The following is a 52,558-nucleotide window of genomic DNA, read 5'->3' as shown; positions in this document are numbered from 1 at the left end:
TGTGCAGAGTACGAACAGGCGGGCGCTGACATCGTGAGTCCCGTCGCCACCCGGGCCTACGGCATGCGGGACTTCGTGGTCCGTGACCCCGACGGTCACACCTTCACCCTTGGCCGTGGCACAGAGAGGCTGCGCGACGTGGCCGACCAATATGGCATCTCGCCCGACCAGATCGCCGTGAACCCTGACTGGCTTGAGCGGCGCAAGCCGCGCACGTAACTTCCCTCGTTGCGGTCGGTCCGACTTCGACCAGCTCCGGTATCCCCGCGATGTCGAGGGTCGGCGCGGTAGCAAGGAGTTCGGCGGTTTGGCGTGCCCGCAGCGCCGTGCTGGCGTAGATCCTGGCGAGCGGCTCGCCCGCGAGCGCCGCCATGCAAAGGAATGACTCACCGGGCTGACGCTGTGGTCCGTGGCTCAGGCCGATTCCGCGGCCTCACCGGCTTCCTGCAGGATGACGAAGCGGTGCTGGCTGGCCAGGAAGTGGCCGACGCCGACGATGCCCACAATGGGCCATTCGACGATCTCCAGCACTCCCAGTGCGATGAGAACCGCGTAGAAGGCGAGCTGCTCGGGCTTGACGACCATGATCCGCTCCTTCCGAACGATCCTGCGCTGTTCGCATGCCCTCTACGGATTCGGTAAACGGTCGCGGGGTGAAGGCTAAGGAAGAGCAGGGCAAAAGGTCGGAGCCGGACCCGAGCAGTCCACCGACCCAGACCGCATGTGGACCAGCATCTGCTACTGCGCACATCCGAGGTTCTACGACTACAAGCATCGCGACGGCACATGCCCATGCATCGCGGACCGCTGAATTCAAGGCCCGCCCTCATGGGTGACGTCATCGCGGGACTGGCCGTCGCCAACGGCTGGGCGGGCGTGGTCATCAACAGCGCAGTACGGGAGGTCGCCGCCCTGCGTGAACTGGACCTGGGTGCCAAGGCGCTGGGTTCCAATCCGCGCAAGAGCGGCAAGCAGGGCACTGGGGAGCGTGACGTCCCGGTCACTTTCGGCGGTGTCACCTTCCACCCAGGGGCCGAGCTATTCAGCGATGACGACGGCATCCTCGTGGCACGCGCCTAGATTTCCTAAGCGCGTCTGACCTTGGTCACGGCCAATACGCGGCCAAGCTGACGTGGTCAGGGGAGAATGACTTTCTCGTTCGCTCCGTTGCTGCGACGTCGACACCTGACCTGGGGTGCTTCCTCGGCGGAAGTCGTGTACGAGTGGCGGCGACCGTTGACGCCGTTCACGGTGATGCTGATGGAACTCGCCCACTACCCGATGATGCGGCGGATGCTGCTGGGGATCCGCGAGCGGGCCGAAGCCCGGTCGCTGACGGCCGGACGACCTAGCGGGCGACGTCGGCGGCGAGCAGCTCATCCAGTTCGGTGAGGTCGCCGGTCTGCGCGGCGGCGAGGAACGTCCGTACGAGGCGCTGATGCGCGGTGGTGCTCACCGGGTGGCGCCGCTCGGTGGCGAGGTGGTCGCGGGCGCGTCGCACGAGTTGCCGCGCGTGGTCTTCGCCCAGGTGGAGAATCTCGGAGATCCGGCGATAGGGGTAGTCGAAGGCTATACGCAGGATATAGACCGCTCGTTCGGCGGGGGTCAGTCTCTCCAGCAGCAGCCGGATCGCGGTGTCGACCGCCTCGCCTCGTTCGGCTGCCGTCTCGGGGCTGACAGAGCGGTCCGTTGTCTCGGGAAGCCAGGGACCGGCGGAGATCTCGTGGCGCCTGCGGGCGGATTGGGCAACGTTGATGGCGAGCCTAGAGGTGGTCAGCGCAAGAAACGCGGGCGGATTGATGACGACCGAGCGGTCGGCGCGTGCCCATCGCAGCCATGCCTCCTGCACCACGTCCTCGGCCTCGCCCACGTCTTGCAGGACGCGGAGCGCGATCGCGAAGAGCCGGGGCGCGGCGCTGACGAACGCCGAAGAGGCTCCGTCCCAACTTCTGATCGACCGGTCATCGGTCTGCTCCGCGTGGTCTCTGTGCGACTCCAACAGGTTCATGGTCACGATCTCGGCTCCGTTCCCACCCAGCATCCGGCGATGCCACTGTGATCACGGTCGTTTCTTGGGCCCCTCCATCGCGCCCTGGGGAGAGCGTGGTCGATACCCTGGCCCGGATGTCGGGGTGCCCACTAGGGCCCCTGGTAGGTGCCGGGGGCCAGTGGGCCGCGAGCACTGCCGCCTGCGCGAGGATGCCTGGCCCACCTTGTTCTCCACCCAGAACACCGTCGTGCACGTCATGTTGCAGGCAGCCGAGACCGGCATCGCCGCCACCGGTCCCGATGATCCGGCCCACGAGCGCCTATCGAGGATGCGCGACTTCTACCAGTTCCTGCTGGCTGAACTGCCTGGTCTGCTGCAGCGCTGGCAGCAACTGCCAGCCTCGCGCTCCTGAGAACCCACAGCGACGCGGACATGGTGCGGCTCTCCTGAAGGGAGCTCGTTCGCGCCCGTCATTGCTTTGAGGAGATGCCGAGCGAGGCCACGATTTCAGGGACCGCCTGCTTGGCGGTACGGCCGGCGCCGATCAAGGTGGCGGAGGCGGGCCCGGTCCAGTCGCCGTAGCCGAGCAGATGCAGCCGGGATTCGCCGGTGGCTCGGGTGCCATCGGTCGGGATGAGCCCGTCCGGGCCGCGTAGTCGCAGCGGGGCCAGGTGGCCCAAGGCGGGGCGGAAGCCGGTGCACCAGATGATGGCGTCGGCGGCCAGGGTGGTGCCGTCGCTCCAGGCAACCCCTTCCGGGGTGAGGCGGGCGAACATCGGCTCGGCCTTGAGTGCGCCTCGCTCGCGTGCGTCACGTACCGGGGGGACCGCGACGATGTCGCCCAGATCTGCGATGGAGGGGGCGTCCTGGCCCGTCCGGGCGGCGTTGTGGCGGCGGGTGGCCAGGTCGAACAGGGCGCGGCCGTCCACCTCGTCGGGCAGCAGGCGGGGCGGGCGCAGGGAGACCCAGGTGGTGTCCGCGACGGTGGAGAGTTCGGCGAGGATCTGCGCGGCGCTGTTGCCGCCGCCCACCACGATCACCCGCAGGCCGGCAAGGGACTCCGGCCCTCGGTAGCCGACAGTGTGAAGCTGGCGGCCGCGGTAGTCGCCCATGCCGGGATAGTGCGGGATGTAGGGGCGGGACCAGGTGCCGGTCGCGCTGATCACTGTTCTGGAGGCCCAGGTGCCGCGATGGGTCTCGACCATGAGCCGCCCTTGGCCTCTGCGCACCGCGTGGACGGCTGTGGGCCGGACGATCGGCAGCTGGTAGCGCTGCTCGTAGTCGGTCAGGTAGGCGATGGTGTCGGCGGCGCTCGGATAGCCGCCACCAGGAGGCGGGGGCATCATCCGACCGGGCAGCGAGCTGTACTGGGCGGGGGAGAACAGACGGAGGGACGGCCAGAAATGCCGCCATGCTCCGCCCGGCGCCTCCTGGGCGTCGAGGATGACGAAGTCAGCCTTGGCCCGGCGCAGGTAGTAGCCGGCGGCCAATCCTGCCTGGCCGCCGCCGATCACCAGGACGTCGACCGAGCGCTCAGCCGCGGTCATGCAGTGACGAGTTCCACGTCGACCGGTCCGGCAGACGCGGGCTCGGTCAGTGGGGCGAACAGGGCGCCCAACTTGTTCACCGTCTCAGGAATGATGCGGTAGTAGACCCAAGTGCCGCGCCGTTCGCCGTCGATGAGCCCGGCGGTGCGCAGCACCTTGAGGTGGTGGGAGATGGTGGGTGCGGTCAGGTCGAAGGCGTCGGTCAGGTCGCACACGCACGCCTCGCCGCCCGCGTGCGAGCCGATCATCGACAGCAGGCGCAGTCGTACCGGGTCGGCGACCGCCTTGAGCAGGCCGGCCAGCTCGACGGCGTCGTGCTCGCTGAGCGGCTCCCGGGCGATCGGGGCACAGCACGCGCCTGTGGTGGGGGTCACGACGCCACCTCCTGATTCGAAAACTGTCTAAATGATAGGCGATGGTAGGCGACCAGCGCGAATGCCGCGGCACATGCCGTGGTGATGGCTCCTATCACCCAGCCGTATCCGGTGGCCAGGGCCACCGCTCCCAGAGGAGCCAGCGCCTTGACGGCGACAGAGAACAGGGTGATGCGGCCCGACAGGGTGACGTAGGCGGCGATGCCGTACCGCTCGGCGAGCAGATGCGGCCGGGTGATGGTGCCGACACCGAAGCCGATCCCGAACAGCAGCACACACGAGATCGCGCCCGGTACGGTGTCGCCGACCATCGGGAGCAGTAGTGCACCGATGCCCTGCAGGGCGAAGATCCCCGCCGCGATGGGGGCGGCGGCCCCGCGACGGCGCAGGCCGGTGGTGACCAGACGGCCGGTGACCGATAGCACGCCGAGCAGTCCGGCGGTCGTGGCGGCGAAGACCGGAGTGTGGCCGAGGTGGATGAGGTAGGTGATGAGCAGCACGGAGACGGTGGCCACTGCGCCGCCATGCGCGGTGAAGGCCGCTGCCAGCAGCCAGAACGGCCGGGCGCGTCGATGGGAGTGACGCGAATCACCGTCACCGACGCCTCATCGTTGTCACACTCCCTGGCCCGATTCCGTCATGTGAGTAGGCAAGGTTAGGGGGCCTCGAATGCGTTCATTGTTGGCCAAGCGCCGCTCGTTTCAGTTCTCCCACTGGTCGTTCATGTTCGCGGAAATCGCCGTCTGGTCGTTCGTCGTTCTGGCCGTGACCGGGGCGGTGCTGATGGTGTTCTACGACCCCAGCATGTCCCAGGTGACCTATGACGGCTCGTACGGCCCGCTGCGCGGACTCTTCGTCAGCAAGGCCTTCGACTCGACCATGGATCTGAGCCTGGAGGTGCGCGGCGGACTGCTCATCCGCCAGGTCCACCACTGGGCGGCGCTCGTCTTCGTGGCGGCCGTCGTGTTCCAGCTGCTGCGTATGTTCCTCACCGGCGCGTTCCGCCGCCCGCGCACCGGGCAATGGCTGATCTGGGTGACGCTGCTGGCGCTGGGCATGGCCGCGGGCGAGACCGGCAATGCCCTGCCTGACGACATGCTGTCGGGTGGGAGCCTGTGGCTGATCATGTCCGTGCTGCAATCCATCCCCGTGGTGGGAACCTGGGCGATGTCGCTGCTGTTCGGCCCGGACTTTCCCGGTGACAGGATCATTCCGGTCATGTACGGGGGACACCTGCTGGTCGCGGTCGTCATGGCCGCGCTGCTGATCGCTCGTGAACTGCTGGTTCGGCGGCACGGTCACTCCCGGTTCATCGCCTCGCTGCCGGCGCGGCGGAGCGCACGCCCGACGATGGCGCTCGCGACGATCGGCATGCTGATCATTCTCGGGTTCGGGTTCCAGATTGCCCCTATATGGCTGTACGGCCCTGCCAAGCCGACGCACATCTCGGCAGGCTCGGTTCCCGACTGGTACATGGGGTTCCTCGACGGCGCCCTCCGGATCATGCCCGGGTGGGAACTCGCCATCGGGGACTACACGCTCAGCCTCGCGGTCCTCGTCCCCACACTGGTGATACCCGGGGTCTTCTTCACCGCCCTGGCCGCCTACCCGATGGCCGAGCGCTTCCTCCTCTCGCGACGCAGCCGCCGTGACGCGCTGGGCCGGCCCAAGACCACGAGCCGCATGGCCCACGAGACGCTCGGGCATGACCTGCTCGATCGGCCACGCGAGACGCCGGTGAAGACGGCCATCGCGGTCGCCGGCGTCACGTTCTACGGCCTGCTGTGGGCAGCCGCGGCCAACGACCAGATCGCCCACCAGTTCCACCTCGGCGTCGAGGCTGTGACGATCTTCTTCAGGCTCGCCGTGGTCATCGGCCCCGTCATCGCCTTCATCATCACCCGGTGGACCTGCCTCGCACTGCAGCAGACAGATCACCACGTGACCGAGCACGGAATGGAGACCGGGATCATCACCCGGTCCCCGGACGGCGGATTCCACGAACGGCTGGCCCCGGCACAGCAAGAGCACCGGGAACCGGCGATCACCTCAGGGAGATGACAGTGACACCGAACAGGCCACAGGTTGTGATCGTCGGAGCTGGGGTCGCCGGATACCAGGCGGCGCGTACCTTATCGCGCAGGGTGGGAGACGGCGCGGAGACCGTGCTGGTCAACCCGACCGGCGTCGCGCTGCGCCCGGAGCTGCTCCCGCAGGTGATGACGGGCGTCCTCAGCCCGGATCGGGTGAGCGTGCCGCTGGCCGAGACGCTGCCGAGTGTGCGGGTGGTGCTCGGCACGGTCACCCACATCGACGCCCACGCCCAGCGCGTGCTTTACGACGGCGGCGTGCTGGACTACGACCGGCTGATCGTCGCGGCGGGAGGCGTGAGCGAAGTCGCCCAGGTCTCCGCGGTCTCGGCGCACAGCGTCGGCTTCCACAACGTCGGCCAGGCCCTCCACCTGCGCGATCACATCCACCGGCAGCTTTCCCTGGCCGCCGCGAGCACCGATCCCTTCGAACGCGCGGCGCACTGCACGTTCGTCGTGCTAGGCGCGGGATACGCGGGTACGGCGGCGGCCATGTCCGGGCAGTCGCTGTCGCAGTCGATCGCCTGCCGTGACCCGCGGTTGCGCGGGCAGCCGATCCGCTGGATCCTGGCCGATCCTGCCGAATGGCTGTTGCCTGACATGCGGCACCGCCTGTCCAGGACCACGGCACGGATGCTGCGGTCGCGGGGCGTGGAGGTCCGGACGGAGACCTCACTCGGCCAGATCACCTCCCGCGGCCTGCGGCTGACCGGCGGCGAGTTCATCCCCACCCGCACGATCGTGTGGAGCTTCGGGGTCCGCCCCGATCCGCTCGTGACCAACCTCGGACTGGCGGCCGAGCAGGGCAGGATCAGGGTGGACGAGCATCTCGCCGTGCCCGGCCATCCCGAGATCTACGCCTGTGGCGACGTGGCCGCCGTCCCGGACCTCACCAGGCCCGGCAAGATCACCCCGATGAGCGGACGGCATGCCCTGCGCCAAGGCAAGCTGGCGGGCAGCAACGTCGCGGCCTCCATCGGGTACGGCTCGCGCCAGCCGTACCAGCACAGGATCCACGACTCCATCGTGGACCTGGTCCGGACGTCGGAGCAGCTGCTGCGTGTGGCATGAGTCGCCGGCCTCTACAACGGTCACCGGTCTCGGACTGATCCCCTGGGGCGGGCGTTCGCCGCCGGGTGCGGCGCTGTCGCAGGGACTGGCCTGATCACGTTCCGAGAGCAAGTTCTGCTGGTGGCGTGCACGGACAGGCGCCGCACCTCCTCCTCGTCGGCTTGGCCGCCCCAGTGGTAGATCAGCACGCCGTCCTGCGCGCCCGGCGCCCACGCCGGCCCAGGCTCGCCTGCCTCGTCGGGCAGGTCCTCGCCGCCGCCGTCACGCAGGTGCAGGTAGATGGAGGGGCCGGTCTTCAGCCAGAACCCGACCTGCGCACCCACGACGGCTACGACTGGGTCTATGTCCTCAACGGAACGCTCCGCCTTGTACTCGGGGAACACGACCTCACCCTCAAGCCCGCGGAGGCCGCTGAGTTCGACACGCGCACCCCGCACTGGTTCGGGGCCACCAGCGCTGGACCCGTCGAGTACCTGAGTCTCATCGGGAAACAAGGCGAACGCGCGCACGTCCGTGCAGCACCGAGACATGGCCTGGCCGAGTAAGAAAGCTCGGGGACCTCACAAGAAGTAGCGATCCGGGGAACCGCCGCTCGTGCACGATGGTTCTCGTCCCCGCTCTGGAAGTCTCTGCGGGACTGCTGGAGCCGTCGGTCGGCTGATCGAGGAGACCCCCGTCCGCCGCACCGCGGCCGAGATCCCGGATCGCAGTGCGCCAGTAGAGTCTGGTGCATGAGCGACTCTGTTGCCAGCGTTGAGGAGCCCGCCGTCAATTCGCCGCAGGAAGCGGCGACGACCGTGGTGATGATGTGCGGGATCGCCGGATCGGGCAAGACAACTTACGCGCAGTCGCTCGAGCAGCGCGGCTATGTCCGTCTCTCGATCGATGAAGCGATCTGGGCACGATTTGGGCGCGACGCCGCCGAATTCGATCCAGAAGAGTATGAGCACCACAAGGCAACCGCTGAGGAAGCCTTGTGGCACGAACTCGTGGACCTGTTGGAGGCCGGTCGGCCGGTGGTATTGGACTACAGCTTCTGGAGGCGTGCTACTCGCGACCGATACAAGGCGTTGATCGAGAGCCATGGTCGCCGATGGGAGCTGATCTACCTCAAGGCAAGCCCGGAGACGCTGCGTCGGCGGCTCATGCTACGCAACACGATGCATGGAGCCAATTCCGTCACCGTAGCCGAAGGACTTCTCGACAGGTATCTGACCGGCTTTGAGGAACCGGTTGATGAGGGAGAACACACGGTTCTGCAGAGCTGATGTGACCGTCAGGTTGGATGGCCTGCAGCCAAAGGGCCGCCAATCAATGTGCCCGCTGCAGGCCCCTTCGCATGTTCAGACGCGCCATGTGGCCGGTCGCCGGCCCCGCTGCGCTGCTGATCAGTCGAGGCAGAACTCGTTGCCCTCGGGGTCGGTCATCACGATCCAACCGGCGCCGAGCGGGGGAGCGGGCTCGTAGCGCCGGTGCCGGGTGGCGCCGTGGGAGACGAGCCGCTCGGCCTCCGCCTCCAGGGCCGCCATCCGCGCGTCGCCCTCGAGCCCGGGAGCGGCCCGCACATCGAGGTGTACGCGGTTCTTGACCTGCTTGCCCTCCGGCACCCGCTGGAAGAACAGCCGCGGCCCGGAGCCCTCGGGGTCGACCACCGCCGAGGCGTCGTTGCGGCTCTCGGGCGGCACGCCCATCGCCTCCAGGGCCTGCTCCCACGACTCGAAGCCCTTGGGCGGGTCCTGCAGCTGGTAGCCGAGGGCCTCGGCCCAGAACGCCGCCAGCCCGGCCGGGTCTGCGCAGTCAAAGGTGATCTGGACGTCGCGGGCCATCTCAGCTCGCCTCCCGTCGGGTCTGCTGGTGGGTGTGCAGGTGGAGATCGCGGAGCAGGCACACCTCGGCCAGATGGTGGATCATCTCGCGGTTGATGTGCAGCATCAGCGCCGCCAGAGGACGCTCGGCGTGCTCTCCCTCCGCCTCCCCGCACGGGCGGGCGAGGCCGGTTTCGCCGAGGGACTCGACCCCGGCCAGCCACGTAGCGTACTCCGCGTCGAGCTGGGCCAGTGCCGCGGTCGCGGTCGCGGCGTACTCGAACGAATGGTAGTCGGTGGGCGCGCGACCGAAGTGCGCGGCGTTGCGCATTGCGAGCACGCCGACGATCACGTGCCCGAGTCGCCAGGCGATCGTCGTGAACGGCGGCGGGTCCGGCACCGGCATCGCGAAGTCGATGGTCATCGTGCCGGACCCGGCCTGCACCGGTGCGGCGCCGGTGCCGCGCGGGCGCACGCTCCAGCAGCCGGGCGCCGTTTCCCAGAAGTACTCGTCGTCAGTGAGTCCTTCTAGGCGGTCGCGCAGTTGCTCGGTCCAGTGCCAGGCGAGCTGCTCTCGGAGCAGAGGGTTCCAGGTCTGGTCGGTCATGGTTTCCACCCTCCCGCAGATAGCGGACAGGATCGTTCCGTGATCTGTGGAACGATGAGCACGTGACCGTCGAGGCGACGACCGAGCGGGTGTTGCGGCTGCTGGCGCTGCTGCAGCACCGGCCGTCCTGGACCGCCACCGAGCTCGCCGCTGAACTGAGGGTCACCGACCGCTCGGTGCGCCGCGACGTGGAGCGGCTGCGCGCGCTCGGCTACCCCGTGCACGCGACGGCGGGCGTCGGCGGCGGCTACCAGCTCGGCGCCGGCACCCGGCTGCCGCCGCTGCTCCTCGACGACGAGGAGGCGATCGCGACGGCGGTGTCCCTGCGGCTGGCGTCGGGAGGCACGGTCGCCGGGGCGGGCGAGGCGGCACTGCGGGCGCTTGCGAAGCTCGACCAGGTGATGCCGCCCCGGCTGCGCGCCGAGGTGCGGGCGGTGCACGGCGCCACCGAGACCCTGGTCGGCCCTGGGGTCGAGATCGACCCGGAGCTGCTGGTGACGCTCGCGCGGGCCTGTCGCGACGCCATGCGGGTGCGGTTCCTGTACGCCGGCCGCGACGGCGGGGAGCACCAGCGCACGGTCGAGCCGGTGCGGATGGTCGCCACCCACCGCCGCTGGTACCTGATGGCCTGGGATGTCGACCGCGACGACTGGCGCACCTTCCGGCTGGATCGGATGCGCGAGGTGGTGGCGACGACCTGGCGCTTCCGGGCGAGGGAGCATCCGGACCCGGTCGCCTACGTGCAGCGGTCCGTGACCGAGGCGCCGTACCGGTATATCGCCCGGGTGCGCGTGCACGCCCGGCCCGACCGGGTGCGGGAGCTGGTGCCGCCGCAGGTGGGGCGCGTCGAGGACGATCACGATGGCTGGTGCGTGCTCGTCGTCGGCGGCGAGGACCTGGACTGGCTCGCCATGCACGTGGCCCGGCTGGGTTTCGAGGCGGAGGTGCTGGAGCCTCCGGAGCTGCGGGAGGCCGCCGCCCTGCTCGCCCGCCGCCTCGCGGCGATGGCGGGGACAGGCTGACGGACCCGGTGAACCTGAGTGGTCAACGCATTAGTCTGATTCCCGGGACGACTCGGACGGAGGCGTGGACGCAGATGAGCGAGACCGATCCGCATATCCACGTCGAGCAGAAGGTGATGCAGGCCGGTGCCGCCTTCCGCAATGTGATCGCGTCGACGTTGGGCGCCGTGCCCGACGCACCGAGTGTCGTCACCACCGGTTGCGGACTTCAGGTGCCCTACGCGATGACCTCTCCTCGTCCGGGAAGCGTCACCTGCCTCGCCTGCCGTGAACACGCTTCCCGGGAGCACCTGCGCTTCGCCGAGCAGGTGGAGCGCCTGAGCCGGTGGCCTGGCGCGCCCGTCACCGGCGACCAGGCGGCCAAGGCCGCGGAATGGGCCCGCGACCTCGCGAAGAGATTCTCCGGCTAGCCAAGCGAGCGTCTCGATGCCCGATGCGCGTCTTGAAGTGCCATCCGATGTCGGCGCATCAACCAGTCACACGCACATACCAGGATCATCTCGATCTATGCGACCCGGCTTCCTGACCACGTCACGCGGGCCGCGACGAAGCTCTGCCCTTGGAAGAGCACCTCGCCGCCCAGTTCTTCGGCGAGCTGTGCGCTGGTCAGGTAGCGCTTGTAGATGCGGTGTCGAGAGCCGTTGTTCAGCAGCCGCTCCACCCATTGCTCGGGTTCGACTCCGGGGCGGAGGGCAGTGTCGATGACAACCAGTTCACCGGCCACGCGCCGTGCCTCGGAAAGGAAGGCCATCCGCTCGTCGACTGGCAGGTGGCCGTAGAAGTGGCCCGTTAGCACGCGGTCGAAGGCTCCGTCGGCGATGGGGAGGTTCAGTGCGTCGCCAACTATGGCCACGCCTGCGGGCAGTCGTGATTGGGCTAGAGCACTCATCGCGGGGCTTCGGTCCAGCCCGACGGTGACTCCGCGAAGGTGCCGCGTCAAGAAACCGGTGCCACAGGCGACGTCGAGAGTTCGCGCCGTCGGCAGGCCGCCCACCAGGTCCACCAGGTGCGAAACCTCCAGGTGCCATGCGGGTGGGTTGAGCGACGCGAAGCGACCCTGCGCCAGGTACCACTCGTCGTACTCTTTGGCGCGTTGCTCGTAATAGGCAGCGGTCGCAGCATCGCGGGCGAACGCGGGGGCTCGATCCGGCACGACCCAAGTGTGACGCATCGCGTGCGGGCTCGGTAGCACCGGATGCCTGGGCGTGTGTCCTGTGTGCCTCCGCACATCTGTTCTCAAGCGGGCGAGCCAGTCGAATCGATCAAGGGCTTGGAGCGCTGGGTCGGAGCAGGATGCGTGGGCGGGAATCGGTTCTCCCGGTGGCGCGGGGACGACCCGGTGGACCCGGCCGAGGTCGACGCCCAACGCCAAGCCGACACCGATCACCTTGGCACCGACCCGGCGGCCGCGTTCGCCGCGATCGCCGACCGCTGTCTGGCGGCCTTCAGCGCCCCCGGCACACTGGAGCGCGAGCACGCGTTCATGGGCGCCAGCGTGCCCGGCACCGTGCTGGCCTCGATCAGCCTGCTCGAATTGCTCATCCACGGCTGGGACCTCGCCACCGGCGCCCATCTGCCCTACCCGGCCGGTGACGACGTCGTCCAAGCCGTGTGGCACTTCGCCACCACCAACCCGGCGGTGGAACAGAACCGCGGCAGCCAGTTCGCCGAGGCGCTGCCCGTCCTGCCCACGGCCCCGCTGAACGTCCGGCTCCTCGCCCACCTTGGGCGGCACGCCCAACCGTGAGTTTCCGCCCGCTGGCTCACCACAGCCGGCGGGCGAGGACATCACGCCGGCCACAGTCGGCAACGGTCCGCTCGCCCCTCGCTGCCGTTCCTGTCCAACACCGTCCGCATGCACCGCAAGCTGCTGTCGGCCGGCGTCGATTTCCTCGGAGAGCGTCACTCACAGCTCTCGGCGTGCTCGGCTTCAGTCGGTGGCCAGGCCGACGTGGTGGCCGACGTCGTCGTGATCGGCGGCGGCCAGCACCGCTTGGAGCAGGCCGGGGAAGCGGGCCTGTAAATCGTCCCGGCGCAGCCGCACATAGCAGCGGGTGCCTTGCTGCCGGGTACGGGTCAGGCCGGCGTCGCGCAGGATCCGCAGGTGATGGCTCAAGGTCGATTTGGCGACCGGTGCCCGTAGCTCGCCCCAGCCACGCTCGGTGCCGTCGGCCAGCAGCCGGACGACCCCTACCCGGATGGGGTCGCTGAGTGCGGCCATCACCTCGGTGAGTGTCATCTCGTGGGGTTCCGGATGCCGGGCTTGTCGCACATGTCCCATGGTACCTTGTTCGATGTTTCACGAACATCGAACGAAAGGCCATGTGATGACCGAGACCTCAGCCGACCGCGTTGTCATCGTCACGGGGGCGGGCTCGGGGATCGGCCGCGCCATCGCGGTCGCCTTCGCCCAATCAGGCGCCCGCGTCCTGGGCGTGGGCAGACGCCAGGCAGCACTGCACGAGACCGCAAAGCGGCACCCGAACATCGCGACCCTGACCGCAGACCTGCACGACCGGGATGCCGCCCAGACGGTCGTCGACGCCGCCTTCGCCCGATGGCAGCGCCTGGACGTACTGGTGAACAACGCCGGAGCCACCGCGGTCATGCCGCTGGCCGAAACCTCCGCCGATCGCATCGCCGAACTCTTCACCCTCAATGTCACCGCTCCCAGCCTGCTCGCCCATGCGGCCCTGCCCCATCTGCGCCGCAGCCGCGGCACCATCGTGAACGTCTCCAGCACCTACGGCCATCGCCCGCTGCCCGGCGCGGCTCACTACGCCGCCTCCAAGGCCGCCTTGGAACAGCTCACCCGCAGCTGGGCCCTGGAACTGGCGGCCGACGGCGTCCGGGTCAACGCCTTGGCCCCCGGCCCCACCGAGTCCGAGGCGCTGACCGCCGCGGGTCTTCCCGACACCGTGGTGGAGCAGATCAAGCAGGACGAAGCCACTCGCATCCCTCTGGGCCGGCGCGGCGAGCCGGACGAGGTGGCCACGTGGATCCTGCACCTGGCAGACCCCTCCGCCACATGGCTCACCGGTCAGGTCCTCACCATCGACGGCGGCCTCGAACTTCTCTGATCCAAGGCCTCTACGGTCGGGAATCGCGGAGGGCCGCCGCCTGCTCATCCAGCCGGCGCCCCAGCTGACTTCGATCAACCGGCAGCTACGGCAGATCCGGGCGATCGCGGCCATACCCGCCCGACTTGCCAGAAATGCACTGGTAAACGCAGAGGGTCGAAGACGCTATATTCACAGGCGCTGATATCGACGAATGCCGATGTGCAGTGCCGGTGGAGCTGCTTGAGACGCTGGAATGTTGTTCCCCGCTGGCCAGTGAGCCGCTCGACACCGAGCAGGCGCTCCGGCTGGCTCGGGTGTTCAAGGCCTTGGGCGATCCGGTACGGCTGCGCATCGTGTCGATCGTGGCCAGTCACGCGGGCGGCGAGGCCTGCGTGTGCGACCTGACAGCCGGCTTCGATGTGTCCCAGCCGACCACCACCTCAAGGTGCTCAAGCAGGCAGGCCTGCTGACCAGCGAGCGGCGCGCCTCATGGGTCTACTACCGCATCGTCCGCCGCACCTGTGGCTGGGCGAAGTCGTCGCCACCGCAGGTCTGGTTCTGGTGATCTTCTGTCTGGTGCGCGCGGGCCGGGCCGCCGTCGCTGGTCGGCTTCGTCGCAGCCCAGTTGGTCGGCGGAGTCGTCGGCTTTCTGCTGGTGCGCGGCCTGTTCGGGCGCGTCGAAGCCGTCGTGCAGGAGCCTGTCGTGCCGCGTGCGGAAGGTCCTGATTCCGCTGCCGGCGCGGAAGCCCACTGAGGTCTGCCTGGCGGGAATAGCTGTTGGCGGGCTCTTGACGGTAAGCAAATAGCTCAATGATTATTGAGTCAATGGACATTGAGCAGAATCCGTCGCTGGTGGCCCGGGCGCGCGTGCATGCCGCGCTCGGCGAGCCCGCCCGTCTGGCGATCGTCGATCATCTCGCTCTGGGAGACGCTTCTCCTGGGGAGATCGGCCAGAAGCTGGGGCTGCCCACCAACCTGCTGGCGCACCACATGAAGATCCTCGATCAGGCCGGGCTGATCCGGCGGCGCCAGTCGGAGGGCGACCGGCGGCGCAGCTACCTGCAGCTGGTGCCGGGGGCGCTGACCGGCCTGCTGCCGGCGCCGCTGCGGCTCGCGCCCCGGGTGGTGTTCGTCTGCACGCACAACTCGGCCCGCTCCCAGCTGGCCGCGGCGCTGTGGGCGGGCAAAGGCAGCGTGCCGGCCGTCTCAGCCGGCACCAGCCCGGCGGCACGCGTACACCCTCATGCCGTGGCCATCGCCCGCCGGCACGGGCTGTCCCTGGCCGTCGCCCGCCCCCGTCACCTCGATGAGGTCCTGCGTCCCGATGACCTGGTCGTCGCGGTCTGCGACAACGCCCACGAAGACCTGGCCGATCAGCGTGGCGGCGGTGACCGGCTGCACTGGTCGGTCCCCGATCCGGTCGCCGCAGGCACGGACACGGCCTTCGAACACGCCTACGCCGACATCGCCGGCCGGATCGACCGGCTCGCCCCGGCGGTCCACCTCCCGAAGGAATGAGCGATCATGCCCCACACCTACCACCGCGACGATCTGACCGTCGACCAGCAGCTCGCGCTGAACACCGCCGCCCGCCGCCTGCGTGACGAGTTCAGCGGCGTCTTCGGCACCGAGACCATCGAACGTTTCCTGCACACCGGCTACGACCAGTTCGCCATGCACAGCACCATCGCGAATTTCCTGCCGCTGCTGGCCGAACGCTTCGCCCGCCAGCGCCTGCACGCGCTGGCCCGCGTCGAGGGCCACGACGACGGGCGGCCGATCGTGCTGTTCCTGTGCGTGCACAACGCCGGCCGTTCCCAGATGGCGATGGGGTTCTTCCAGCACCTGGCCGGAGACAACGCGCTGGCCTGGTCGGGCGGGTCGGAGTTCGCCGACCAGGTCAACCCCGCCGCGATCGCGTCCATGGCCGAGCGGGGCATCGACATCTCCAAGGAGTTCCCCAAGCCGTGGACCGAGGAGATCGTCCGCGCCGCCGACGTGGTGGTCACCATGGGCTGTGGCGACGCCTGCCCGGTCTTCCCCGGCAAGCGCTACCTGGACTGGGAGTTGGTCGACCCCGCGGGCAAGGGCGTCGAGGACGTACGCCCCATCCGCGACGAGATCGAACGCCGGGTCCGCGCATTGCTGGACGACCTCGGCGTTCCCGTCGGATGATCGAGGATCCAGCCCGTACTCTCCCGAGCGGCGCAATCGATAGCGAGGTCCCCGATGACCGTCGACGTTCGCACCTCCGATTTAGATCCTGACGACATCAGCTCCAACCCCTCCGCTAACCGCGCGTTCAAGGACGTGGTCGCCGCCCGGTTCTCGCGCCGGACGGTGCTGCGCGGAGGCACCGCCGCGGCGGTGACCGGTTTCCTGAGCCTGGCCGCCCTCTCCCTGAACGAGGACACCCCGGCCGAAGCGGCGACTGGCAAGCCGGGCCCACTGCTGGGCTTCACCCCGGTAGCGACCAGCCCCGCTGACACCTTCACCGTTCCCGACGGCTACACCGCCCAGGTGCTGATCCCGTGGGGGACGCCGCTGCGATCCGACGGACCCGAATGGCGCAAGGACGCCTCCAACACCGCCGCGGAGCAGGCCCAGCAGATCGGCATGCACCACGACGGCATGCACTACTTCCCCATCGGCCATGGCCCGCACGGCAACCGCCGCGGCCTGCTGGTGCTCAACCACGAGTACGTCGACCGGACCCTCCTGTACGCCGACGGCGACGCCGAGATCACCGCGGAGAAGGTGAACAAGGCCCTGGCCGCCCACGGCGTCAGCATCGTGGAGATCGCCCGCGGCAAGGACGGCTGGCAGCGCGTCGACTCCCGTTACAACCGCCGCATCACCGGCACGACCCCAGTGGGGTTCTCCGGCCCGGTCGGCGCCGCGCATCCCCGGCTGCAGGCCAACAACCCGCCCATGGGCACGATCAACAACTGCAGCCACGGCGTCACCCCCTGGGGCACCTACCTGGCCTGCGAGGAGAACTGGAACAGCTACTTCGGCACCCAGGACGCCTCCTGGGCCCCCACCGCTGAACAGGCCCGCTACGGGATCAATAGGGAGGGCTTCGGCTATCGCTGGCACCTGGCCGATCCGCGCTTCGACATCGCGGTCAACCCCAACGAGGCCAACCGCTTCGGCTGGGTGGTCGAGATCGATCCGTTCAGCCCCGCCTCCACCCCGGTCAAGCGCACCGCACTGGGACGGATCAAGCACGAGGGTGCCACGACCACCGAATCGCGCGGCAGGATCGTCGTCTACACTGGCGACGACCAGGACGGCGACTACATCTACAAGTTCGTCGGCAATGCCCCTTGGAAAGCGCTCAAGGCGATCGGCAAGAGCCCGCTGGACCACGGCACGCTGTACGTCGCCCGCTTCGACGACGACGGCACCGGCCGCTGGCTGCCCCTGGTTCACGGCCAAGGACCCCTCACCACGGCGAACGGCTGGGCCGACCAAGCCGACGTGCTCCTGCGTACCCGCCAGGCCGCCGACGCCGTGGGCGCGACCAAGATGGACCGGCCCGAGTGGATCGCCGTGCACCCGCATACCAAGGACGTCTTCGCCAGTCTCACCAACGGCAGCGGCTGGCCCGGCGCGGCCAACCCGCGCAAGCCGAACCCGTACGGCCACATCATCCGCTGGCGTGAGACCGGCCGCGACAACACCGCCACCTCCTTCGGCTGGGACATCTTCGTGCTGGCCGGGGACCCCGCCTACGACCCGACGGTGAAGCTGGACGACAGCGACATCTTCGGCTCACCAGACGGGCTGTGGATCGACGGCGACGGACGGCTGTGGATCCAGACCGACATCTCCAACAGCTCCCAGAACCGGGCCGACCGCGGCTACGACCGCATCGGCAACAACCAGATGCTCGCCGCCGACCCGGCCACCGGCGAGATCCGCCGCTTCCTGGTCGGTCCGCGTGGCTGCGAGATCACCGGCGTCATCACCACTCCCGACCAGCGCACCATGTTCGTCAACGTGCAGCACCCCGGAGAGGCCACCAACGCCTGGGGCACACCCACCCCGGCCAACCCGCGCGCGGTCAGCAACTGGCCCGACTTCGACCCGGCCGGCCGCCCTCGCTCGGCCACTGTCGTGATCCGCAAGTCCGACGGCGGCGTGATCGGTACCTGACCCGCACCCGACCAGGCTCCCAGCAGCCACCTGAGCGCCGACGCCGCCGCTCTCGACAGCGGGAGCAGCGGCATCGGCTGTGGAACTCAAGAGTCCCGGCCTGTGCGGGCGTAGCCGGCATTGGAGCCGGGCCTGCGAGCGGTGAGGAGCTCGTCAGCCGCAGCAGCTGCCGCCGCTGGTGGCGGAGACGGTGGCCAGCGGTAGCGGGGTGGCCAGCAGACCGCCGCTGAGGCCGGTGGCCAGACCCACACGCTGTTCCTGGGCTTCGGCCAGGGAGGAGGAGCATACGCCGGTCTCGGGCAGGTCGAGCTGGACATCCCGGGCCGCCTCCCAATCGCCGGCCAGTGCGGCCACGACGGAGCGGGCCTGCTCGTAGCCGGTGGCCAGGAGGAAGGTCGGGGCGCGGCCGTAGCTCTTGACGCCGATGGCGTAGTAGCCCGGTTCGGGGTGGGCGAGCTCGTCCGCGCCGTGGGCGGGGACGGTGCCGCAGGAGTGCTGGTTGGGGTCGATGAGCGGCGCGAGCTGACGGGTGGAGCCGAGGATCGGGTCCAGGTCCAGCCGCAGTTCGGCGGCGATGGACTGGTCGGGCCGGTAGCCGGTCGCGCTCACGATCCGGTCCACGGTGACGGACTGCTCAGTGCCGGACGGGTCTCGGCTGATCACCTCGATGCCGTTGCCGGTGGCGTGAACGCGGTGGGTGAAGAAGCCGGTCAGCAGCTGGATGCGGCCGGAGGTGACCAGAGCGTGCAGGCGGGTGCCCAGGGCGCCGCGTGCCGGCAGGGCGTCGGCCTCGCCGCCGCCATAGGCGCGGCCGGCGTTGCTCGCGCGGATGGCCCAGGTGATGGGCGTGTTGTCCAGCTGGGCCAGCGCCAGCAGCGTGGTGGCTGCCGAGTGGCCGGCACCGACGACCATCACGTGCTTGCCTTCGTAGTGTTCGCGGTCGACGCCGAGCACGTCGGGCAGGGCGTGGTCGATCAGGTCGGCCGCCGCCTGCTCGCCGTGGGCGGGCAGGCCGCTGGCGCCCAGCACGTTCGGGGTTTCGTAGGTGCCGGAGGCGTCGATGATGGCCCGAGCCTGCAGCTCCTGGCCGTCGGCGAGGTGGATGAGGAAGGGCGCCTGCTCGCGGCCGTTGGTGCGGACCCGGTCGTAGCCGAGTCGGCTGATCGCAGTCACCTTGGCGCCCAGGCGTACCTTGTCACCGAACTGCTTGGCCAGCGGGGCGAGGTAGTCGTCGATGAGCTCGGCGCCGGTGGGCAGCCATTCGAGGTCGGGCGCGCTCCAGCCCTCGGTCTCCAGGAGGCGGCGAGCGGCGGCGTCGATGTTGTACCTCCACGGGCTGAACACCCGTACGTGCCCCCACTTGGCGACGGAGGCGCCGGCCTGCTCGCCTGCTTCCAGTACCAGGAAGTCCAGGTTCCGTTCCGCCAGCTGGGCGGCCGCGGCCAGCCCGATCGGTCCGGCGCCGATCACCACGACCGGCAGCTCGCTCGGCCGCGTGGCCTGCGTGCTGGACTCGAGCTCGACGACGGTAGGACCGCAGCATCCGCTCATGACGCGTCTCCTCATGGTTCCAGCGGGCACCGGACCCGCACTGTTTTGAAGTCTGTCTAATCAGCTTCGTGAGCAGGATGCCCGACAACTTAGAAAGATGTCAAATTAGATTCTTGTCGAATCAGCGTAGCTGGAAGCGGATGCTCAGGCACGTACGCGCTGCGAACTGTCGCGCAGCCGGCGCGCCAGCGCCTCGACCACGTGACGGGCATCGGCGCCGACACCGCGCAAGGTGTTGGAGGAGGGTGTGCGCTGCCATTCCAGGCCCAGGTAGCCCAGGCCGGCATGGCTGAGCGACAGGCCGTGGCGCTGACGAGGCCGCCCGTCCGTCGTCAGCGCGCCCAGGCCTGCCAGATACGGCAAGCTCGGCTGGTAGCCGGTGGCCAGCAGCACCGCATCGACGCGCTCGCGACGGCCGTCCGTCCACTCCACCTTGTCGCCGTCGAGGCGGGTGAACATTGGCCGGCGCCGGTAGCGGCCCTCGTGCAGCGCTTGGCGGTATCGGCCGTCATCGAGCACGAGTCCGGCGGGCGGGGCATCCGCACGGGCCAGTGGCAGTCGGTCGAAGCCGGTCACACGGAACCAGAAGTGGACGTCCCGCCCCAGGGGGCGCTGGGCTACGAACCGTATCGGCGCGCGGCTGGCCAGTGTGACCCGCGTGTGGGCGGCCAACTCGTGAGCGATCTGGACTGCCGAGTTGCCCGCCCCGACCACCATTACGTGCTCGCCGGGCAGTGAGGCGGGTGAGCGGTAATCGGCGGCGTGCAGCACCTGTCCGGCGAACGTGTCCAGGCCGGGGAGGGCGGGCAGGTTCGGGCAGGTGAACGAGCCGCTGGCCGCGATCACGATGGGCGCGACCAGCTCCTCGCCGCCGTTCATGCGGACGAGGAAACCGTCCCCATCGGCCTCCCTGATGGTCTCGACCTCCGTGACGCGAGCGTCGGTACGCAGCTCGGCGCCCCGATCGGCCAATGCGGCGGCGTAGCGCTCCAAGTAGGCGACCACCTCATCGCGCCCGGGATAGCGCTCGGGATCGCCGCCGAAGGCCATTCCGGGCATGCTGCTGTAGCGGGCGGGTGAGAACAGCTTCAGGCTGTCGTAGTAGCGCGGCCAGGAGCCGACGGGGCGCGTGGAAGCCTCCAGGATCAACGGTTGCAGGCCGGCTGCCAGGGCCGCGTGGGCCGCCGCCAAACCTGACTGCCCTCCACCGATGATGAGGAGGGAATCGATCTGGGATGTCATGGTGTGCAACGTATCATCGATTCATAATACGTCAATATGATGATGTGAAGGTATGGTTGTCCTGGAGGCGATGTGAGATGGCCGAGACGACAACCGATCTGGCGAGCCGGCCGGTCGGCGGCACGCAGGACACGGTGCTCGATCAGGCGTCAGGCTGCGGTCCTGAGGACTCGTGCGCGGTGCCTGAGCTCAGCCAGACCGCCCACGACTTCCTGAAGGCGCTGGCCAGCCCGGGACGGCAGCGGATCATGCTGCTGTTCGCCCGGGGCGCCGAGCTGTCGGTCAACCAGGTCGCCGAACGCGCCGGCATCAGCCAGTCCGCCGCCTCTCAGCAGCTCGCCCTGCTTCGGCGTGGCGGCATCGTCACCTCCCGCCGCGACGGCAAGGAAGTGCTGTATCGCGGTGACCGCGACAGCGTCGCCCGTCTGCTCGGTGACCTGCAGGACTATCTGCGCTTTTGCTGCTGACCCGGGAAGGTGTCCCTGCTTCGGAGCCCTTGTGGATCGCCGAGGTCGAACCCGCCTCTGGGGCTACCCGCTCACGGCGACAGCGGACCGCTGACCGGGCCTCGTCGCCGACGTGGTCCAGTTTGCCGACCTGCACAAGCCGAGCAGGCCAAGGCCACGGGCCGAGGTCGTTCCTCCAGTCGGGCCGCCCGGCCGCCGCGCTGTCTTTCCGATGACGTCATCGGCGCCGGCCGATGGTGAGGACGGCCGACCAGTGGCGGGTGAGTTGTCCGTCCGGACGTGGGGAGAGGAGGCGGCGTATCTCGCGGTAGAGGTGCCTGCGCTTGGCCGGCTCCATGGCGATGTGGCCCGAGAACGTGTCGAGCAGCGCGATGTATTCGTCTGCCGTGTAGCGCAGGGCCCATACGTAGCGCCGCGTCCCGACGACCGCGAAGTGTCCGGAGGCATCGAACTCGGCGGCGATGGGGTCGGGCTGGTCCTCGGGCGGTAGAGGTGGCCACGGGCCGTCATGGCCTTCGCCGATCTCCTCGTAGACCTTCTGGATCTCGGTGAAGAACGGGTCGTAGTCTGCCGGGAATGCGTGGTCGGCGTTCCACACGGCCAAGTGGCCGCCCTGGGCGAGGAGGGAGGCTGCCTTCGCGTACTTGACTTCCGGGTCCACCCACTTCCAGGCTGTGGCCGCATAGACGAGATCGAAGAGGACCCCTGCCGGCGGCTCCCAGTCTTCGAACGATGAGGTGATCACCGAGACGTCGCCGAATTCGGCGAGGTGGTGCCGTGCCTCCGCCGCCAGGGCGTCGCCGAGTTCGATCGCGGTGATCCGAAAGCCCATCCGGGCCAGGGGCAGCGTGGCTTTTCCCGGGCCGCATCCGACTTCGAGCAGGTGCGCAGGTGATTCGATACCCGAGATCGCGAGCAGGTCGGAATACAGCTCGGCAGGGTAATCAGGGCGCGCCTTCTGATACAGAGAGGCGACGGTGTCGAACGTGGATCTCAGGCGTTCGCGCGACATACGTCAATCCTGGCAGCTAGGCGGCGCTGCCCCTCGTGGAGCGAAGGGCCCCGCAAGATGCGCCAGATCAGATACGACAGCAGCAAGCCCGCGCCGGAGAGGATCAGCCGGACGGCACGATCGGGCTCAGCCTACGCAGGTTCGAACCTTGCACATGGCACACGTCAGTGCCACGGAGGAGGATCAGACTTCACGAGGGGCCATGGTGGCGCTCGACGGCCGCCACGGTTCGCGCGACATCGCTCGCGATGATCGCGTCCACCAGCTCCACGTGCACCTCCAGTCGCAGGCGGAGATAGTCCCCCTTGCGGGTGTCGTCGTCAGGATCGGCATGCTCTGACATGTCGGTGATGAACCGGGTCATGCTCAGGTAGACGGCTTTGGCCACATGGTTGGGGCTGATCTCGGCGATGCGCTCGTGCAGGGCCCAGTTGGCCCGCATGAAGCGGTCGGTGCTGGTCATCGCGCGTTTGAGAGCGGCCATGTGCTTGCGTAGGTCGGAAATGTCCTGTCGGCTCCGGTGCCGCGCCGCGTCGGCGGCGATCAGTGGCTCCAGCGCGTCGCGTACGGCGATGGCGTCGGCCACGGTGGTGGGCATCCGCCGCACGGTCAGCAGGGTGTGCCGGAGCCGCACGATCGGGTTGGGCTGGGCCACGAACAGACCGCCACCGCGCCCGGGGCGGATTTCGACGCTGCCGCGGTCGTTGAGCAGGCGCGCGGCTTCGCTGATGGTCGCGCGGCCGTAACCGGAGCGGTCGCGGAACTCGTCCATCGTGCCGATCAGGTCGCCCGGGCCCAGGCCCTGTTCGACGATCATCGACTCGATGTCTGCCGCCAGCGCCTCCGCGCGAGTCAGGGGTTCAGCCTTAACCACCCGAACAGTTCTACCAGATTCCTAGCCATTCCGGCAGCCGGGCGGTACGCTCCGCGAGAACATAACACCCTAAACATCCGGGTGATTAAGTTCGTCGACCCGCCTGCTGGCCAGCGACTTCTTCCGTGCCAAGGAGGGTAGCGATGAATCGATTGCTCGTCATCGGAGGTGCCGCGTGACCCCGCTTCTGCGTCAAGTGCTCAGCCAGGTCGACGGACCGGATCCGCGGCTGAACGAGATCGTCTCCGCGCTGGTCACGCATCTGCATGCCTTCGTGGAGGAGATGCGGCCCACCGAGCGCGAGTGGCTGGCCGGGCTGGACTTCCTGATCGCGACGGGGAAGATGTGCACACCGGACCGCAACGAGTTCATCCTGCTGTCCGACATGCTGGGGCTGACCTCGGCGGTCGACGACGTCAACCACGCCGGACCGGAGGGCATGACCCCGTCCTCGGTCGAGGGCCCGTTCCACTCGCCGGCGCCTCCGCGTGAGCTCGGCGCCTGGATCAGCTTCGGTCCCGAGCGGGAGCGGGCGGTCCCCACGGTCGTCCACGGGCGCGTGCTGGACTGCGACGGCACCCCGCTCGCGGGCGCGGTCGTGGATCTGTGGCAGGCCAACGACACCGGTCTGTACGACACCCAGGACGACGCCCAGGACCGCGGCAACCTGCGCGGCCTGTTCACCGCCGACGCCGAGGGCCGCTTCTGGTTCCGCACCATCCGGCCGAGCAGCTACCCGGTTCCCACCGACGGCACCGGCGGCAGGCTGCTGAAGTCCATCGGCCGCCACCCCATGCGCCCGGCCCACCTGCACTATCGCGTCACCGCGCCGGGATACCGGACGCTGACCACCCATGTGTTCCTGGCCGACGATCCCTACCTCGAATCCGACGCCGCGTTCGCGGTCAAGGAGGAGCTGATCTGCCGTCCTCGGCCGCGTACCGAAGGGTGGGAGATGGACGGCCCGTACGAGGAGATCGAGTTCGATCTCAAGCTGGTGCCTCTCGACTGGAAGGAAGGACAGTGAAGCTCGCCGGAGTCCGGCTTCCCGGAGACGACATCGTGCACATCGCGCGTCTGGACGGCGACACCGTCCAGATCGTGACCGACGTGGCACGCTTCTGGGCCGACGCCCGCGGCTGGACGGCCAGGGCCGCCCAGCTCACCGGCCACGCCGTGCCGGTCGAGTCGGTGCGCTTCGCGCCGCCGGTACCCGCGTCGGCGCGGGTGATCTGCGTGGGGCTCAACTACCGCGCCCACGCCGCGGAGGGCTCGTTCGAGGTGCCCGAGCACCCGACCTTGTTCGGCCGCTGGACGGCCTCGCTCAGCGTCGGCGACGTGCCCGCGCCTGTCCCGGCCGGGGAGCCTGGCTTGGACTGGGAGGGCGAGGTCGCCGCGTACGTCGCCGAGCCCCTGTGCGACGTGGACCCCGGCACCGCGCTCGCGGCCATGTTCGGCTACTCCACCTTCAACGACCTGACCGCCCGCCGCGCCCAGAAGCTCACCACGCAGTGGACGCTGGGCAAGAACGGCGACCGTAGCGGCCCCATGGGGCCGATCGTCACCGCGGACGAGGTCGGCGACCTGCGTGACGGGCTGCGCGTCCAGACGCGGGTGAACGGCACCATGGTCCAGGACGGCAACACCCGCGACATGATCTTCCCGGTGGGGGAGGTGCTCTCCCTGATCAGCCGTACCCTGACGCTCAACCCTGGAGACGTCATCGCCACCGGCACCCCCGACGGCGTCGGCTACGTCCGCACGCCGCCGTGGCTGCTGCAGCCGGGCGACGTCGTGGAGGTCGAGATCGACCGGCTCGGCACGCTGCGCACCCCCATCGTGGGAGCCGACGGCCGCGCCCAGCCCGGGGACATCGCATGACCATCCCGCATTGGATCAACGGCAAGCGCACGCCGGGCACCGAGGGCTCATTTGAGGGTGCGTACGACTTGCTTGCTGGGCTTGTAGGCGGCCAGGGCGACGTTGAGCACCAGGACCGCGATCGCCAGTGACGGTAGTGATGCGTTGCGCGGCCTGGCCGCCTCCCATGGCCCACCTTCGCGTCGCCGTTGATAGGCACGGACATGGACGATGAGGGAAGTTCCGGCGCGGCGTCGAACCAATGGTCGTGTAGTGGCATCCAACAAGATCACAGCATCAGAAGGGACTCATGTGATCATCTGGTTGAGCGGCACCTTCGGGACAGGCAACCATGTCACCGTGGATGGGTCTTTCGCTAGGCGACCGGGGCTGCGCATGACGCAGGGTGCCCTCGCAGCCGTGAGCGTGTCCCAGGCATGGTGATCCGCAAACGCGCCCCACGCTCCACGCAGCGAATCGACGTGACCTGCCTGCCCGAAGACGTCGTGGCGCTCATCGACGCCCTCGAGCCTGGTGAGAACTTGGTCCTCACGCGTGACGGCGCGTCGATCGCGACGATCTCCAGCACCATTGACGTGGTCCAAGGCGCCATCGTCGATCGCGACGCGCCAGATGAGGCCAACGATCAAGCACCGATCGACTACGAGAGCGTGACAGTCGTGGCCACCGCGATGGAGCTGTCGAGCGCGGCTCGGGTTGCGCTATCCACCCAGCTGGGGCCGGACTACGTAGTGCTCGATATGCATGCAGCTCCCGCAACGACCGATGTGCTGCTGGTGCCTCCAGGCAGCCCGCAGCTGATCACAGCGCTCCGATCGATGTTCCCGAAAGCTCGCGTCATCGTCACCGAAATCGAGGACCACGAACTCGGAGTTCAGTACCACGGCCCGGTCCGACGACTACTTGACGCCGGCGCTGATGCGTATCTACCTCCGGCGACCCTCCCACACCTGGCCAGGCAGCTTGACTACACGCTGAATCAAGGGCGCGAGATCGCTGGCGGGGCCGCGACACCACTGCAGATCGCACCGACCGTGGAGCCGGCAGATCCAGACGACGAATGACCCCGCGCCTCTTCGCTGGACCGTCGGGTGGCGGATCACCGTAGCCATTGGAGTTCCGGGCCATCGTGGGTGGCTGGCCTTCAAGCAGCGACGATGGGACCAAGGCGGGTGAGGCCAAATCTCGTCGGCCGAAGTTCCGGCGATCACGGGGTGGGGTCACCGCTCGCTGGTATGTGGGGGCCAAGATTCACCCTGGAATCAATGCGAAGAGGCCGCCGATAACCCGGCGCCTCCAGGCGGTCCGGATGAACACAATGGCGAGGCTCTCCGCAATGAGTCTTTCGCCTTTCCCGAACGCATGGAGTTGACCTTTGCGCGTCCGACGTCCTATCTTGGATCAGTCGTTCCAAGATGGGAGTCGCGAGATGCCGGACATCAAGCATTTCGACCCCGACGTCGCCCTGGACCAGGTGGTACGCCTGTTCTGGGAGCGCGGAGCGGACACCACGGGGATCAACGACGTGGTGGCCGTCACCGGATTGAGCCGCTCCAGCCTGTATGCCACGTTCGGCGGGAAACAGCAGCTCTACGCGGCCGCTCTGCGCCACTATCTGGAGCGGCAGTCACGGCCGGTATTCGACGCTCTGGCCACCGATGGGCGGGGATTGCCCGCGATCGCCGCCTTCTTCGACCGGCTGGTGCGGTCATGCTGACGAGACCGACATGATTGACGACCGCTCGCGTGACGGGCGAGGACGAGGACCTCAGCTGGGGTGACTGCCACAGCGGCCACCAGCGACAGCAACACTCGCCCCGCGGTCCCGAGCCCAGGGCTGATCAGGGACGGAGGCCCAGGAGACGGTGGCGTTGTCGCCTGCGTCTCAGCGCACCACCGATCGGCGGTCAGGTCAGGCCGAGCGCGTGGCCGGCTCTCAGGGCCGTGGCGTCATCGGGTGCCGCCGCGAGCCAGGACAGGCCGTGCTTGTCCGCACACAGCAGCGATACCTCGTCGACCGTCGCCAGCCAGCTCGGCGCCGGGTCGAGGTCACGGGCATTCCCGGCTCGGGGGAATTCCTGAGACGAGGCGATGACGAGCAGCCGGCGCCCCCCTGGGGCGGCGTAGTCGTAGACGGTGGCCGGGATGCCGGCCAGGTCGCGCTGGGTCGTGCCGCGCCAGCCGTACGTTCCGATGGTCTTCATCGCGGGAACAGGTTCACGGTCAAGCGTCAGGGCGTCGGACTTCAGCAGTGCGGCAGCGGCCACCAAGGGCGCGGGCTGGCGGCGCTCGATCACCTGCGGGATGACCACGGCGGCCAGGACCATCAGCGCCGCGGCAGCTGCGGCCAGTACGTACGGCCAGCGGGCGCGGTGCCGCACCGAGGACTCGGCGGGGACGTCGGCAACCGCCCGGATCCGCTCCCGGGTCGAGGCCGGCGCCACCTCGCGCAGCGACTCGGCCAGGATCCGGCCCTCATGCGCGGTGTTGGCCTCACTCCAGCATGCGCGGCAGTCCAGCATGTGCCGCTCGAACCGGATGCGGCGCAGCGTGCTGAGCTCGCCGGCGAGGTAGGCGGCGGCATCCCTTTCAGGATCGTGGCGCATTCGGCCTCACCCCCTCGATGGTGTGCGCCAGCTTCTTGCGGCCGCGATGCGCCCGGGCCAGCACGGTGCCCCGCGGGCTGTTGGTGATGGCGGCGACCTCGGCGGCGGTGAACCCGCACAGGTCCATCAGGACCAGGGCGATCTGCTCGTCGACGGGAAGCCGTCGGATGGCCGTTTCGACCAGCGAGTGGTTGATCGCCTCGTCCTCCACGTCCGCCGGCCCTGGCGGGTCAAAGCCAGGCTGCCAGCTCGTCTCGGCACGGGTGGCGGTACGGCGCAGTCGGTCGCGGCCCAGGTTGAGACAGATGGTGGCCAGCCACGGCGCCGCCTTGTGCGGGCGGCGGCCGTCCTGCCAGGCTGCCCACGCCCGCGTATAGGTCTCCTGGACCAGGTCCTCGGCGTCGGCGGCGCAGGTGGTGAGCCGCCGGGCCAGGTTGTACACCAGGTCCGACGCAGGCATGGTGGCCTGCAGGAACCGCTCCTGCCGCCGGGTCATGAGCCGGTTCCGTCTCAGTGGGTGGCCCGGTTGGGCGAGCCGATCGCCAGGAAGCCCTCCGGGCGACGGACTCCGGATCCGTAGAAGAAGAACGCCAGCACCGTGCCGAACACCACGTGAGCGAACAGCTCGAACGGCTGGTTGGCGTCCCGGAACACCGGGAACAGCAGCGGCGAGAGCACCAGGAAGTTGACCACGTACAAAAGTGCGCCGTACACGGTGCCGACCAGGGCGATGGTGCCGTTGGAGCGCAGCCACGGGACGATGAGCGCGAACACCAGGCCGAAGGCCATGGACAGCACCATGTGCACCACCAGTCCGACCCAGATGCTGGTCTGCCCCGCCATGATTGCTTCCCGGCCGCCCTGCACCATGCTGGCGATCATGTGCAGCGGCATATCGGCCTTGCCGGGCGGCTGGGTGGAGGCGAACCACATGGTGACCCCGGCAAAGATCAGGCCGGAGATCAGGCCACCCACCGCGCCGCGAGCCAGCCGAGTTGCCAGAGGTTCGATGGCCATCGCGGGCTCCTTGTGCGAGCTTGTTTTTCCTGCTACCCCTACGGACGGATGACAGGCGGCGCTGATTGCGCCCAACCTCAAGCCCCAGCGCGACCCGGCGCACCCGGCCACAGGATTCTCCGCCCGGTCTCCATCTGGGTCTCAAGGCGACCCGGATGTCGTGAGCATTCCGGAAGGAAAACATCCGGAACCCGCCTTAGCATGCGGACCATGACCGACGACACCGTCATTAACGAGCCGTCTCTGACTGCCGGCGAGGTTGAGATGCTGCTGTTCGCCCTCGACCGCTCCCGTGCCACGTTCGCCTGGAAGACCGGCGGGCTGGGGGCCGCCGCCCTGAACCGGTCGCACCCACCGAGCACGATGACCATGGGCGGGTTGATCAAGCACCTGACCCGGGTCGAAGAGGAGACGGCGGCCTGGCGCCTGTTCGGGGAGCGGCCTACGCCTCCCTGGGACACCGCCGAACACGGCTGGGAATGGGAAACCGCTGCCGAGGATACGCCCGACGAGCTCTACACCCGCTGGCGCGAGGCGGTTGCCCGCACCCGGGCCGCTGTGGCAAGGGTGCTGGCCGACGGCGGCCTCGACCGGCCCGCCGGGTTCACCGTCACCGAGGACGGCCAATCGCCCAACGTGCGCCGCGTCCTGGTCGACGTCCACGACGAATACGCCCGGCATGTCGGCCACGCAGACCTCTTCCGCGAGGCGATCGATGGCCTGGTGGGCGAGGACCCGCCCCAGCCGAACGGTTGAGATCGGCGCCCGAGGCGGGCGCCCCGTCAGCCACCAAGCCGTCAACCACAGGGGCGAGTTGTGTTGCAGCGCTGCGTGCGGTGTCAGTGCTGTGCATGCCGCGCTCTGGCCATGGTGGATGCCATACGCATCCCGGTGTGGGAGTACCGCGAGTACTCTTTCGACGCCAACTGGGCGATGCTCGCTGCCGCGGGAATATCGGGATGTACTCCGTGAGGGAGAGGGCGAGCCGAAGGAGAACGCCAACCTGATACTTCTTTTCGGAACTGTCCTAAATGGAAATTCTGCATGTCATATAAAAGTGTAATCAGATTGAGTTGATCAATTGCGTTAAGGGTGCTTTTCGTAATTCGCGGGAGGATGCTAGATTGCCCTGCCGGCGTCAAGGGGGTGCGCATGGGTGGGTTTCCGGATTCTCAGCCCCCAGTTGCTTGTTGTCAGCAGGGGGATGGCGGGGGTTAGGTTTGATATTCCCGTTGGGCGCACCGAGATCGGCAGCATGCCCGGAGCGGGGATCCGGTTGGAGGTCGACGGTGTCAGCCGGCGGCACGCGTCGCTCGATCGGACCGGGGACCACGTGGTCATCAACGATCTCGGGTCGCGGAACGGGACGTGGGTCAACGGCCATAAGATCGTCAGTGGTCAGGTGCTGTGTGACGGGGACCAGCTGCGGATGGGGTATGCGGAGCTGCGGTTCGTGCAGCCTGCCGGGGCGGCTCCTCCGGCGAGTTACGGGTTCGGGGACGTACGCGGGCCGGTGAACGCCGGGAGTGGCGTCCAGTACGTAGGCGGACATCACCAGTCGGCCGGCAGAGACATCTATGGCGACAATTACGACATTCAAGTGAATGCCGATTATGAGCCGTTCGACGAGGTCTTCCAGGGGAAAGGGTTTGGGCGCGTCCTCCTGATCCTTGGCACGATGGTCGCTCTGGCGGGGTTCGGCATTTGGATGTCCCTCATCTTCGGAGCCATGGCCTCGGACGATTTCACAAATCCGTTCGAAAGGGAATTGCTGCCGGGGATCCTCATGGCGCCCGCGGGTTTCGGTCTTGTAGTGGCCGGTGGCGTGCTCGCGGCGATCGGCTCGTCCATGTCCAAGGCCGCGCGTAAGCGCGCGCAGGAGCGCAATCGGCGGCGGCGCGGGCCGCGCCGTTAGGGAGAGGTGGCGGTAATGGGGGAGACCTTCCGTTTCGGGAATGTCAGCGGGCCGGTGAACGCGGGGAGCGGCACGCAGTACGTTGGCGGGCATCACCAGGTCGCCGGGAGAGACATCCACGGCGTCGCGGGGAATCAGATCATGCAGGCCCTCCACGCCGACCTGGAGGTCATCAGGAGCGCTCTCGGCGAGCTGAGGCTGACCGCGGCCGAATGCCAGAACGTGGAGCGCGAACTGTCCGCGGTCGAGGACGCGGTGCTAGTAGAGACGCCCGACAGAGAGCAGGCGGCCGGGCACCTCGAGGCGCTCACATCGGGGCTGGAGCGCGCCGGAGCGCTCGCCGACGCAGGCACCACATTGATCGACGCCCTGGGCCGGATCGCCCAGTGGCTGGGCCCGCTGGGCGCCGGAGTGATCGCACTCCTCGGCCACTGATCCGGGTTCCGCGAACATCTCACGCCCAGGCGCGACGGTCGGGCGGAAGGCGGCGTCCACGGAGGCGCCGACGCGGTCAGACGGCGGAACTGTCGGTGCTGAATGCTTGAGTGGACGCATGCGTTACGGCATCGACGTCGCGATCCTCGGTGACCTCGCCGAGCCGGCGCGCTTGGTTTCACTGGCTCGGGAGGCCGAGGCCGCCGGATGGGACGCCGTGGTGGTGTGGGATCACCTCGCCTTCGCCTGGGGCACGCCATCGGCCGACCCGTGGGTGGTGCTGGCCGCCGCGGCCCAGGAAACCTCTCGTATCCGGTTGGGCACGGCGGTGACCGCCGTGGCCCGGCATCGTCCGGAAACGCTGGCTCACACCGTGGCCACGTTCGACCGGTTGAGCGGTGGCCGGGCGATCCTCGGCGCCGGGCTGGGCGGGGTGACCGCCGAGTTCACCGCCTTCGGCTCGCCTCGGCCCAGGGGGAGCGTGCTCGACGAGGCGCTGGACGTCATTTCCTCGCTCTGGTCCGGCGCCGAAGTGCGCCACAGGGGCGCCCACTACACGGTCGATGGGGTACGGCTGTTGTCACTGCCGCTCCAGCGCCCCCGGGTCCCTGTGTGGGTCGGAGGCTCGGCTCCGGGTGCTCTTCGTCGTGCCGCTCGCTGGGACGGCTGGATCGTCGGCGGTGACGACCAGGAGTGCCGCATGACGCTGTCACCAGAAGCCCTCGCTGTTCAGGTCGGCGAGGTGCTTCAGCACCGGCCTTCAGATGCGGATTTCGATGTGGCGCTCATCGGGGTGAGCGAGCCTGGCTCCTCGGTCAAGGCGTACGCGGATGCGGGCGCCACCTGGTGGCTGGAGCACCTCCATGGATATCGGGGTTCCACGGAACAACTCGTGCAGCGCATCAAGGCGGGTCCGCCACGTGAGACATGAGCTGCTCATCGCCATGTGGTGAGGCGTCTCCAGCCTGATCCCGGTCGCTTTGAAGGAAATTTCCAATTTTTCTCCGCGTGCGGCGCCGACCGGGAATGATCGAAGATCGGCCGTGCGCCGCGTGAGCGGGCCGGCCGACCGACCAACGATTGGAGCAACGTGCGAAGAAGATCTTCTCTGCTCGTCGCCGCCTTCGTGGCGATGGCGGCGCTGTTACCCGTCTTGCCGGCCGGGGCGGCCGCTGAGAACGGCGTCTCGGCGGTCAGCGAGAGGGGCGGCATCGCATGGCAGCCCTGCGATGAGGAGCCCGCCGCTGAGTGCGGCAAGCTGACCGTCCCGATCGACTGGTCCAAGCCGGACGGGCCCACCGTCGACCTGGCCGTTGCCCGGCGCAAGGCCACCGACCCCTCCGCCCGGGTCGGGTCCCTGGTGCTCGGCGCGGGTGGCCCGGGCGGATCGGGTGTGGAGTTCGCCTACAGCTCCCCCGGTTTCTTCACCGAGGAGATTCAGAAGCGGTTCGACATCGTCGGTTTCGACCCCCGCGGCGTGGGCCGCAGTAACCCGGTGATCTGCTCGGCGTCGGTGTTCAACCAGATGCCGTACGCCGTCATCAAGAGCCAGGCCGACTTCGACACGTGGACCGCCTACAACAAGAAGCTGCACGCCGATTGCCGGGCCCGCACCGGGCCCCTCTACGACCACGTCGACTCGGTCAACGTCGCGCGTGACATGGACGCCCTGCGCGCCGCGCTTGGCGAGGAGAAGCTGACCTTCTACGGGGTCTCGTACGGCACGCTACTCGGGCAGATGTACGCCGAGCTGTTCCCGAACCGGATCCGTGCCCTGGCCCTGGACAGCAACATGGACCACAGCCTCGGCGTCAAGGCGTTCCTGTACACCGAGGCCGCCGCGGTCGAGGACGCCTTCGACCAGTTCGTCGGCTGGTGCGACCAGGAGCCCAGTTGCGCCCTGCACGGGCAGGACGTCCGCGCGGTGTGGGCCAGGCTGCTGGACAAAGCACGCAAGGGCGAGCTCTACTGGCCCGGCGTTCCGGATCGCCCGATGACCGAGCTGCAGGTCCTGTGGAACGGCGTGCTGGGCACCGAGGGGCCTGCCTGGCAGCTGATGAGCGAGGTGATTCGCGCCCTGGACGGTGGCGAGCCGCCGTCTTGGATGCCGCCGCTGCCCGGCCGGCAGCCCGTGTCCGGGGAGGTCGCGCACCTGCCGACCGTGATCCTCTGCGAGGACTACAACCTCCGGGTGCGCAACTATGACGAGTACGCCGAGATCATGCGGAACTCCGCCCGTTTCGCCCCGGACATGCGCTTCAACCCGATGCCGATCGAGGATCTGCCGGTCTGCCTCAACCACCCCACCACCAACCCGCAGCACACGCTGCGCTACACGGGCAGCGCTCCGATCCTGCTGGGCAACTCGATCCACGACCCCTCCACCCCGTGGATATGGTCCGCCAACGTGAACCGCCAGCTCGGCCCCAAGGCCGTGCTGCTCACCTACGAAGGCTGGGGCCACCGCATCTACGGCAAGGACGAGTGCAGCACGGTACCCATCGACAACTACCTGATCTCGCTGACGGTGCCGCCGCACGGCTTCCGCTGCCCCGTGGGCGGCAGGGTCGAGACCACGCTCAAGCGGCAGGCCGAGCTGTGGCCGACGGACGGGCTCCCCTGGGGCGGTCCGGTCGCGCCGTCGTCCCGCTCATAGCCGGGCGATGACCACACCGGCATAAGCCGGCATCGCGTCCATGGCCGACATACGGGGCCAGGACAGTGTCCATGTGCTCCAGCCATTCAGTTCCGTGCTGAGCCGGTCGCCAGGACTGGCTCAGCACGGCGCTCGAGGCCATGACCAAGCCCTTCGCTCCTGAAGACGCACGAGTACACCGGTCGTACCTGTCGGGAGGTGTCAGGTAAAGCTGCCAGCCTGGATCGCGTATTCACAAAGGAGTGGGGACTGCATGAGCGACATCGAAAAGACGCTGGCAGAAATCGAGCAGCGCATGCTGGACGCCGACGCGGCCTATGACGAGGGGTTTTTCGCGGAGCACTGCGCCGATGACTTCGTCGCCATGGGAAATTACGGCATCGTGTCCAAGCAACAGGTTCTCGACATGTACGCCAAGGGAAGCGGAAACCCCGACCGGCGCAACCAGGCACACGACATCGTGGTCAAACCGCTCGGCGACGCCGGAGCCGTGGTCGCCTACAAACTGACGAGCACTACCGGCGATGAGACGTCCTCGTGGTACGCCTCAACGGTCTACCGCCGGACCCCGGATGGCTGGCGTGTCGTCCTTCTCCACCAGACGCCCATGTAACGTGCGGCCTGGCCCAACCTGCTTCGGCATGATGGGCCCTCTCCAAGAGATACGTCCGGTGGACGATGACGGTTGCGTGTCAAGGCAGCGCCGGATGGGCTGTCCGTCGTGGACAGGGTGTGGCCCCCTAGTGAGCTACTCGGCGTCTGGGGTTGGTGCCATTCCATTCGGTCAGCGGGGCGCAGTGCCATCTCCACCCCACCTGCCGCTCTTGGCCGGGGAGGTCGGCGCGGCCGTTGGCCCACAACAACGTCTCCCACGGGTCCGTGTCCGCCGGCGCCCACGGAAACAAGCGACGCAAGGTGGCTGCCGCTGACTTCTCGGCAGGGAGGAAGGTCTGACCGACGCCGGAGCCGACGTCGGCGGTGTGCACGAGCATCTCGTCGCAGGCCATCGCGGCGAAGCCGGACGGGTCCGCGAGACCGAAAGGATGCCATCCGCGAGTTCCAGGAGCACTGGCGTCGATGACACGCGCAAGGACCGTGGCGTATGTGGTCATCGTGGCGATGAGGTCGTCTGGCTTCGACTCAGGGCGGACGTGGATGTCCGTGGTGCTGAGCTCCCGCTCGCCGGCGGCAAGATCGGTGGCGTACCACAGCAGGCAGTCGCTTACGTGAGCCACGGCCCGTGCGACGGTCCAGTCCATCCCGGGAATGGGGGTTTCCGCCCAGTTCCGATCTGCTGCCGAACGCAGGAAACTCTCGCATTCGGTTGCGGTCTGCAGCACCATGCTTCCGTCCATGCGGTGGATCATCGCATACGGCACTGACAGAACTCCCGCGGGCGAGGGTCGAAGAAGGCGGGCGAAGCCGGGCCTTCGAGATCCCGGCCGGGGCGACCGGCTCCTCCAAGGGCGTCGCGTTGACGGAGCTCTCGGGAGTCGGGCATGATCTCCGCACCGATATTCATCCAGAGGATCTGAGGGACCTGGCCCGGTGACGGTCCGGCAACCTGCCCGAAGCGGCAAGGTGCCAACGCCAGGAACGATGAGGGGGTTTCGATGAGCCTGCGGCTCGATGTTCCCGTGCTGCACGGATCACTGGTCAGGCTGGAGCCGCTGGCGATGCGGCATGCGGCGGATCTGGCGTGGGCGGCGGAGGAGGATCGCTCCGCCTACGCGTTCACCCTGGTGCCTCGGGGTGCGGACGTCGAGGCGTACCTGCGGGACCAGAGGGAGCGCGCGGGGCTGACGCCGTTCGCGCAGGTGCGGGTGGCGGACGGTAGGGCCGTCGGGTGCACGGCGTTCTGGGATCCTCGCAGCTGGCCGGGGCGGGAGGAACTGCGGGCGATCGAGGTGGGGTGGACGTGGCTGGCGGCGTCGGCGCAGGGCACGGGCATCAACGCCGAGGCCAAGCTGCTGCTGTTCACGTACGCGTTCGAGGCGCTCGGCGTGGTGCGGGTCGATCTCAAGACCGATGCGCGGAACACGCGCTCGCGGCGGGCGATCGAGCGCCTCGGCGCCCGGTTCGAGGGTGTGCTGCGGAACTGGTCACCCTCGTGGGCGCCGGGCGAGGAAGGAAAGGTGCGGGACTCGGCCATCTTCTCCGTGGTCGCCGATGAGTGGTCGGAGGTCAAAGCGGCCCTGAGCGCCCGGGTCCTGAGTCGCCGCTGAGCTGTCCGATACCTGCCAGCGGCCCCTCTGACGAGCCACGACACTGGTCTGCATGAGCATTCTCGTTGACGCGGACCCGCACGCCAGGATCGAGCCCAGCATCCTCTACTTCGGCACGCCCGTGGTGTTGCTCTCCTCCTTGAACGAGGACGGCACCCCCAACCTGGCCCCCATGTCGTCGGCCTTCTGGCTCGGCTGGCGGGGCATGCTGGGACTGGGTTCACGGGCCAAGACGGCTCAAAACTTGGTCAGGACGCGGGAATGCGTACTGAATCTGCCCTCCGACGCGCTCGCCACCGCCGTTGACCGGCTGGCGCTCACCACCGGCTCCAATCCCGTTCCTGACCGCAAGTGGGAGCGGGGATATCGGTACGTGCCGGACAAGTTTCAGCGGGCCGGGCTGACCGCCACGCCCTCCGAGACGGTGGCGCCGCCGCGGGTGGCCGAGTGCCCGGTCAGCATGGAGGCCGTGGTCGAGGCGGTGCATCCGGTAGGGGACGACGGTGGGACGCTGGCGTTCGAGGTACGTGTGCAGCGGGTGTGGGTGCACGAAGAGATCAGAATGGCCGGGACGAGCGACCGCATCGACCCCGACGCCTGGCGGCCGCTGATCATGAGCTTCCAGAAGTTCTACGGGCTGGGGGCGCAGGTCCATCCGTCCACGCTCGCCACCATTCCCGAGCATCTCTACCGAGGCGAAGATCTAGCGCGAGCCCGCGACCTCTAGCAGCGTCAGCCACGTACGGGGCCCGCAGAGGCGCTCGATGTCCGCGCGTGGCAGCCACTCGGCGCGGGTGCTCTCAGAACCGGCCGGCGGGCGGGTCGGGGCACCCGGGCCCGGGTGGACGGCGCGGAACATGGCCATGTACGCCAATGACGGGTAACGGTACTCGGCGGGCGGAGCGTCAAAGAGCTGGATGCGCTGCCAGGCGAAGATCGACAGGGCGGCGGACGGGAGGCACAGGCCGGTTTCCTCGTGCAGTTCGCGGGCCGCGGCGTCGATCGCGCTCTCGCCGGGCTCGAGGTGGCCGCCCGGGATGTCCCAGCCGCGCCCTTCCCGATCCACCCAGGTCATCAGGGTCCTGCCCAGCTCGTCCGAGACGAACGCGAACGCCGACGTGGTGCTTGCCGCGGGCGGAACGGTCCGGGAGAGCATGACGTCGAGGCGGTGCGCCACGGGGATCCAGGGCACGGTTTCGGTCGCGATCACATGGGCCACGAGGTCACCTTCATTCCCGTTAAAACGTGATGTCAAGGCATTATCAGGGTGCAACCCTATTCCCCCTCGAAAGAAGGGAAGAACGCCCTGTATATGATCCGTAACGCTGCGAGGTTGTGGACCGTTCTCATACCAGCTCTGGCGCTGCTCGCGCTGGGGCTCACCTGGGGCCGCGAGCTACCGGTCGCGATCGCGATCGTCGCGGCCCTTCTGTTGGCCGGGGCGGTGCTGGCCGCGGTGCACCATGCCGAGGTCATCGCGCACCGCGTCGGAGAGCCGTTCGGCTCGCTGGTGCTGGCGGTGGCCGTGACGGTGATCGAGGTGGCGCTCATCGTCAGCCTCATGATCTCCGGCGGCGCGCAGACCGGGGCGCTGGCCCGCGACACCGTGTTCGCGGCCGTGATGATCACCTGCAACGGGATCGTGGGGTTGTCCCTGCTCACCGTCACCTTGAAGCGGCGGATCGCGGAGTTCAACGCCGAGGGCACGGGCAAGGCGCTCGCCACCGTGGCCACGCTCGCCACGCTGAGCCTGGTGCTGCCCACGTTCACGACGAGCGCACAAGGGCCGGCGTTCTCGCCCGCCCAGCTCGCCTTCGCGGCAGTGGCCTCCCTGGCGCTGTACGGGTTGTTCGTGGTGACGCAGACGGTACGGCACCGCGACTACTTCCTCCCCGTCCCCAGGGACGGCGCGCCCCTCGACCCAGAGGAGCACGCGCCCAGGCCGTCCGGACGCACCGCGCTGACCAGCCTCGGGCTGCTGCTGGTCGCGCTCGTGTCGGTCGTCGGCCTGGCCAAGGTGGAGTCGCCGGTCATCGAGCTGGCGGTGTCGTCGGCCGGGCTGCCCCAGGCCTTCGTGGGCGTGGTGATCGCGCTGCTGGTGCTGCTGCCCGAGACGATCGCCGCACTCAACGCGGCCCGGCGCGACCAGGTCCAGATCAGCCTGAACCTGGCGCTCGGGTCGGCGATGGCCAGCATCGGGCTGACCATCCCGGTCATCGCGGTGGCGTCGATCTGGCTCGAAGGGCCACTGCTGCTCGGGCTGGGCGGCACCCACATGGTGTTGCTGGCCCTGACCGTCGTGGTCTCGACGCTCACCGTCGTGCCGGGCCGGGCGACGCTCATGCAGAGCGGGGTGCACCTGGTGCTGTTCGCGGCGTTCGTGTTCCTGGCGATCAGTCCCTGATCAGTTGACGCCCTGGCGCATGGCGCGGTTGCCGAGGTAGAGGCCGGCTGCGGCGATCAGGCAGGCGGACGCGGTGCCGTACAGGATCGAGGGGTCGGCGAGGTCGCCCGCGAACAGGGCTCGCTGGGCGTCCACGATGTACGTCACCGGGTTGACCTGCCCGATCGCGCGCAGCCACGCCGGGGCGCTCTCCAGCGGCAGCAGCACGCCGGACAGGAGCAGCAGGGGGAACATGATCGACTGGCTGACGATCCAGAACAGCGTGCCTCCCGGGGCCGACTTGATGGCCAGGACGAATGAGAAGGCGCCCAGCCCGACCCCGAAGACCACCAGCTGGGCCAGGCCGGCCAGCACCCCCGCCGGGTGCAGCTCGAAGCCCAGCGGCAGCGACATCAGGATGATCAGCACGGCCTGGACCAGCAGGACGATCATCGCCTTCATGGCCCTGCCCACCAGCATCGCCGTCCGGTTCAGCGGTGTGACCAGCATGCGCTCCATCGAGCCGCCGATCAGCTCGACGAGCAACGTGTAACCGGCGGACATGGGCCCCGTGAGGCACATCATGACCAGGATCCCCGGCACGAACCATTGCCACGACGAGCCGACCGCCCCGTCCAGCAGCGACCCGAACAGGAACAGGAACAGCAGCGGCTGCCCCATCTCGAACAGCAGCCCGGCGGGGTCGCGCAGGGCGGGCTTGAACTCGCGCGAGAAGACGGTGGTGGTGTCACGCAGGAATGTCGTCATCGGTGAGGCTTCTCCCGGTGAGAGTGAGGAACACGTCGTCGAGGGTGGGACGGGTGGTCTCGGCCGTGGCGACCTTGATGCCGGCCCCGTCCAGGGCACGCAGGCACTCGGGCAGGGCGGCGGCCGCGTTGGCGACCCGCAGGCGTACGGTCGTGCCCGCCGCCGTCCCGCCGCCCATCCCCGCGGCCCGTCGCGCCTCCTCCTCCGTGCTGGTGGTGAGCATGATGTGGTCGCCGGCCAGGTCGTTCTTGAGCTGCTCCGAGGTGCCGTCCGCGATGATCCGGCCATTGTCGATGATCACCACCCGCTCGGCCATGGTGTCGGCCTCCTCCAGGTAGTGGGTGGTCAGGAACAACGTCGTCCCGTACGTCTCGCGCAGCCGCAGGATGTGCTGCCAGATCTCGGCGCGGCTCTTCGGGTCGAGGCCGGTCGAGGGCTCGTCGAGGAAGAGCAGGTCGGGGCGGTGGACGAGGCCGAGCGCGATGTCGAGACGGCGGCGCTGGCCGCCCGAGAGCGTGCCCGGCTTGCGCTTGGCCAGCGGTGTCAGGTCGAGCAGGTCGAGCAGCTCGTCGGCGCGGGCCGTCGCCTCCTTGACGGGCAGGCCGTAGCAGCGGCCCTGGGTGACCAGCTCGTCGCGGGCGAGGAAGTCCTCACCCGCGCTGTTGCGCTGGCCGACGTAGCCGATGCGGGAGCGTACGCCTGCCGGGTCCGTGGCCACGTCGTGCCCGGCCACCGTGGCGGTGCCCGAGGTGGGCGGCAGGAGGGTGGTGAGCATGCGCAGCGTGGTCGACTTGCCCGCGCCGTTCGGGCCGAGGAAGGCCACGAGGCGGCCGGCTTCGACATCGAGGTCGATGCCGCGGACGGCCTCGACGGTCTCCTTCTTCTTGAGCTTGAACACTCGGGTCAGGCCCCGGGCATGGATCATGGTCGGCCTCCTGCGGGCATGGCGAAGAAACCCCAGGTCGGGGCGCTCGATTGAGGATCGAACCAAGTTTGGGCAGCAAAAACCGCCTTTGGCAAACGCGAACGTCAGGTTCATAAACGGCCCCTACCTGCCGAAACTCCGCCGGGGCGGCGCACTGATGACGGCCAGTTTTGGGCCTCTGACGTGCGGTTTCTCCGAAGGTGGCGGAAAATTTCGAAGTCGGTTACGCGGGTGGAGGATCGGCGGATATTTCCGGACTTGCGGAATTGTGTGAAGCTCCGCAAGGATCTCCGGCGTGAAACGTGTCTGGTTATGCGCAGTAATCGCGGCGCTTGGGATGGGTGGCGGGGTCGCGGAGGCAGCCGATGGCGTAGCCGGTGTCGACGTCAGCAACTGGACCGGCGACATCGACTGGGAAAGCGTCGTCTCCGGGGGTGGCAAGTTCGCGTTCGTCCATGCCACCGAGGGGACGAACTACCGCAACCCACGATTCGACGCCCAGTTCGGCGGTGCCGCGGCGGCCGGCCTGGTCCGCGGGGCATATCACTTCGCGCAACCGCACGAATCCGATGGGGCAACGCAGGCCGAATATTTCCTCCAGAACGGCGGCCGCTGGGTCGCCGACGGCCAGACGTTGCAGGGAGTGCTCGATATCGAGGACAACCCGTACAAGGACAAGAACGGCAAGAACAACTGTTACGACCTGTCCACGGAAGACATGGTCAGCTGGCTCACGGACTTCACGAAGAGGTACCGCGCGCGAACCGGCCGGCACGCGATCATTTACACCACCACGAGCTGGTGGCAGACCTGCACGGGCAACTCCACGAAGTTCAAGTCGAACCCGCTCTGGCTCGCGCGCTGGGGGAGTGATCCCGGGGAACTGCCGAAGAGCTGGAAGAAGCACACCTTCTGGCAGTCGGCGGACAAGGGGCCGCTGGTCGGGGGCGGGAACTCGTTCAACGGCTCGGAATCCCAGCTCAAGGCGATGGCCAACCCGCCGGCCGAGGTGTCGGTGACGGGAGCGGCGAAGAGCAGGAAGACGTACACGGTCACCGTCGCCAACACCGGCCCGCACCCCGTCACGAACGTCAAGCTCTCCGGGCGGGCGTTCGGCGGGCAGCGGGTGGTCAAGGCGCCGGGGTGCACGTACAGCGGCACGGCGGTGCGCTGCACGATCGCGGACCTGCCGCGCGGCAAGAAGGTGACGTTCACGTTCACCACCAAGCCGCGCAAGTCGAAGGGCGCGGTCGGCATGAACGTCGCCGTTGGTTCGGTGAAGCTCACTCTCAGAGCGGCTGGATAAGGCCGGATAAGGCAGGATAAATCCCAGGGCCCGACAGCAGCTGGATGGGGACGGGATGAAGCGGCGGTTAGCCGTGGCGGCGGTGCTGATCCTGCTGACCGCCACGGCTTCGATGCCGTTCGCCACGCGCGTGCTGCCGAGGATCGTGCAGATCGCGTACGAGATCGAGCGGCGCGACATCGTGTACTCGTGGGGCGGCGGCCACGCGGAGCGGCCCGGGCCGTCGAGGGGAACCTGCAAGGGCTACAAGGGCCGGATCAAACCGTGCCCGGCCGCGAAGACCCGCGGGCTCGACTGCTCGGGGTTCGCCCGGTGGGTGTACGCGCTGGCACACGGGGAGGACGTGCTGGGGCCGGGGAACACCAATGATCACGTACGGATGATGCGGCGGGTCGACGCGGCCCCGGTACCCGGTGATCTTGTTTTCTTTGGAAAAATCAGCAAAGGGACCGTTAAGACCCACCACGTCGGCATCTACCTGGGACAGGGCAAGATGATGAACGCGCCCGAGACCGGAGCCGTGGTGCGGATCGACGACATCTCGCGCCTAAAGGACTTCGCGGGCTTCTACCGGTACTGAACGTCTGCCGACTCGGTATGGCTGTAACGCCTGTGGCGTGGCAAAAATTGAGAGGCCCTGCGGCTACTCTGTGCCGCTATGGAAAGGCGATGGGTCGGCTGCGACGGCTATGAGGTCGTGGGCGCCGTGCGAGCCGGGCGGCAGGTGCTGCGGGTGCGCCGGCATGGATGGGTCGTCGCGGACTGCTCCTCTGTGGCGGAGGTGGCCAGACACGTCGATTTGGCCGATCTGTGCGAGGTGATCGAGCTCCCCATGGGGCGGTCGGCGGAGAAGATCGTAAGAGCCGGAACCAGTTCGCATCATCGCTGAGTGCCGTGTATGGTTACACCTGTCCGCAGCGCCGGACAGGCCCCTATAGCTCAGTCGGCAGAGCGTCTCCATGGTAAGGAGAAGGTCAACGGTTCGATTCCGTTTGGGGGCTCTCGTTCTGAACAGAAAGACGCCCGGACCAAGATGACTTGGGGCCCGGGCGTTTCGCATTTGTCGATCCTTTCGCCGGTGTCCTTTCGTCGGTGTGCCGGTCAGCCTGCCATCTGCTTGTGCGGTTCTGGGCCGTCGACCGCGCGGCGTCGCGAGGCGAAAAGGCCGAGTCCGGCGGCGACGACCGACGTGGCGAGTGCGAGCACGCCGACAGCGTCGGCCCGGCTCCCGGCGGCGGACGCGAGCGCGAGCACCACGAGCGGGCAGATGAACTGACCGATGAAGAAGGTAGCCGTCCACAGGCCGGTGCCTCGACCTCGGTCGGCGTACTCGAGCTTGGACATGGCGAGGGTGAGCAGGCTCGGCAGCATGACGCCGCAGCCGAAGCAGTTGATCACAGCGCCGATGATCAGCACGGCGGCGTTGGGGGCGAACCAGATCACGGCGAAGCCGAGGGCGCACACGGCGAAGACGGCGGGCAGCCAGACGTCCGGGGTGCGACCGAGCTTGGTGAAGGTGACGGCGCCGGCCACTGTCGCGGCGCTGGCGACGGCGGTTGCCAGGCCGATCGTGCCGGGGTCGGTCACGCCGATGTCGTCCAGGAGGTAGGACATGTGCACCGTGAGGGTGTAGAAGACGACGCTGCCGAAGACGGTCAGAGCACATGTCCCAGCCAGCGGCCGCCAGGGGAAGGGGCGCTTGGCAGGCTCCGGCGCGGAGGCGGCCTCGGTGGTCCCACCCTCCGCGGCACTCTTCGAGATGGTGGTCGGGCGGGGCGTGGGGAGGAAGGCGGCCATGGCGGGGGCGAGCAGCAGGCTCACGGCATAGGCCCAGAACGGTGCGCGCCAGCCGGCCGCACCCGCCGCGCCCCCCAGCGCGAACACGGCCGGCAAATGGGCGCTGCGCGGCCTGTCGAAGGCGGCGGCCACGGAACTGGGTCCGCACGGCATCCGCGTGAACACCATCCACCCCGGCTTCATCGAGACCGAGATGACCGCCTCCGCCCACCCCGCCTTCCGCGCGGCGAACATCTGCGAGACCCCGCTCGGCCGTACCGGCACGGTGGACGAGGTCGTCCCCCTCGTCGTCTTCCTCCTGTCCGAGGAGGCGTCCTTCATCACCGGAGCCGAGATCGCAGTGGACGGCGGCCTCACCGCGCACGGCGGCGTCAAGCCCATCTCCGACGCGCTGCGTCCAGAGCCGTCATAAGGGCTGTTTCAGAAGCCGATCAGTTCGGGTGGCTCGGCGACGGACCGCAGCATGGCGGGCAGGGCGGTGCGCAACTCGCCGATCGTCTCGGGTGGCAGGTCGAGGCGGACCTCGAAGGTGGTCTCGGTCTCCAGCAGGTCGGCGGCCTCAGGAGTCAGCTCCAGCCGGAGCACCGCGCCGTCCAGCGTGATGGTGCGCACGCCCCCGATGGTGCCGCGCGGGCCGTGGCGGCCCACCCCGTAGGCCTCCTGGTGACTCTGGACCAGCAGGAACTCCGCCTGGGGATCGTCGGCCTGCACGGCCAGGTAGATCAGTGGGTGGCCGCGCTTCTGGCTCTCGTCGAAGGCGCGGGCGGTCATGGTCGTGGCCGGGAGGTAGGTCAGCTCTCCGGTGATCGGCGGTGGTGGCGGCTGGTCGCCGAGGTGCTCGCGCCACCGGTCGTAGCGGTCGCCGTACGTGGCCGGCAGCCCGATGGGCGCGGCGGTCGGCGACGCGGCCAGGAGCCAGCCGGGCGGCTCCTCGCGGGGGAACATGGTCAGCTCCGCCAGTGCCGCCACCCCCGGCACGTGCTCGAACGGCGGCGCGGAGGAGTCGACGCGGCCGGTGTAGCCCCTGCTCCCGGGCGAGAACGCCAGCTCACAGGTGTACCAGGTGCCGGCGTCGGCTCTGTAGGACAGCTCGCGGAGGCGCTGAAACGGCTCGTCCATGCCCTCCGCTGCGCTCTCGCGGCCGTCGCGGGTGACGGTGGTCAGCGCGTATGCGCCGACCTGGGCCCGGCGGACGACCAGTTGTGACCAGCCCGGCTCGGCGGCGGCGCGCGCTTGATCACCGATCGCCATCCGCATGGCGTGACCCTCGTCGCTGCGCGAGCGCCAGCGTCTCTTCTGCTTCCTCGCCATGATCATCCTTTCTGGCCGGTGCCGCTGGTGAGGTGCTTGTGCAGGCGGCGGATCTCGCGGAGCAGGCCACTGTTGCCCCTGCGGGCGGCCAGGTCGCGTACCTCGGGGATCTCGCCGCGTGCCCCGGACCACTCGGCGGTCGCGATGGCGAGTGTGACGAAAGCCGCCAGGCCGTTGCGCGGGCGCCCGCCCGGCACCGGCAACAACGCGGGCAGCGCGGCGGCGGTGATCCGCCACACGTACGCGTGGGCGCCGCGCCTGGCGGCGGCGTCGAGCGCGGTGACCATGTCGATCATCTTGACCTCGCCACTGGCCACGAGGAGCCCGGCCTGGTGGCCGATCTCGGACGCGGGCACGTCGTCCCGCGCGGCGACCTCCAGCAGGACGTCGACCGACTCGGGCATCTGCGGATCACCCAGGACGCGGGCGAGCAGCGCCGAGCACGCCGCCCCGGCGGGCCCCTCGGCCCTGGCGAGATCGCGGGCGAACTCCGGGCCGACCGGGCGCTCGCCCCAGTGCCGCCTGAGCACGTACGGCATGAGGTGTGCGGCGGCGACCTCGCGATGTGAGGGCAGCATCGAGGGCCACCATTCGCGGTGCTCGGCCTCGGCCCGGCTCTGGGGGACGCTGAGCATCAGGTCGACCAGCGGCAGGCCGGTGGCCGCGGCGGTGACCGTCGGCACCAGACGCACGTCGTGATAGTGGCCACGGTCGTGCCAGTCGTGGTCGTCGCCGGCGTCCTCCCCGCAGGCCCACTCCAGCCGGATCTCGACCTCCGGGCACGTCCAGGCGGCGAGGATCTTGCCCGCGGCGGACGTCAGGCGGGCCGCCCGCTCTGCGGCCTCGGGATCCGGGGTCCGCGGCAGGCGCAACAGCGCCTGCTGGAAGTCGGCGGCCAGCGGCTTGACCCCGGCCGCCTCGATGACCTCCAGTCGCCGGACCAGCTCGGCCGCCGCCACGTGCCCGGTGCTGTGTGTGGGCGTGGCCAGCAGCAGCGGCGGAACGGTGCCCTCCTCCACGGCCCGCAGGATCTCTGCGGCCCGATGCAGCAGGAGCCGGTGCGGGGCCGCCAGCCCGGCTTTCGGCATGAAACTCTGCCAGGCGCGCCGAGCGAGCGCGTTGAAACCCAGGGACTGAGCGGTGCGCAGGAGCCATTGACCGGGCCGAGTCCAGTTCTCCAGACGGTGCTGCCAGAAGAGATCGCCGAACAGCCGTGCGTCCAGCGCCGCCGCCAGGCCTGCCCGGTCGCGGCCGATGAGCGTGACGAAGCCGGCGAGCACGCGTTCCCATGCGCGCCAGGAATCCGGCCCCTTGGTGATCAGTCGGCGGAGCTCCTCGACGGACTCGATCGGGGAGCTGACGCTGTGCACGCGTTCTGGCGCGGCGGGCAGCGGCGGCGGGACGAATGCGGGCTCGGACCCGGCCACTTCGCCGCCCCCGAAGGCCATGGCGGCCTGGTGGCCGAGTCGGGGTGGAAGGAGCTCGATCGCCTCGCGTATGGTGGCGCGCCCTTCCTCGCTCATGCCGCCCGCGTGGGCGAGAGCCAGCTCGACGGCCTTCTCCTGAAGCTCGGCGGACTCGGCGGCGAACGCGCGGGCCAGTGGCGCGGCGATCACGTCGGCCAGCGCGGGTGTACGCCGCAGTGAGCGGTCGAGCCACGACAACCCGGCGCGTACCAGCTTGCGCTCAGGGCGGAACAGCAGCGACTCCCATGCCTCGGCCAGGTCGTCGGTGGTGAGATCGTCGCGGCCACGCAGGCGCTTCATGGCCAGCTCGGCGACCGGGCCGGGGGAAGTGGGCAGCAGGCGCAGGTAGTCGCGGGTGTAGGAGGCCGCCTCGGCGGGCGAAGGGTCAAGCGCCTCGTGCAGGCGTACGAAGAACCGCAGGTCGATGGCCGTGCCACCGAGCAGGAAGCGGCGCACGCAACCTTCGATCAGCGCCTCGCGCTTGACGCGGCCGGCCCCGGTCAGCTCCAGCAACGCCCCCAGCCAGCCCGCGTGCGGTTCCCGCTCCCACTGCAACAGCCGGCCTACGCCCTCCGCCTCGAACAGGCGCGGCACCAGATGGTCGACCAGCGGGTCGTCGCCGAGGCGCGGCGGCCACTGGCTCACCCACCCGGCCACCAGCGGGTCGTGCGGTGGCGGCTCGATGCCGGTCTCGCGGAGCAGGGCCAGGGCGAGTGCCATGCCGCGGTCGTCGGCGACGCGCATCCGCAGCACCAGGCGTTCGGCCAGGTCGGCGCGCCAGGCGGTGGGGCGGTCGGCGATGACCGCCAGGATGAGGTCCACGTCGCCGTCGGGGCCGTCCCATTGGGGGGCGAAGTCGCGCCGGTACAGCCAGGACGCCACGGTCGCCGCGCCACCGAAGGTGGCCGCGCCCGCCACCCGCAGCACGATCCCGTAGTCGACCAGGCCGTCGTCCCACCGGTCGAACCGGCCGCGCAGTTCCTTGCGCAGCTCTGGTAATCGGGCCGCGACCTCCTTGCGGCCCTCGTCGTCCAGCGCCTTGAGCCGCTCGGCGAGCCGGTCGGCGTGCCGCGTCTCGATCAGCTTCTTGATCTCGTCCCAGTGATCCATAGCCGGGGACATTAACCAGCCGTGCCGACACTTTGGCCCGGCACAGGACTCCCGCGACGGTGGGGGTGACCGGTGCGGGCGCTTGCCTGGCCGAACAGCCGCGCACGGCTCCGGCGGGGAGCCCGGGGGTCGGGCACGGCGGTGATCGCGGAGCCGAAAAACCCGCAGAATGCGGGTGGGAGTCGGCTATATGGTGCGTCAGTGGACACTCTGGAAAGCCTCGTCATTGTCCGGCGGCTACGTGTTCCCATCGACGCTTCCGCCGACGTAGCGCCCGCCGGCTGGGGAGAGGTGGCCGCCCGCCAGCTCGACGCCGCGCTCCTGAGCGTCGGCTTCAAGTGCTCGGCACCCCTGCTCGAACGCCTGGCGCGACTGCCCGGCGAGACGGTCGTGGACCTCGGCGTACGCGTCCTGGCGGCGGTCCGCGGCCTGGTGGGCGACCATGTCCAGCACAACGCGTACTTCATCGACTTCCCCAAGAACGTGCCGGACACCCTGGAGTTCTGGGCCGGCCTTCTGCGTGAGGCCATGCTCGACCCGGTCGCCGCCAAGCGGCTCCAGCCGCCGACGCTCGACCTGCTGACCCTGCCGGGCTACGGCCGTTACCAGCACGCCTACACCGACCTGCTGGCCGCGCACGCCGAGCTGATCCCGCTGGCAGGCGACCGGGTGACCGTGCTTGAGCTGGGCGGAAGCCTGGAATCGGAGGCACGCGAGCTCTACTTCTCGCTGGCGGGCTCCCAATCGCCGCTGGCCGCCGAGGACCTGGCGGTGTTGCGGTCGCTGGCGTCGTACTGTGCCGACGAGCCGGAACTCATCCCGGTGCGCGAGAACCGCGCCATCGTCAATGAGGTGCGGCTGGCCGCCGGCCGGCCGCTGCTCGTGGACACGGTCACCGACGTGCTCCGGCTCGCCTGCGGCTGCTCCGGCGGCGATGTCACGCTTGCCGCTCCCACCAGGTTCCGCTCGTTCCGCCGCGCCGAGCGCCGCGCCCTCCTGCAGGCCTTGGACGCGGTCGCCACCCCGGCCAAGCTAGGCGACGTGGCCCGTCATCGCGAGCAGTGGAAGCGGCTCGGTGAGCGGCTGCATCCCCACGACTACCCGCACCTGACGCGGGCCGCCCACGTCTTCGAGGTGGCCAGGGGTGTACGCGAGGCGGCCGGCTTCGACAGCCGGGTCGAGGCCGCCCTGTCGGCGGGCCGTACCGCGGATGCCGTTCAGCTGCTGGAGAAGGCACCGGGCGCGTTGCTGCGCCGCCTCGACCACCTGCTGCGGACCGGCCTGTCCGGGTCGGCCGTGATGGACGCCGCGGAACGAGCCGCCGCCGGTGCTTCCTGCCGCGTTCTGCTGTCCCTGCGCGAGCACCTGCAGAACCGGCTCGCCCCCGCCGCCGGCCGCATCTTCGCCAACAGGTACGGCAGGGCATGGGCTGCCCCCGACACCCGATCGCGGCTGGAGGAGGACGTGCTGGCGCGGGCGCTGGACATCCTGGACCTGGAGATCGCCCGCCGCCTGCCCGACCCAGGCGAGCTGATCGTCGATCCCGACGTGCTCGATGTGGCACTGCCGTTGTCGGGCAAGGCCGTCGCGCCCGGGCTCGGCATGCTGCCCCGGGGCTCGCTGTCGGCCGTGGTCGGCGAGCTGCTCAGGTTCTTCGTCCACTGGCGCGAGGCCGGGCGGCGCACGGACTACGATCTGTCCGCTCTCATGCTCGACGCCTCCTACGGCAACCCGACGCACATCTCGTGGACGAATTACTCCAACGGCTTCGCCGAGTACTCCGGTGACCTCACCGCGGCGCCGGACGGCGCGTCGGAGTTCATCAACATCCGTCTCGCCGAAGCGACCCAGCCGATCATCATCCCGCAGGTCAACATCTACGTCGGGGAACGGTTCGACGAGGCCGCCGAGGCGTTCTTCGGGTACATGACCAGGGACGCCGCGCAGGAAGGCAGGCCGTTCGAGCCGCGCACCGTACGCATGAAGTCCGACCTGCGTGGCTCCGGCCGGGTCGCGCTGCCCCTGGTGTTCCTGCGCGGCGACGACGGAGCATGGCAGGTGAAGTGGCTGCATCTGTACCTGAAGGGGTATCCCGGCTTCAACCAGGTGGAGGGCAACCGGGTCACTGCCTCGCTGCTGGTGCGCTCGATCGTGGAACGCGACTATCTGCGCGTCCGCTATCTGGCCGACCTGCTGCGGACGAAGAGCTCGGCGGCGGGGGCCACCACCTACATCGGGCTGGAGGCTCCGGCCGAACTCCCGCCGGGCACGCGGGTGTACACGCCTGGGACTCTGCACGAACTGATCCCGGCCTGATACGGTTGAGATCGTCGTGAGGCCATTCGAGGGCTTCCTTCTCCCTTTCGGACCGGGAATGCCCGCAAGGGCGCCTGGCTTGGTCTAGCTCTCGAGCCTTCCTCACGACCAGCTCGTTCTCCCAGGCGACGTCCTGTGTTCATCGATGGGTAGCGGCAAGCCCCTAGATTCCGATCTCGTGAAATTCGATGACACACAGGCTGTCAAGGAACTCTCCCGGCGTTCCCTGCTCGCCGGCGCGCTCTCCGCGACGGGCCTCACCGTCCTGGGCGGCACGCCGGCCCACGCGGCCGCCCGGCCGAGCGGGCGACCGGCCCGCGTCCTGATCGCCACCAATGAGCCATGGGGCACCTACCACGTGGCCCCTCTGCTACCCGAGGCACGCCGCCTGGGCTGGGAGGTCGTGCAGCTGGTGCCCGATCTGTCCGGGATCAAGCCGGGCGACCCGGTCGCGGTGGCGACCCCGGACCGCATCCCACCTGCCGACCTGCTCGTGGTGACGGGCGCGGGAGATTGGCCCGCGGATTGCGCCGCGCGGCTGCCCGGGCTGCCGATGATCGCCAGCTCGCTCGCATACCAGCTTCCGGTAGAGGCGCCCCGCGCGGCGGAATTCCGCTCCCGGCTCAGGGCGATCACGGCGTCCTCGCCGGCCGAGGCGAAGGTGTTCGACGACTACCTGGGCACGCGCCGCCCGATCACGGTCGTGGGCACGCCGCAGACCGACGACCTGCCCCGGCACACCCCTGAACCCGGCACCGTGCTGGTGCTCACCAGCGTGACCAGGTCCAGCCAGACCGGCGGCTCCGCCCCGGGCACCGAGCTGCTCCTGGCCGCCGCCGAGCGGCTGGCAGCGGTCGGCAAGCACATCCTGGTGGGACTGCACCCGCGTGAGGACCGCTCGTTGTGGGAGCGGTACGAGATCAGCTCCGTTCCCTCGGTCCAGGCGTCGGCGCGGGCCGAGGCCGCCATCGGCATCCCTGGTACGGTCTTCCCGGTCGTCGCAGCAGTGGGCGTACCGCTGGTGGGCTGCTTGGATCCGCGCCTGCAGATCCCCGACTACCTGCTGAGCGTGTGCTCGCACACGGTCACCGCTGCGGACGCCGCGGTGACCGCTGTGGCGCAGGCCAAGCCGGTCCCGCGTGACGTGCTGTACGAGGCCGTCGGCCCCATCGGCGGCTCGGCCCGCCGCCTGCTCAAGGTGTGGCGCAAGACCGGCATCCGGGTCTGACGCCCAGCGCGGCTGAGGGTGCTCCGGGCCATTGGCGGCAGGTAGTATCTTGTTTTCGGATTTCGGTTCTCGGAGCTGCTGAGGCATACTGCTGGGAGCACCCCGCTCGATCAGGTGAGTTACGAAACTGCTCCCTGCTTCGGGTATCCTCTACAGGCCGGGTCCATACCGGCTCAAAGGCGGAGTAGCTCAGTCAGGCAGAGCAAACGGCTCATAATCGTTGTGTCGCCGGTTCAAGTCCGGCCTCCGCTACTGTCCAATCCCAGGTCGACCGGCCTGGGCATGGGCGTGTCCATGTCCCAAACGTAGAAAGGCACTCCCAAGTGGCTGCCACCGACGTTAGGCCGAAGATCACGCTGGCCTGCCAGGAGTGCAAGCACCGCAACTACATCACGCGGAAGAACCGGCGTAACGACCCGGATCGGCTTGAGCTGAAGAAGTACTGCCCCAACTGCCGCACGCACCGCGCGCACCGCGAGACCCGATAGCTCTCCGGGGGCTTCTCCATCGTTCATATTGCACAACCGGCGTCCTGGTGTGGACGCCGGTTTGTCGTGTCTGCACTCCGGTGCCCGGCTCACCACGCGGATGGTCAAGCATGCGCGCCGTAACGGCGGCGCGCCACTGACCGGTCAGCGGGCGTTTCCCTGGACTGACGTCAGCCGGCGACGGCGGGTGGCCGGCCACGGCAACGCGTAAAGACCGGGTGTGAAAACCGGAGTACGGCGGGGTGGGGCGCACGGCGGGTGGGAAGCACGGCGCGGCGGGAAGCGCGGCGGGGCGAGAAGCACGGCGCGGCGGGGTGCAAAGACCAGGCCAACCTCCGGCGACAGCCGAACCTTGTTCTGTTACCGTCGGCCTCAGCAGCGCTCGGACGAAGGACATTGCGAGGGAGCACTGATGGCCTTGAACCGTGACTTCGTGGGCAGGACCTACCCGCCCAGCGCCCCCTACGAGGTCAGCCGGGTGAAGATCAGGGAGTTCGCGGCCGCGATCGGCGACGGCAACCCGATCTACCGCGACAAAGGGGCCGCCCAGGCCGCCGGGTACCCCGACGTGATCGCGCCGCCGACGTTCCCCATCGTGTTCAGCCTGCAGAGCGGCGGCGACGCGCTGGCGGATCCGGATCTTGGGCTGAACTTCGCGATGGTGGTCCACGGCGAGCAGCGTTTCGAGTACGTACGCCCCGTCTATGCCGGCGATCAGCTGGTCACCCGCGCCACGATCACCGACATCAGGACCGCCGGGCGCAACGAGCTGCTGACGGTGCGCAGCGAGGTCACGACCGTCGAGGGCGAGCCGGTCTGCGTCACCTACAACACGATCGTCGAGCGCGGAGGGGCCGGCTGATGGGCGCCACGGTGAAGTACGACGAGGTCGAGGTCGGGCAGGAGATCCCGGCCGTGGACTACAACGTGCGCAGGCTCAACCTGGTGATGTACGCCGGTGCTTCCGGGGACTTCAACCAGATCCACTGGAACGAGCGGTTCGCCAGGATGGTCGGGCTGCCTGACGTGATCGCGCATGGGATGTACACGATGGCGCAGGCCGGGCGGTTCGTCACCGACTGGGTGGGGGATCCCGGTGCGGTGGTGGACTTCGGGGTGCGGTTCTCGTCGATGGTGGTCGTGCCCGATGACGATCAAGGCGCGATGATCTCGGTGAGCGGGGTCGTGGAGGAAAAACTCGAGGACAAGCGAGTGGTCATCGGCCTGACGGCCAAGTCGGCCGAGGCCAAGGTGCTGTCCAAGGCTCGCGCGGTGGTCCAGCTGGCCTGAAGCGCGCCCAGCCGGCCCGGCTGTCGTGATGCGTGATGATATGTCGGGCAGCTCTCGGGTACCCAAGCCTTGAGATTTGTCACATCATGGCGTCATGGCGAAGAGACCTTCCCAGGGTAGGGCAGCAACGCTCCGACGTGCAGCTTTACCACCACGTCCCATCGGCTCGGGCGACTCCCCAAGGCAGGGTTGCTGTACGCGCGTCTCAGCGAGTCATGGGATGCGGCGGAATCGGTACCGACGCAACTCGCGAACGGCAACAAATACGCCAGCGAGAATAATGTCCTGGTCGTCGCCGAATTCAAAGATGACGGGTATTTGGCGTTTCATGAGGTAACGCGCGACGGATTCGATGCCGCGATTGAAACCATCGAATCCGAACCTATCGATGTAGTAATCGTTCGCGATATCGATCGGCTCGTTCGCAACCTAGCGATCTTTGGTCTCGCGTTTCTGGACGTTTGTGTCAAGTTTCACGACGCCCGAGGGAGCCGCGCTTGGGCGGCGTAGTCGTCGACGTGCCGGGTGATGGTCTTGAGCGCGGCGCGGAGTTCGGGCGG

General features: G+C 68.8%; 61 protein-coding genes, 2 tRNA genes, 4 pseudogenes and 1 riboswitch (1 of these 68 cut by a window edge). Of the genes and pseudogenes, 42 read left to right on the top strand and 25 right to left on the bottom strand.

Annotated elements, in window-relative coordinates:
* Window positions 1-219: the end of a VOC family protein gene (locus tag ACTWPT_RS53245; protein ID WP_443185210.1), read on the top strand. It extends 597 nt beyond the left edge of the window; the window shows 219 of its 816 coding nt (coding positions 598-816); its start codon lies beyond the left edge, outside the window; its stop codon occupies window positions 217-219.
* Here ACTWPT_RS53245 and ACTWPT_RS53240 read toward each other — a convergent pair.
* Both ACTWPT_RS53240 and ACTWPT_RS53235 read right to left on the bottom strand, forming a co-directional pair.
* A complete protein-coding gene (locus ACTWPT_RS53240) occupies window positions 104-373 on the bottom strand; it encodes a histidine phosphatase family protein (protein ID WP_443185209.1) in 270 nt (89 codons plus the stop codon). The genes ACTWPT_RS53245 and ACTWPT_RS53240 overlap by 116 nt on opposite strands.
* 41 nt (window positions 374-414) lie before the next feature.
* Window positions 415-585: a hypothetical protein gene (locus ACTWPT_RS53235; protein ID WP_443185208.1), complete on the bottom strand. Its 171-nt coding sequence runs from the start codon at window positions 583-585 to the stop codon at window positions 415-417.
* 231 nt (window positions 586-816) lie between these two features.
* Between ACTWPT_RS53235 and ACTWPT_RS53230 the strand changes: the two are divergent.
* Window positions 817-1,080, top strand: a pseudogene (locus tag ACTWPT_RS53230) (ribonuclease E activity regulator RraA); the annotation flags it as partial.
* A gap of 268 nt (window positions 1,081-1,348) precedes the next feature.
* On the opposite strand, the gene ACTWPT_RS53225 reads toward ACTWPT_RS53230, so the two are convergent.
* Window positions 1,349-2,008 (bottom strand): sigma-70 family RNA polymerase sigma factor, encoded by a 660-nt coding sequence (locus ACTWPT_RS53225; protein ID WP_443185234.1) that lies wholly within the window; start codon window positions 2,006-2,008, stop codon window positions 1,349-1,351.
* A gap of 160 nt (window positions 2,009-2,168) precedes the next feature.
* Between ACTWPT_RS53225 and ACTWPT_RS53220 the strand changes: the two genes are divergently transcribed.
* Window positions 2,169-2,402 (top strand): hypothetical protein, encoded by a 234-nt coding sequence (locus ACTWPT_RS53220; RefSeq protein WP_443185207.1) that lies wholly within the window; start codon window positions 2,169-2,171, stop codon window positions 2,400-2,402.
* A 58-nt stretch (window positions 2,403-2,460) separates the two neighbouring features.
* On the opposite strand, the gene ACTWPT_RS53215 is transcribed toward ACTWPT_RS53220, so the two are convergent.
* Genes ACTWPT_RS53215 through ACTWPT_RS53205 form a run of 3 tightly spaced genes read right to left on the bottom strand, consistent with a single transcriptional unit; the run spans window position 2,461 to window position 4,426 of the window.
* Complete coding sequence (locus ACTWPT_RS53215) at window positions 2,461-3,537, bottom strand: ArsO family NAD(P)H-dependent flavin-containing monooxygenase (protein WP_443185206.1); 1,077 nt, start codon at window positions 3,535-3,537, stop codon at window positions 2,461-2,463.
* A complete protein-coding gene (locus ACTWPT_RS53210) occupies window positions 3,534-3,911 on the bottom strand; it encodes a metalloregulator ArsR/SmtB family transcription factor (RefSeq protein WP_443185205.1) in 378 nt (125 codons plus the stop codon). Before ACTWPT_RS53210 ends, ACTWPT_RS53215 begins: the two co-directional genes overlap by 4 nt.
* On the bottom strand, window positions 3,908-4,426 hold the full coding sequence (locus ACTWPT_RS53205) for a hypothetical protein (RefSeq protein ID WP_443185204.1): 519 nt from the start codon (window positions 4,424-4,426) through the stop codon (window positions 3,908-3,910). Before ACTWPT_RS53205 ends, ACTWPT_RS53210 begins: the two co-directional genes overlap by 4 nt.
* A gap of 154 nt (window positions 4,427-4,580) precedes the next feature.
* On the opposite strand from ACTWPT_RS53205, the gene ACTWPT_RS53200 reads away from it, so the two are divergent.
* Window positions 4,581-5,972: a cytochrome b gene (locus ACTWPT_RS53200; RefSeq protein ID WP_443185203.1), complete on the top strand. Its 1,392-nt coding sequence runs from the start codon at window positions 4,581-4,583 to the stop codon at window positions 5,970-5,972.
* 2 nt (window positions 5,973-5,974) lie between these two features.
* The gene (locus ACTWPT_RS53195; protein WP_443185202.1) at window positions 5,975-7,072 is read left to right on the top strand and encodes an NAD(P)/FAD-dependent oxidoreductase; all 1,098 of its coding nucleotides are present in this window, start codon (window positions 5,975-5,977) and stop codon (window positions 7,070-7,072) included.
* Window positions 7,073-7,092: 20 nt separating this feature from the next.
* Here the strand turns inward: ACTWPT_RS53195 and ACTWPT_RS53190 are convergent, their stop codons facing one another.
* Window positions 7,093-7,455, bottom strand: a complete 363-nt coding sequence (locus ACTWPT_RS53190; protein WP_443185236.1) for a hypothetical protein — start codon at window positions 7,453-7,455, stop codon at window positions 7,093-7,095.
* Here ACTWPT_RS53190 and ACTWPT_RS53185 point away from each other — a divergent pair.
* Both ACTWPT_RS53185 and ACTWPT_RS53180 read left to right on the top strand, forming a co-directional pair.
* Window positions 7,378-7,617, top strand: a pseudogene (locus tag ACTWPT_RS53185) (cupin domain-containing protein); the annotation flags it as partial. The gene ACTWPT_RS53190 and the pseudogene ACTWPT_RS53185 sit on opposite strands and share 78 nt — an antisense overlap.
* Before the next feature lie 186 nt (window positions 7,618-7,803).
* Window positions 7,804-8,340: an AAA family ATPase gene (locus ACTWPT_RS53180; protein WP_443185201.1), complete on the top strand. Its 537-nt coding sequence runs from the start codon at window positions 7,804-7,806 to the stop codon at window positions 8,338-8,340.
* A gap of 120 nt (window positions 8,341-8,460) precedes the next feature.
* Here ACTWPT_RS53180 and ACTWPT_RS53175 read toward each other — a convergent pair whose 3' ends face one another.
* Window positions 8,461-8,898 (bottom strand): VOC family protein, encoded by a 438-nt coding sequence (locus ACTWPT_RS53175; protein ID WP_443185200.1) that lies wholly within the window; start codon window positions 8,896-8,898, stop codon window positions 8,461-8,463.
* A gap of 1 nt (window position 8,899) precedes the next feature.
* Window positions 8,900-9,484: a DinB family protein gene (locus ACTWPT_RS53170; RefSeq protein ID WP_443185199.1), complete on the bottom strand. Its 585-nt coding sequence runs from the start codon at window positions 9,482-9,484 to the stop codon at window positions 8,900-8,902.
* A 62-nt stretch (window positions 9,485-9,546) separates the two neighbouring features.
* Here ACTWPT_RS53170 and ACTWPT_RS53165 point away from each other — a divergent pair, with 62 nt between their 5' ends.
* Window positions 9,547-10,506, top strand: a complete 960-nt coding sequence (locus tag ACTWPT_RS53165; protein ID WP_443185198.1) for a helix-turn-helix transcriptional regulator — start codon at window positions 9,547-9,549, stop codon at window positions 10,504-10,506.
* A 74-nt stretch (window positions 10,507-10,580) separates the two neighbouring features.
* Complete coding sequence (locus ACTWPT_RS53160) at window positions 10,581-10,916, top strand: hypothetical protein (protein WP_443185197.1); 336 nt, start codon at window positions 10,581-10,583, stop codon at window positions 10,914-10,916.
* A gap of 95 nt (window positions 10,917-11,011) precedes the next feature.
* Here ACTWPT_RS53160 and ACTWPT_RS53155 read toward each other — a convergent pair whose 3' ends face one another.
* On the bottom strand, window positions 11,012-11,659 hold the full coding sequence (locus tag ACTWPT_RS53155; protein ID WP_443185196.1) for a class I SAM-dependent methyltransferase: 648 nt from the start codon (window positions 11,657-11,659) through the stop codon (window positions 11,012-11,014).
* A 144-nt stretch (window positions 11,660-11,803) separates the two neighbouring features.
* Between ACTWPT_RS53155 and ACTWPT_RS53150 the strand changes: the two genes are divergently transcribed.
* Window positions 11,804-12,253, top strand: a complete 450-nt coding sequence (locus ACTWPT_RS53150; protein WP_443185195.1) for a hypothetical protein — start codon at window positions 11,804-11,806, stop codon at window positions 12,251-12,253.
* Between the two features lie 183 nt (window positions 12,254-12,436).
* Here the strand turns inward: ACTWPT_RS53150 and ACTWPT_RS53145 are convergent, their stop codons facing one another.
* Window positions 12,437-12,778 (bottom strand): ArsR/SmtB family transcription factor, encoded by a 342-nt coding sequence (locus ACTWPT_RS53145; RefSeq protein WP_443185194.1) that lies wholly within the window; start codon window positions 12,776-12,778, stop codon window positions 12,437-12,439.
* A gap of 55 nt (window positions 12,779-12,833) precedes the next feature.
* On the opposite strand from ACTWPT_RS53145, the gene ACTWPT_RS53140 reads away from it, so the two are divergent.
* From ACTWPT_RS53140 to ACTWPT_RS53115, 6 genes and pseudogenes are all read left to right on the top strand, one after another.
* Window positions 12,834-13,586, top strand: coding sequence for an SDR family NAD(P)-dependent oxidoreductase (locus ACTWPT_RS53140; RefSeq protein ID WP_443185193.1), 753 nt, complete (start codon window positions 12,834-12,836; stop codon window positions 13,584-13,586).
* Between the two features lie 212 nt (window positions 13,587-13,798).
* Window positions 13,799-14,133: pseudogene (locus ACTWPT_RS53135) on the top strand (ArsR/SmtB family transcription factor).
* A gap of 260 nt (window positions 14,134-14,393) precedes the next feature.
* Entirely contained in the window at window positions 14,394-15,086 is a 693-nt protein-coding gene (locus tag ACTWPT_RS53130; protein WP_443185192.1) for an arsenate reductase/protein-tyrosine-phosphatase family protein, read from the top strand.
* A 6-nt stretch (window positions 15,087-15,092) separates the two neighbouring features.
* Window positions 15,093-15,305 (top strand): annotated as a pseudogene (locus ACTWPT_RS53125) (three-helix bundle dimerization domain-containing protein); the annotation flags it as partial.
* A gap of 6 nt (window positions 15,306-15,311) precedes the next feature.
* Window positions 15,312-15,743 (top strand): arsenate reductase ArsC, encoded by a 432-nt coding sequence (locus tag ACTWPT_RS53120; protein WP_443185233.1) that lies wholly within the window; start codon window positions 15,312-15,314, stop codon window positions 15,741-15,743.
* 54 nt (window positions 15,744-15,797) lie between these two features.
* Window positions 15,798-17,729 carry a PhoX family protein gene (locus tag ACTWPT_RS53115; protein ID WP_443185191.1) on the top strand — a complete coding sequence of 644 codons (1,932 nt, stop codon included), beginning with the start codon at window positions 15,798-15,800 and terminating at the stop codon, window positions 17,727-17,729.
* 153 nt (window positions 17,730-17,882) lie between these two features.
* On the opposite strand, the gene ACTWPT_RS53110 is transcribed toward ACTWPT_RS53115, so the two are convergent.
* Both ACTWPT_RS53110 and ACTWPT_RS53105 read right to left on the bottom strand, forming a co-directional pair.
* Window positions 17,883-19,280, bottom strand: a complete 1,398-nt coding sequence (locus ACTWPT_RS53110) for an FAD-dependent oxidoreductase (RefSeq protein WP_443185190.1) — start codon at window positions 19,278-19,280, stop codon at window positions 17,883-17,885.
* A gap of 144 nt (window positions 19,281-19,424) precedes the next feature.
* Window positions 19,425-20,522: a flavin-containing monooxygenase gene (locus ACTWPT_RS53105; protein ID WP_443185189.1), complete on the bottom strand. Its 1,098-nt coding sequence runs from the start codon at window positions 20,520-20,522 to the stop codon at window positions 19,425-19,427.
* A gap of 77 nt (window positions 20,523-20,599) precedes the next feature.
* On the opposite strand from ACTWPT_RS53105, the gene ACTWPT_RS53100 reads away from it, so the two are divergent.
* Complete coding sequence (locus tag ACTWPT_RS53100) at window positions 20,600-20,989, top strand: ArsR/SmtB family transcription factor (protein ID WP_443185188.1); 390 nt, start codon at window positions 20,600-20,602, stop codon at window positions 20,987-20,989.
* Between the two features lie 217 nt (window positions 20,990-21,206).
* On the opposite strand, the gene ACTWPT_RS53095 is transcribed toward ACTWPT_RS53100, so the two are convergent.
* A complete protein-coding gene (locus tag ACTWPT_RS53095; protein WP_443185187.1) occupies window positions 21,207-22,001 on the bottom strand; it encodes a class I SAM-dependent methyltransferase in 795 nt (264 codons plus the stop codon).
* Between the two features lie 190 nt (window positions 22,002-22,191).
* Complete coding sequence (locus tag ACTWPT_RS53090) at window positions 22,192-22,875, bottom strand: FadR/GntR family transcriptional regulator (RefSeq protein WP_443185186.1); 684 nt, start codon at window positions 22,873-22,875, stop codon at window positions 22,192-22,194.
* 175 nt (window positions 22,876-23,050) lie between these two features.
* Between ACTWPT_RS53090 and ACTWPT_RS53085 the strand changes: the two genes are divergently transcribed.
* The 4 genes from ACTWPT_RS53085 (at window position 23,051) to ACTWPT_RS53070 (ending at window position 26,473) form a co-directional block, all read left to right on the top strand.
* Window positions 23,051-23,902, top strand: a complete 852-nt coding sequence (locus tag ACTWPT_RS53085; RefSeq protein ID WP_443185185.1) for a dioxygenase family protein — start codon at window positions 23,051-23,053, stop codon at window positions 23,900-23,902.
* Window positions 23,899-24,756: a fumarylacetoacetate hydrolase family protein gene (locus tag ACTWPT_RS53080; RefSeq protein WP_443185184.1), complete on the top strand. Its 858-nt coding sequence runs from the start codon at window positions 23,899-23,901 to the stop codon at window positions 24,754-24,756. The genes ACTWPT_RS53085 and ACTWPT_RS53080 overlap by 4 nt, the downstream gene beginning before the upstream one ends.
* 416 nt (window positions 24,757-25,172) lie before the next feature.
* Entirely contained in the window at window positions 25,173-25,820 is a 648-nt protein-coding gene (locus ACTWPT_RS53075; protein WP_443185183.1) for a hypothetical protein, read from the top strand.
* Between the two features lie 365 nt (window positions 25,821-26,185).
* A complete protein-coding gene (locus ACTWPT_RS53070) occupies window positions 26,186-26,473 on the top strand; it encodes a TetR/AcrR family transcriptional regulator (RefSeq protein ID WP_443185182.1) in 288 nt (95 codons plus the stop codon).
* 190 nt (window positions 26,474-26,663) lie between these two features.
* Here the strand turns inward: ACTWPT_RS53070 and ACTWPT_RS53065 are convergent, their stop codons facing one another.
* Genes ACTWPT_RS53065 through ACTWPT_RS53055 form a run of 3 tightly spaced genes read right to left on the bottom strand, consistent with a single transcriptional unit; the run spans window position 26,664 to window position 28,379 of the window.
* Window positions 26,664-27,362, bottom strand: coding sequence for a zf-HC2 domain-containing protein (locus ACTWPT_RS53065; protein WP_443185181.1), 699 nt, complete (start codon window positions 27,360-27,362; stop codon window positions 26,664-26,666).
* Complete coding sequence (locus ACTWPT_RS53060) at window positions 27,346-27,858, bottom strand: RNA polymerase sigma factor (protein ID WP_443185180.1); 513 nt, start codon at window positions 27,856-27,858, stop codon at window positions 27,346-27,348. Before ACTWPT_RS53060 ends, ACTWPT_RS53065 begins: the two co-directional genes overlap by 17 nt.
* Before the next feature lie 14 nt (window positions 27,859-27,872).
* Window positions 27,873-28,379 carry a hypothetical protein gene (locus ACTWPT_RS53055; protein WP_443185179.1) on the bottom strand — a complete coding sequence of 169 codons (507 nt, stop codon included), beginning with the start codon at window positions 28,377-28,379 and terminating at the stop codon, window positions 27,873-27,875.
* A 210-nt stretch (window positions 28,380-28,589) separates the two neighbouring features.
* On the opposite strand from ACTWPT_RS53055, the gene ACTWPT_RS53050 reads away from it, so the two are divergent.
* The 6 genes from ACTWPT_RS53050 to ACTWPT_RS53025 all read left to right on the top strand — a co-directional run bounded on the left by ACTWPT_RS53050 (window position 28,590) and on the right by ACTWPT_RS53025 (window position 33,998).
* The gene (locus ACTWPT_RS53050; RefSeq protein ID WP_443185178.1) at window positions 28,590-29,135 is read left to right on the top strand and encodes a mycothiol transferase; all 546 of its coding nucleotides are present in this window, start codon (window positions 28,590-28,592) and stop codon (window positions 29,133-29,135) included.
* A gap of 400 nt (window positions 29,136-29,535) precedes the next feature.
* Window positions 29,536-30,294: an FHA domain-containing protein gene (locus tag ACTWPT_RS53045; protein WP_443185177.1), complete on the top strand. Its 759-nt coding sequence runs from the start codon at window positions 29,536-29,538 to the stop codon at window positions 30,292-30,294.
* A 15-nt stretch (window positions 30,295-30,309) separates the two neighbouring features.
* Window positions 30,310-30,729 carry a hypothetical protein gene (locus tag ACTWPT_RS53040; RefSeq protein ID WP_443185176.1) on the top strand — a complete coding sequence of 140 codons (420 nt, stop codon included), beginning with the start codon at window positions 30,310-30,312 and terminating at the stop codon, window positions 30,727-30,729.
* Window positions 30,730-30,847: 118 nt separating this feature from the next.
* Window positions 30,848-31,660: an LLM class flavin-dependent oxidoreductase gene (locus ACTWPT_RS53035; protein ID WP_443185175.1), complete on the top strand. Its 813-nt coding sequence runs from the start codon at window positions 30,848-30,850 to the stop codon at window positions 31,658-31,660.
* Between the two features lie 159 nt (window positions 31,661-31,819).
* Complete coding sequence (locus tag ACTWPT_RS53030) at window positions 31,820-33,385, top strand: alpha/beta fold hydrolase (RefSeq protein ID WP_443185174.1); 1,566 nt, start codon at window positions 31,820-31,822, stop codon at window positions 33,383-33,385.
* 253 nt (window positions 33,386-33,638) lie between these two features.
* Entirely contained in the window at window positions 33,639-33,998 is a 360-nt protein-coding gene (locus ACTWPT_RS53025; RefSeq protein WP_443185173.1) for a nuclear transport factor 2 family protein, read from the top strand.
* 127 nt (window positions 33,999-34,125) lie between these two features.
* Here ACTWPT_RS53025 and ACTWPT_RS53020 read toward each other — a convergent pair whose 3' ends face one another.
* Window positions 34,126-34,740 (bottom strand): maleylpyruvate isomerase N-terminal domain-containing protein, encoded by a 615-nt coding sequence (locus ACTWPT_RS53020; protein WP_443185172.1) that lies wholly within the window; start codon window positions 34,738-34,740, stop codon window positions 34,126-34,128.
* 160 nt (window positions 34,741-34,900) lie between these two features.
* A riboswitch (SAM riboswitch) is annotated at window positions 34,901-34,991 on the top strand.
* Window positions 34,992-34,998: 7 nt separating this feature from the next.
* Here ACTWPT_RS53020 and ACTWPT_RS53015 point away from each other — a divergent pair.
* Both ACTWPT_RS53015 and ACTWPT_RS53010 read left to right on the top strand, forming a co-directional pair.
* Window positions 34,999-35,610 (top strand): GNAT family N-acetyltransferase, encoded by a 612-nt coding sequence (locus ACTWPT_RS53015; RefSeq protein WP_443185171.1) that lies wholly within the window; start codon window positions 34,999-35,001, stop codon window positions 35,608-35,610.
* A gap of 52 nt (window positions 35,611-35,662) precedes the next feature.
* Entirely contained in the window at window positions 35,663-36,337 is a 675-nt protein-coding gene (locus ACTWPT_RS53010) for a flavin reductase family protein (protein WP_443185170.1), read from the top strand.
* Here ACTWPT_RS53010 and ACTWPT_RS53005 read toward each other — a convergent pair.
* Window positions 36,314-36,829, bottom strand: coding sequence for an NUDIX hydrolase (locus ACTWPT_RS53005; protein ID WP_443185169.1), 516 nt, complete (start codon window positions 36,827-36,829; stop codon window positions 36,314-36,316). The two genes, ACTWPT_RS53010 and ACTWPT_RS53005, sit on opposite strands and share 24 nt — an antisense overlap.
* A gap of 93 nt (window positions 36,830-36,922) precedes the next feature.
* Between ACTWPT_RS53005 and ACTWPT_RS53000 the strand changes: the two genes are divergently transcribed.
* Window positions 36,923-38,014, top strand: coding sequence for a calcium:proton antiporter (locus ACTWPT_RS53000; protein WP_443185168.1), 1,092 nt, complete (start codon window positions 36,923-36,925; stop codon window positions 38,012-38,014).
* Here ACTWPT_RS53000 and ACTWPT_RS52995 read toward each other — a convergent pair whose 3' ends face one another.
* Together ACTWPT_RS52995 and ACTWPT_RS52990 are read right to left on the bottom strand one after the other, a co-directional pair.
* Window positions 38,015-38,761 carry an ABC transporter permease gene (locus ACTWPT_RS52995; protein ID WP_443185167.1) on the bottom strand — a complete coding sequence of 249 codons (747 nt, stop codon included), beginning with the start codon at window positions 38,759-38,761 and terminating at the stop codon, window positions 38,015-38,017.
* Window positions 38,742-39,686 (bottom strand): ATP-binding cassette domain-containing protein, encoded by a 945-nt coding sequence (locus ACTWPT_RS52990; protein ID WP_443185166.1) that lies wholly within the window; start codon window positions 39,684-39,686, stop codon window positions 38,742-38,744. The genes ACTWPT_RS52995 and ACTWPT_RS52990 overlap by 20 nt, the downstream gene beginning before the upstream one ends.
* Window positions 39,687-39,981: 295 nt before the next feature.
* On the opposite strand from ACTWPT_RS52990, the gene ACTWPT_RS52985 reads away from it, so the two are divergent.
* From ACTWPT_RS52985 to ACTWPT_RS52970, 4 genes are all read left to right on the top strand, one after another.
* Window positions 39,982-40,992 carry a GH25 family lysozyme gene (locus tag ACTWPT_RS52985; protein WP_443185165.1) on the top strand — a complete coding sequence of 337 codons (1,011 nt, stop codon included), beginning with the start codon at window positions 39,982-39,984 and terminating at the stop codon, window positions 40,990-40,992.
* Between the two features lie 55 nt (window positions 40,993-41,047).
* The gene (locus tag ACTWPT_RS52980; RefSeq protein WP_443185164.1) at window positions 41,048-41,572 is read left to right on the top strand and encodes a C40 family peptidase; all 525 of its coding nucleotides are present in this window, start codon (window positions 41,048-41,050) and stop codon (window positions 41,570-41,572) included.
* Window positions 41,573-41,650: 78 nt separating this feature from the next.
* The gene (locus ACTWPT_RS52975) at window positions 41,651-41,881 is read left to right on the top strand and encodes a transposase (protein ID WP_443185163.1); all 231 of its coding nucleotides are present in this window, start codon (window positions 41,651-41,653) and stop codon (window positions 41,879-41,881) included.
* Between the two features lie 39 nt (window positions 41,882-41,920).
* Window positions 41,921-41,993 (top strand) — tRNA-Thr (locus ACTWPT_RS52970).
* A gap of 100 nt (window positions 41,994-42,093) precedes the next feature.
* Here ACTWPT_RS52970 and ACTWPT_RS52965 read toward each other — a convergent pair.
* A complete protein-coding gene (locus ACTWPT_RS52965) occupies window positions 42,094-42,942 on the bottom strand; it encodes an MFS transporter (protein ID WP_443185162.1) in 849 nt (282 codons plus the stop codon).
* Here ACTWPT_RS52965 and ACTWPT_RS52960 point away from each other — a divergent pair.
* On the top strand, window positions 42,893-43,201 hold the full coding sequence (locus tag ACTWPT_RS52960) for an SDR family NAD(P)-dependent oxidoreductase (protein WP_443185232.1): 309 nt from the start codon (window positions 42,893-42,895) through the stop codon (window positions 43,199-43,201). The genes ACTWPT_RS52965 and ACTWPT_RS52960 overlap by 50 nt on opposite strands.
* A gap of 8 nt (window positions 43,202-43,209) precedes the next feature.
* On the opposite strand, the gene ACTWPT_RS52955 is transcribed toward ACTWPT_RS52960, so the two are convergent.
* Together ACTWPT_RS52955 and ACTWPT_RS52950 are read right to left on the bottom strand one after the other, a co-directional pair.
* Window positions 43,210-44,100, bottom strand: coding sequence for a hypothetical protein (locus tag ACTWPT_RS52955; protein WP_443185161.1), 891 nt, complete (start codon window positions 44,098-44,100; stop codon window positions 43,210-43,212).
* Between the two features lie 2 nt (window positions 44,101-44,102).
* Complete coding sequence (locus tag ACTWPT_RS52950) at window positions 44,103-46,676, bottom strand: DUF7824 domain-containing protein (RefSeq protein ID WP_443185160.1); 2,574 nt, start codon at window positions 46,674-46,676, stop codon at window positions 44,103-44,105.
* A gap of 201 nt (window positions 46,677-46,877) precedes the next feature.
* On the opposite strand from ACTWPT_RS52950, the gene ACTWPT_RS52945 reads away from it, so the two are divergent.
* The 7 genes from ACTWPT_RS52945 to ACTWPT_RS52915 all read left to right on the top strand — a co-directional run bounded on the left by ACTWPT_RS52945 (window position 46,878) and on the right by ACTWPT_RS52915 (window position 52,508).
* Entirely contained in the window at window positions 46,878-48,992 is a 2,115-nt protein-coding gene (locus ACTWPT_RS52945) for a hypothetical protein (RefSeq protein ID WP_443185159.1), read from the top strand.
* Between the two features lie 178 nt (window positions 48,993-49,170).
* A complete protein-coding gene (locus ACTWPT_RS52940; RefSeq protein ID WP_443185158.1) occupies window positions 49,171-50,220 on the top strand; it encodes a hypothetical protein in 1,050 nt (349 codons plus the stop codon).
* A 178-nt stretch (window positions 50,221-50,398) separates the two neighbouring features.
* Window positions 50,399-50,472, top strand: a tRNA-Met gene (locus ACTWPT_RS52935).
* 71 nt (window positions 50,473-50,543) lie between these two features.
* Entirely contained in the window at window positions 50,544-50,708 is a 165-nt protein-coding gene (gene rpmG / locus ACTWPT_RS52930) for a 50S ribosomal protein L33 (protein ID WP_101786011.1), read from the top strand.
* A 412-nt stretch (window positions 50,709-51,120) separates the two neighbouring features.
* The gene (locus tag ACTWPT_RS52925; RefSeq protein ID WP_443185157.1) at window positions 51,121-51,570 is read left to right on the top strand and encodes a MaoC family dehydratase N-terminal domain-containing protein; all 450 of its coding nucleotides are present in this window, start codon (window positions 51,121-51,123) and stop codon (window positions 51,568-51,570) included.
* Window positions 51,570-51,998 carry a MaoC family dehydratase gene (locus tag ACTWPT_RS52920; RefSeq protein ID WP_443185156.1) on the top strand — a complete coding sequence of 143 codons (429 nt, stop codon included), beginning with the start codon at window positions 51,570-51,572 and terminating at the stop codon, window positions 51,996-51,998. Before ACTWPT_RS52925 ends, ACTWPT_RS52920 begins: the two co-directional genes overlap by 1 nt.
* A 189-nt stretch (window positions 51,999-52,187) precedes the next feature.
* Window positions 52,188-52,508, top strand: a complete 321-nt coding sequence (locus ACTWPT_RS52915) for a recombinase family protein (protein ID WP_443185155.1) — start codon at window positions 52,188-52,190, stop codon at window positions 52,506-52,508.
* The last annotated feature ends 50 nt before the right edge of the window (window positions 52,509-52,558 follow it).

Source organism: Nonomuraea sp. 3N208 (assembly GCF_052245935.1).
Classification (GTDB): Bacteria; Actinomycetota; Actinomycetes; order Streptosporangiales; family Streptosporangiaceae; genus Nonomuraea.
This window is presented reverse-complemented; position numbering and strand designations above follow the sequence as displayed.

Excerpts from the sequence above, each read along its gene's own strand:
- ACTWPT_RS53240 (WP_443185209.1), bottom strand. The coding sequence starts at position 373 with ATGGCGGCGCTCGCGGGCGAGCCGCTCGCCAGGATCTACGCCAGCACG.
- ACTWPT_RS53235 (WP_443185208.1), bottom strand. The coding sequence starts at position 585 with ATGGTCGTCAAGCCCGAGCAGCTCGCCTTCTACGCGGTTCTCATCGCA.
- ACTWPT_RS53225 (WP_443185234.1), bottom strand. The coding sequence starts at position 2,008 with ATGAACCTGTTGGAGTCGCACAGAGACCACGCGGAGCAGACCGATGAC.
- ACTWPT_RS53215 (WP_443185206.1), bottom strand. The coding sequence starts at position 3,537 with ATGACCGCGGCTGAGCGCTCGGTCGACGTCCTGGTGATCGGCGGCGGC.
- ACTWPT_RS53200 (WP_443185203.1), top strand. The coding sequence starts at position 4,581 with ATGCGTTCATTGTTGGCCAAGCGCCGCTCGTTTCAGTTCTCCCACTGG.
- ACTWPT_RS53180 (WP_443185201.1), top strand. The coding sequence starts at position 7,804 with ATGAGCGACTCTGTTGCCAGCGTTGAGGAGCCCGCCGTCAATTCGCCG.
- ACTWPT_RS53175 (WP_443185200.1), bottom strand. The coding sequence starts at position 8,898 with ATGGCCCGCGACGTCCAGATCACCTTTGACTGCGCAGACCCGGCCGGG.
- ACTWPT_RS53170 (WP_443185199.1), bottom strand. The coding sequence starts at position 9,484 with ATGACCGACCAGACCTGGAACCCTCTGCTCCGAGAGCAGCTCGCCTGG.
- ACTWPT_RS53160 (WP_443185197.1), top strand. The coding sequence starts at position 10,581 with ATGAGCGAGACCGATCCGCATATCCACGTCGAGCAGAAGGTGATGCAG.
- ACTWPT_RS53140 (WP_443185193.1), top strand. The coding sequence starts at position 12,834 with ATGACCGAGACCTCAGCCGACCGCGTTGTCATCGTCACGGGGGCGGGC.
- ACTWPT_RS53130 (WP_443185192.1), top strand. The coding sequence starts at position 14,394 with ATGGACATTGAGCAGAATCCGTCGCTGGTGGCCCGGGCGCGCGTGCAT.
- ACTWPT_RS53115 (WP_443185191.1), top strand. The coding sequence starts at position 15,798 with ATGACCGTCGACGTTCGCACCTCCGATTTAGATCCTGACGACATCAGC.
- ACTWPT_RS53110 (WP_443185190.1), bottom strand. The coding sequence starts at position 19,280 with ATGAGCGGATGCTGCGGTCCTACCGTCGTCGAGCTCGAGTCCAGCACG.
- ACTWPT_RS53105 (WP_443185189.1), bottom strand. The coding sequence starts at position 20,522 with ATGACATCCCAGATCGATTCCCTCCTCATCATCGGTGGAGGGCAGTCA.
- ACTWPT_RS53100 (WP_443185188.1), top strand. The coding sequence starts at position 20,600 with ATGGCCGAGACGACAACCGATCTGGCGAGCCGGCCGGTCGGCGGCACG.
- ACTWPT_RS53095 (WP_443185187.1), bottom strand. The coding sequence starts at position 22,001 with ATGTCGCGCGAACGCCTGAGATCCACGTTCGACACCGTCGCCTCTCTG.
- ACTWPT_RS53075 (WP_443185183.1), top strand. The coding sequence starts at position 25,173 with ATGGTGATCCGCAAACGCGCCCCACGCTCCACGCAGCGAATCGACGTG.
- ACTWPT_RS53070 (WP_443185182.1), top strand. The coding sequence starts at position 26,186 with ATGCCGGACATCAAGCATTTCGACCCCGACGTCGCCCTGGACCAGGTG.
- ACTWPT_RS53065 (WP_443185181.1), bottom strand. The coding sequence starts at position 27,362 with ATGCGCCACGATCCTGAAAGGGATGCCGCCGCCTACCTCGCCGGCGAG.
- ACTWPT_RS53060 (WP_443185180.1), bottom strand. The coding sequence starts at position 27,858 with ATGACCCGGCGGCAGGAGCGGTTCCTGCAGGCCACCATGCCTGCGTCG.
- ACTWPT_RS53055 (WP_443185179.1), bottom strand. The coding sequence starts at position 28,379 with ATGGCCATCGAACCTCTGGCAACTCGGCTGGCTCGCGGCGCGGTGGGT.
- ACTWPT_RS53050 (WP_443185178.1), top strand. The coding sequence starts at position 28,590 with ATGACCGACGACACCGTCATTAACGAGCCGTCTCTGACTGCCGGCGAG.
- ACTWPT_RS53040 (WP_443185176.1), top strand. The coding sequence starts at position 30,310 with ATGGGGGAGACCTTCCGTTTCGGGAATGTCAGCGGGCCGGTGAACGCG.
- ACTWPT_RS53035 (WP_443185175.1), top strand. The coding sequence starts at position 30,848 with ATGCGTTACGGCATCGACGTCGCGATCCTCGGTGACCTCGCCGAGCCG.
- ACTWPT_RS53025 (WP_443185173.1), top strand. The coding sequence starts at position 33,639 with ATGAGCGACATCGAAAAGACGCTGGCAGAAATCGAGCAGCGCATGCTG.
- ACTWPT_RS53020 (WP_443185172.1), bottom strand. The coding sequence starts at position 34,740 with ATGGACGGAAGCATGGTGCTGCAGACCGCAACCGAATGCGAGAGTTTC.
- ACTWPT_RS53015 (WP_443185171.1), top strand. The coding sequence starts at position 34,999 with ATGAGCCTGCGGCTCGATGTTCCCGTGCTGCACGGATCACTGGTCAGG.
- ACTWPT_RS53010 (WP_443185170.1), top strand. The coding sequence starts at position 35,663 with ATGAGCATTCTCGTTGACGCGGACCCGCACGCCAGGATCGAGCCCAGC.
- ACTWPT_RS53000 (WP_443185168.1), top strand. The coding sequence starts at position 36,923 with ATGATCCGTAACGCTGCGAGGTTGTGGACCGTTCTCATACCAGCTCTG.
- ACTWPT_RS52995 (WP_443185167.1), bottom strand. The coding sequence starts at position 38,761 with ATGACGACATTCCTGCGTGACACCACCACCGTCTTCTCGCGCGAGTTC.
- ACTWPT_RS52990 (WP_443185166.1), bottom strand. The coding sequence starts at position 39,686 with ATGATCCATGCCCGGGGCCTGACCCGAGTGTTCAAGCTCAAGAAGAAG.
- ACTWPT_RS52980 (WP_443185164.1), top strand. The coding sequence starts at position 41,048 with ATGAAGCGGCGGTTAGCCGTGGCGGCGGTGCTGATCCTGCTGACCGCC.
- ACTWPT_RS52975 (WP_443185163.1), top strand. The coding sequence starts at position 41,651 with ATGGAAAGGCGATGGGTCGGCTGCGACGGCTATGAGGTCGTGGGCGCC.
- ACTWPT_RS52965 (WP_443185162.1), bottom strand. The coding sequence starts at position 42,942 with ATGCCGTGCGGACCCAGTTCCGTGGCCGCCGCCTTCGACAGGCCGCGC.
- ACTWPT_RS52955 (WP_443185161.1), bottom strand. The coding sequence starts at position 44,100 with ATGGCGAGGAAGCAGAAGAGACGCTGGCGCTCGCGCAGCGACGAGGGT.
- ACTWPT_RS52950 (WP_443185160.1), bottom strand. The coding sequence starts at position 46,676 with ATGGATCACTGGGACGAGATCAAGAAGCTGATCGAGACGCGGCACGCC.
- ACTWPT_RS52925 (WP_443185157.1), top strand. The coding sequence starts at position 51,121 with ATGGCCTTGAACCGTGACTTCGTGGGCAGGACCTACCCGCCCAGCGCC.
- ACTWPT_RS52920 (WP_443185156.1), top strand. The coding sequence starts at position 51,570 with ATGGGCGCCACGGTGAAGTACGACGAGGTCGAGGTCGGGCAGGAGATC.